The following is a 49,664-nucleotide window of genomic DNA, read 5'->3' as shown; positions in this document are numbered from 1 at the left end:
AAAGCCTCCAAAGCAACGAAAATGGCCGCCCTCAATCCTCACAACAAGCCTCCCGCAATATTGCGCAACGGGCCCCTTCTGGGGGATAGCGTGACGACGAGCCTAAGGTTAGAAAGCTCGAAAAGACTTTGGGGAGAACGGGATGGCCAGTCCCTACGAACAGGATCTCGACAGGAACGCCGCCAACCACCAGCCGCTGACGCCGCTCACCTATCTGGAGCGCGCTGCAAAGACTTATCCCGACCACATCGCCATCATCCATGGCGGCCAGCGCATCAGCTATCGTGATTTCTGGCGCCGCTCGCTGAAGCTCGCTTCGGCGCTGCACAAGCACGGCATCGGCAAGGGCGATACGGTGACGGTCATGCTGTCGAACACGCCGCCGATGCTGGAGGCGCATTTCGGCGTGCCGATGACCAAAGCGGTGCTGCACTCGCTCAATACGCGCCTCGACGCCGCGGTCATCGCCTTCCAGCTCGATCATGCCGAGACCAAGGTGCTGATCGTCGATCGCGAGTTCTCCGGAGTCGTGCGAGAAGCGCTCGATCTGGCCAAGGTCAAGCCGCTGGTCATCGATTACGACGATCCCGATTACGCCGCTGACGCGCCCTATCCGAAAGGCGAGCGGGTCGGCACGGTGGACTATGAGGCCTTTGTCGCCAATGGCGACGAGGAGTTCGCCTGGTCGATGCCGGACGACGAATGGGACGCGATCTCGCTCAACTACACGTCGGGCACGACAGGCAATCCCAAGGGCGTCGTCTACCATCACCGTGGTGCCGCGCTGATGGCCTACACCAACACCATCCATGCCGGCATGGCCAAGCACGCGGTCTATCTCTGGACGCTGCCGATGTTCCATTGCAATGGCTGGTGTTTTCCCTGGACGCTCGCGGTCCAGGCCGGCACGCATGTCTGCCTGCGCTGGGTGCGGCCGAAGCCGATCTATAACGCCATCGCCGACCACGGCGTCACGCATCTGTGCGGGGCGCCGGTCGTCATGTCGGTGCTGATCAATGCCAGGGAGGAGGACAAGCGTGCATTTGCGCAGACCGTCACCTTCAACACGGCTGCCGCGCCGCCGCCCGAAGCCGTGCTGTCGGGGATGGCCGATGCCGGCTTTGCCGTCACCCATCTCTACGGATTGACCGAAACGTATGGTCCGGCTGTCGTCAACGAATGGCATAATGGCTGGGACGCGCTCGACAAAGGGGCGAGGGCGGGCAAGAAGGCACGGCAGGGCGTGCGCTACGCTGCGCTCGAAGGCCTGACGGTGATGGACCCAGAGACCATGGCCGAGACGCCCGCCGACGGCGAGACCATCGGCGAGGTCATGTTCCGGGGCAACATCGTCATGAAGGGCTATCTGAAGAACCGCAAGGCGACCGACGAGGCTTTCGCCGGCGGCTGGTTCCACTCCGGTGATCTCGGCGTCATGCATCCCGACGGCTATATCCAGCTCAAGGACCGCTCCAAGGACATCATCATCTCCGGTGGCGAGAACATTTCCTCGATCGAGGTCGAGGACGCGCTCTACAAGCATCCCGCCGTCGCCTCCTGCGGCGTCGTGGCGCGCCATGACGACAAATGGGGCGAGGTGCCTGTCGCCTATGTCGAGCTGAAACCGGGCAAGGTGGCGAGCGAGGCAGAGATCATCGAGCACTGCCGGACGCTGCTTGCCCGCTTCAAAGTGCCGAAAGCGGTGATCTTCGCCGAGATACCGAAGACCTCGACCGGCAAGATCCAGAAATTCCGGCTGCGGGAAATGGCCAAGGTCGCCTGAAGCCCTCCGGCGGCCTTTCGAGAGAATTATTTTCAGTGGCCCGCATCCTGAGGGCGCCTTGTGACGTCTATGGGATGTCACCATCTGTCACCAATCGTACGCGTACATCGAATCCGCGTTGACACAGCGCTCTTTTCGATTTACGAGTGATGAAAATCGAAATTCGTCACTCGTTATTTGACAGAGAGCTATGTCCGAAGCCGCCAACATCGTCGCCGACGTCGCCCGACAGGAAAATGTGACGCGCATTCTCGATTGCGCCGAGCGCCTGTTCCGCCACTATGGCTACGGCAAGACCAATGTCGCCGACATTGCCCGCGAACTCGGCATGTCGCCAGCCAACATCTACCGTTTCTTTGCCTCCAAAGTCGAAATCCACCAGGCCGTCTGTGGCCGGATGCTCGGCGCCAGCTACAAGATGGCCTACGAGATCATGCACCTGCCGGCCAGCGCCGAGGAGCGGCTGCGGCGTTACGTGCATGCGCAGTACAAGATGACGATGGAGGTCATGCTCGACGACCAGAAGGTCCACGAGATGGTCATCGTCGCCCTCGAGCGCGACTGGGGCGTCATCGACAAGCATGTCGACAGCATCCACGATCTCTTCGCCGAGGTGATCCGCGAGGGCATCGAGGCCGGCGAGTTCAGGAAACAGGACCCGGTGACCGCGTCGCGCTGTTTCGGTGCCGCCACCGTCATCCTGTGCCATCCGCAGATGGTGGCGCAGTGCCTCGCCAAGACCAATCGGGCGATGCCCGACGAACTCATCGATTACGCAATCAGAGCCTTGAAATAGCCGCCGCCAGCCGGTGCCGGTGTCGACAGTCCGTCTCCAGTCGGGAGTATCAAGATGTTTTTGCCCAGTTCCATCCTTCGCAAGCTGCCAGCTGCCGGCCTGATCGTCGCATCGCTTGGGCTCGCCGGCTGCTCGCAGGAAAAAGCGGAGGTGAAGGACATCATTCGCCCGGTCAAGGTCGTCGAGATCGCCCAGGCCCATGACACCCGCACGCTGTCCTATTCCGGATCGGTGCGCGCCCGCACCGAGAGCACACTGGGTTTCCGGGTCAACGGCAAGATCACCGAGCGTCTCGTCGACATCGGCCAGCGCGTGGCGCCTGGCGATGTGCTGGCCCGCATCGATCCCTCCGACTATGACCTGTCGGTCAAGAGCGCGCAGGCCGCGCTGGATGCCTCCGAACGGCAGGTCGAGACCGTCGAACTCGCCCGCAAGCGCGCCGAGCAGCTTTTCGCCAAGAACTTCGCGCCGAAATCGCAGCTCGAACAGGCAACGCTGACCTATGACCAGGCCGTCGCCACGCGCGACTCTGCCCGTTCGACGCTTGCCCAGGCCAGGAACCAGGTCGGCTATACCGACCTAAAGGCCGACAGGGACGGCATCGTCACGGCGGTCAACGCCGATGTCGGCCAGGTGGTCGGGTCGGGCACGCCGGTGGTCACCGTCGCGGTCGATGGCGAAAAGGAAGTGCTGATCGCGGTTCCGGAAATGGAGATCGCGCAGTTCAAGCCGGGCAAGGACGTCAAGGCGGGCTTCTGGTCCGATGCCGCTCTGGCGCTCGACGGCAAGGTTCGCGAGGTCGCCGGCAGCGCGGATCCGCAGTCGCGCACCTTTGCCGTCCGCGTCAGCCTGCCCAACGACCCGCGCGTGCTGCTCGGCATGACCGCCAATATCGAGGCATCGGCGGCTAATGAAAAGCAGCTCGTGTCCATCCCGCTGAGCGCGCTCGCCGAGAAAGACAGCCAGTCGATCGTCTGGACGGTCGATCGTGGTGCCGACACGGTTCATGCCCGTCCGGTCAAGGTCGCCAAGTTCGCCGCCGATGGCGTGCGTGTCGCGGAGGGATTGAAACCGGGCGATATCGTGGTCGCCGCCGGTACGCAGTTCATGACCGAGGACCTGAAGGTGAAACTCGCCGGCGGCATCACACAGCAGTCCGCCTCGGCCGAGGGCGGGGACGCCAGCCAGCTGCGCTGACGACAGACAGGTCGGCCGCGCGTTCCCGCGGCCGCAGGTTTCCGGGCGGCGTGCCCGAAAGGTCGAGACGTCAAGGCCGATGTACCCCCGCATCGACCCTCGCGTCCCACCGCGATGAGTGTCTCTCCGCTCGAAGAGCGACGCCGCCCGGAAACCAGTATCGAACGCAGATGATTTCGTTTCGCGCGCCGCGCTTCTTCGTAGCACCTTCCTCGAAGCACCAGGGCGCCGGCAACCAAGCAAAGTGGACCACCACCGATGACGACCTCCACTGAAGAAAAGCGGCCCTTCAATCTCTCTCGTTGGGCAATCGGCCATCCTTCGATCGCGCGCTTCCTGTTCGGGCTGATCATCATCGCCGGCGCGCTCGGCCTGATGCGCATGGGCCAGAAGGAAGATCCCGACTTCACCTTCCGCGTCATGGTCGTGCAGGCGATTTGGCCGGGCTCCTCGATCCAGGAGATGGAAGACCAGGTCGTCAACAAGATCGAGCGCAAGCTGCAGGAGACGCCGCATCTCGACTTCGTGCGTTCCTTCACCCGCGCCGGCAGCGCCATCATCACCGTCCAGATCAAGGGTGACGCCAACGCCGCCGAAGTGACCGATGCTTTCTATCAGGTGCGCAAGAAGGTCGGCGACATATCGGGCGACCTGCCGCAGGGTCTGCTCGGCCCCTATTTCAACGACGAATTCGGTGACACCTTCATCACGCTGCATTCGATCAGCGGCGACGGCTTCTCCTATCCCGAGCTGAAGAAGTTCGCCATCCAGGCGCGTGATATGCTGTTGACGACGCCCGGCGTCGAAAAGGCGGTCATCATCGGCGACCAGCCGGAAAAGCTCTACATCGATGTCTCGTCCAAGGCGCTGGCCGAACGCGGCCTGACGCTGACCGACGTGCAGAACGCGATCAAGGGCCAGAACAATGTCGACCCTGCTGGTTCCGTCGACACCGGCGTAAATTCGGTGCGCATTTCGGTCGAAGGCGATGTCGCCAAGGCCGCCGACATCCGTGAACTGCGCCTGCGTGCCGGCGGCCAGGTCACCCGGCTTGGCGACATCGCCACCGTCACTTCGGGGCTGGAAGACCCCTTCCAGCGCAAATACCGCTTCAATGGTCACGACAGCGTGCAGCTTGGCGTCGTCATGGCCAAGGGGTTTAAAGTCACCGACGTCGGCAAGGATGTCGAGGCGACCTACAAGCACTTCGAGGAAGCGCTGCCCTATGGCGTTTCGGTCGACCAGATTTCCGACCAGCCGGGCGTCGTCACGGACGCGGTAGCCGAATTCATGCATGCACTCGGCGAAGCGCTGCTGATCGTGCTCGTCGTCTCGTTCCTGTCGATCGGCTGGCGCTCGGGCCTGGTGATCGCCATCGCCATACCGCTGGTGCTCGCCGCCACCTTCGCCATCATGTACGAGATCGGCATCGACCTGCAGCGCATTTCGCTGGGCGCGCTGATCATCGCGCTCGGCCTGCTCGTCGACGACGCCATGATCGTCGTCGAGATGATGGAACGCAAGCTCGAGGAGGGGCTGGTCAAGATCGAGGCGGCGAGCTTCGCCTATTCCTCGACCGCCTTCCCGATGCTGACCGGCACGCTGATCACCACCGCCGGCTTCATCCCTGTCGGCTTTGCCGCTTCGACGGCTGGCGAATATGTGCGCACCCTGTTCTATGTCGTCGGCATCGCGCTGATCGTGTCGTGGTTCGTGGCGGTCTATTTCACGCCGTGGCTCGGCTATATGATCCTCAAGCAGCGCAAGCATGCCGGCAGCCATCACGACGCCTTCGACACGAGCTTCTATCGTCGGCTGCGTGCCACGGTCGGTTGGGCCGTGCGCCATCGCATCATCGTCCTGGTGATGACGCTGGTGACTTTCGGCACCAGCCTGTGGGCGTTCCAGTTCATCCCGCAGAATTTCTTCCCGCAATCGTCGCGGCCGGAAATCCTCGTCGACCTCTGGCTGCCGGAAGGCACCAGCATCAAGGAGGTCGAGACGCAGGCCAAGGCCCTGGAAGCCAAGATGATGGACGACAAGGACAAGCGTTTCATCGCCACCTACATCGGCGAGGGCGCCCCGCGCTTCTTCCTGCCGCTCGACCAGCAACTGCGCAACCCGAACTTCGCCCAGTTGCTTGTCATGGCCAATGACGAGCCGGCGCGCGAGCGGCTGATCGTCAAGCTGCGCACGGTTCTGGCGCAGGATTTCCCATCGATTCGTGCCAAGGTCGACCGCCTGTTCCTCGGACCGCCAACCGGCTGGCCGGTGCAGATGCGTGTCATGGGTCCGGACCGCCAGGAGGTGCGCCGCATCGCCGACCAGGTGAAGGCGAAGTTCCGGCAGGATCCGCTGCTCGGCGCCGTCCATGATGACTGGCTGGAGCCCGTTCCGGCGATGAAACTGGTCATCGACCAGGATCGCGCCCGTGCGCTCGGCGTCACCTCGCAGCGCATCCGCCAGATGCTGCAGGCCGCGATGTCCGGCGCGCCGCTCGACGATTTCCGCGACGGCGAGGAGACGGTATCCATCGTCGCCCGCGAGCCGGATGCCAGCCGCAGCCTGCTGTCCTCGGTCGACTCGGTCTATATCCCGACCGATTTCGGCGGCTTCGTGCCGCTGTCGCAGGTCGCCAAGGTGGTGCCTGTGCTGGAGCAAGGCATAGAGTGGCGCCGCGACCGCCTGCCGACGATCAGCGTGCGCGCCACACTGCCCGACGGCGTGCAGTCCAACGACGTCGTCACCAAGATGTACAAAGACATGCAGGGCCTGCGCGACGGCCTGGCGCCCGGCTACAAGATCGAGATCCAGGGCGGGGCCGAGGATTCGGCCGAAAGCCAGGCTTCCATCGCCGCCAAGGCGCCGATCATGCTGGCAGTCATCGTCGTGCTCCTGATGATCCAACTGCAGAACTTCGGCAAGGCGATGCTGGTGCTGGCGACCGGCCCGCTCGGTATCATCGGTGCTGCCGCCGCTCTGCTGATCAGCGGTGCGCCGTTCGGCTTCGTCGCCATCCTCGGCGTCATCGCGCTGCTCGGGATTATCATGCGCAACTCGATCATCCTGGTCGACCAGATCGACCAGGACATCGCCAGGGGCATGGACCGTTCCGAAGCGATCATCGGCTCGGCGGTGCGCCGCTTCAGGCCGATTGTGCTGACGGCGATGACGGCTGTGCTGGCACTGATTCCGATCTCGCGCGGCGTGTTCTGGGGCCCGCTCGCCTACGCCATGATGGGCGGCATTCTCGTCGCCACTGTGCTGACCATCCTGGTGCTGCCGGCGGGGTATGCGCTCTTCTTTGGACGGGAGCCCAAGAAAGCCAGGACCGACGAGCAGGCGCCAGCAGAGATCGAAGGCGTCGAACGGCCGCAACTGGCGTTGGCGGCCGAATAAGAAAAACCGGCCGGTCGATTTGCGACTGGCCGGTTTTCCCTTAATGCAACAGTGGCTTGGGCCGTTTGGCGGTCAGACCATCAGATGACGAATACCCAATTGGCGATGAGCATGACCGCCACGCCGGCGACCAGCGTCAGATAGGGCAGCATGCCCGCCTTCCTGACCTTTAGATCGGCCGAGCTCATGCCGAGATCGGCCAGCATGTGGTCGGGGAATTTGCCCTTGTCCTGGATGTAGTGGCGGAAGCAGAACACCGGGATGATCAGCGCGGCGGTGATCAAGCCAGCCCACAGAGCCATCGGGTTCCAAACCTTGGCGCCTGCGCCCATGAAGATGGCGTTGACATAGGCGAAGATCGCCCCAATCCCCAACAGCCAGCTAGGCGCTTTCCATGGCCGTGCGATATGGCCGTTGTCGATGCGGTGGATCCAGCCGGCATTGAGGTTGAGGAAGTTGAAGATGATGTAGCCGCAGTTCGACACGGCGAGGATGAAGAAGAAGCTCGTCGCGTCGGCCGAGGCGATAGCCAGCACGATCAGGTTGAAGCAGAGGTCGGTCCACATGGCCCGCGTCGGCGCACCGTGCTCGTTGACGTGGCTGAGATAACGCGGTAGCCAGCCGTCGACCGAGCCTTGGTAGAGCGTGCGCGAGGAGCCGGCCATCGCCGTCATGATGCACAGCACCAGCGCCAGGATCATCAGCATCACCAGAAGGCTGTGAATGATCTTGCCGCCGCCGACCATGCCGGCGAGTGCATCCGCCACGCCGGAGCCGTCGACGATCGGCGTTGCCAGCATGCCGTTCAGGCCCAGCACCCCCTGAAAAGTGAAGGGCACCAGGATGAACAAAAGCATGCAGAGCAGGCCGGAATAGAAGATGGCCTTGAACGTATCAGTGCCGGGGTTCTTGAACTCCGACGTGTAGCAGACGGCCGTTTCGAAGCCATAGGTCGACCACGCGGCGATGAACATGCCGCCGAGCGCCAATGTCCAGCCGGCGATGTTCCAAGAGCCGGGTTCGGGTGCGTAGGCGGCGGCCAGCGGCACCAGCGGCGAAAAGTTCGACCAGTCGATCTGGCCGGTGAAGATCGGCACCACGCCGACGATCAGCATCGGGATGATGACCAGCAGGCCGATATATTTCTGCACGCTGGCGGTGCCCAGGATGCCGCGATGCTGGATCGAGAAGATGATCAGCATCAGCACCGCGCCAATGAAGAAGGTGGCGTTGAGCGTGAACGAGACCGGTCCGAGCGTATGGCTCCACAGCGTCCAGTTACGGATCGCTGGTGTCGCGGCGGCCGTCACCGCGGTGATGGCGTCGGCGGGAACCGTTCCGGTATGCGCGGCGATGTAGGCGACGACATCGGGCGAAGTTTCGGTGAACAGCGGCACCGGCGCCAGCGCGTTGAGGATATAGGCGGCGGCGATCGAGCAGCCGAGCGACAGCACCGGCGACCAGGCGAACCAGTTGCACCACACCGACAGCGGCGCGATGAACTTGGAATAGCGCAGCCAGGCGGTGGCGCCATAGATCGAGGCGCCGCCGGATTTGTTCGGGAACAGGCCGGCGATCTCGGCATAGGTGAAGGACTGCAGGAAGCCCATGATCATGGACACCGTCCAGATCAGGAAAGCCAGCTTTCCTGTCGTGCCGGCAATGCCGCCAATCGAGAACAGCACCAGCGCCGGAACGCCGCTCGCCACCCAGAAGGCGCCGCGCCAGTCGATATGCCTGAGCAGCTTGCTTTCGGCAGGCTGGTCCAGGACCGTACTTATCGTGCTCATGTCGATGAGTTCCCCTTTTTCGATGTTCCCCGCCAGCGATGCCTCGGCTACGCGAAGCTTACTCCCCGGCAAATGATCGTTCCGGCCGCAGTGTTTCCACTCAGTCGTATTTTTTTCTTAAGAGTGAAGATTGATCCGGCGCGCTTTCACGTCAAGCGATTTGTGAAACCATGCACATCACGCTTGCGCGCGCGGATGAAAAAGCGTCCGGCGGGGTGGCCGGCGGGCGCTTTGAGAGCCCAAAAAGGGCAGTCGTCAGGAACGTGGTTTGGTCTTTTGCGGATCGTAGTGGGCAAAGGCGACGACCCGGGCCGGCAGCCGCTTGGCATGACCATCGAGCTTGCCGATCTCGACCTCCGTGCCGATTGCCGCGTGGGTGACGTCGAGCCGCGCCAGCGCGATGTTTTTGTTCAGCACCGGCGAGCGCATGCCCGACGTGACGACGCCGATCTGGGCGCGGCCGATATGGACGCAGTCGCCATGGCCGACGGCGACATTGCTGTCTATGTCGAGGCCGACCAGCTTCGTCTGAGGATGGTCCTTGCGCCGGATCAGCGCCTCGCGGCCGATGAAATCGTCGGTCTTGGTCTTCAGCGGCACGGTAAAGCCGATGCCCGCCTCGAACGGATCGGTCTGGTCGGAAAACTCGTAACCGGCGAAGATGAGCCCGGCCTCGATGCGCACCATGTCGAGCGCCTGCAGTCCCATCGGCTTCAGCCCATGCGGCTGGCCGGCTTCCCAGATGGCGTCGAACACCTTTTCGGCGTCGCGCGGATGGCACCAGATCTCGTAGCCGAGTTCGCCGGTATAGCCGGTGCGCGAGACGACGATGGGAATGCCATTGCCGCCGCCGATCCTGGCGACCGCGAAGCGGAACCATTCGAGTTCCTCGATCGAGGGCTGCAGCGGGGAGGTCCAGATCACCTGTTTCAGGATGTCGCGGCTCTTTGGCCCTTGTACGGCGATGTTGTGCATCTGGTCGGTGGACGAGCGCACCAACACGTTGAGGCCGAGCTTTGTTGCCGTCTGGCGCAGCCATTCGCCGGAGAGATCGTCGCCGCCGATCCAGCGGAAATTGTCCTTGCCGAGCCTGAGCAGCGTGCCGTCGTCGATCATGCCGCCATGCTCGTAGCACATGGCGGAGTAGACGACTTGGCCGACGCCGAGCTTCTTGACGTCACGCGTCAGCGTGTATTGCAGCAGCGCTTCGGCATCCGGACCGGTGACCTCGAATTTGCGAAGCGGCGACAGGTCCATGATCACCGCATCCTGCCGGCAGGCCCAGTATTCGGCGATAGGCCCTTCTTTGGCGAACGAGTTGGCCAGCCAATAGCCCCTGTACTCGACGAAGTCGCGCGTGTGTTTGGCAAAGCTCGAATGAAAAGCTGTCTCGCGGGTCATTTTGGGTTCCGAATCGGGCGTCATGCGTCTGGCGATCGCTCGCGAGAATCTATGCTGGCCGGAATAGGTCCGCACATGGATGTCGGTCAGGTCCCAGCCATTGGCCGGCGTCGTGTCGTCAGGACATGCGGAGGAGACGCAGACGATGTCGGTGAGCGCCCTGAGCAGAACATAGTCGCCGGCTCGCGACCATGGCTCGTCCGACACCATGACGCCATGAGCGTCGATCGCCGTGTTGAAGAAAAAGTTGATCGCCATCCAGCCGGCGCGGGGATTGACGCCCTTGCCGGTGAGCGCGCGGTTGAAATTCTCCGAGCAGTTGGTGTGGCCGGGATAGCCGATGTCGTCGTAATACTTCGCCGCACAGGCGAGCGCGAAGGCGTCGTGCCGGCCGCACGTGTCCTGCACCACCTCGACCAGCGGCTCCATGTCCTGGTCGTAGTATTTCGAATGCAGGCCGGGCATCGGATAGCTCGCGCCCATCAGCGTGCGCGTCGTCGTGACGTCGAGAGGATGGTCGAGCCCCTTGTCCAGCTTGCGCGCCGAAAAACACTGGAAGTCGGTGCACTGGCGCCCGTCGACATCGATGATCTGCAGATAGTCGCCCGCCTTGACGAAATAGGACTCCGCCGTCGCCGAATGGACGCGCAGATCGAGCACCGGATCGGCCAGTGGATCGGCAAGCCGGGATTCTGTTTTCAGGCGGATTGTGTTGCGCCGCACGATGACGCTGAGCGGCGTCGCCGTGTCATGGCCGTCGACCAGCATCGGCCCGCCGGGCGCGGCAATCAGCATCGCACCATTGCGGGCTATCGCGAATGCCTGCTCGGCACCGGCCGGAGTGGTGCCGCCAAATACGCGCACAGCCTTGGCCTTGTCGAGCTGAACCTGGCGGCGTTCGAGGCCGCGGCGCACAGCCGAAAGACTGTCGTCGTCTTCGGTGAGCAGTGCCTTGATGCCGGCGGCACTACTATTGGATTTGTCACCGAGAATGCCGGAGTCGGTGACGCCCGACTTGTCCCAGGCCAGCAACTCGCAGGCCTGGCCGCCCTCGACATTGCGTACCGTGATCGTATCGCCGGCCTCGACCTCGATCAGCACCGCGCCATTGCCCTGTACGGTATAGCGCTCCATGCCGGCCGGCAGCGCGATCTGGCCCGGCCTCAGGATGAGGCTTGGCCTGGGCGGTCCGGCTGTCACGGCGGGGTAGGGCGACTGGCTCATCTCAGCCTTGCGGTTCGAGAAACAAGTTTGCCTGTGCGTGAAATTATTTTAGCAGCAAGAATAGCAGCGGAGCGGAGTTTGGCAAGGCGGAGGGTGGCGCTTCTTCCTTCTCCCGCAAGGAGAGAAGGACAGGTGCGCCATGCTACGCCAAGTCCTCCGAATGCCCGATCTCGACACCATACTCGGCACCCGAGTCCAGCATAGTATGCCACAAGCTCTCGGCGAACGTCGCGAACACCAGGACGTTGAACACCGCCTGTCCGTCCCGCGCATCATTGCCGCACCACAGCGCGACGCTGGTGTGGTCCATCGAGGTGGCTGCCGCGGTTCCGACCGGGAACGCCGCTGGATATAGATCGATCGACGACAGTTTGGCGAGCAGGGCGCGCGCCTTGTCGCCGGAAATGCGGATCAACACCCGCGCATGCGACTGGTCCGACAGCGAAGCCGAGGCCGCGAAACCTGGAGCCAGCGACCCCATCTGATGTCTGCCGCCTTTCGACAGCACGAAGAACTGATCCGGTCCCGACCAGATGAGCGTGGCTTCGGCTGCTCCAGCCGTCTTCGGTGTTTCCGGAACCGCTACGCCGAAATGCGCGTTAGCGGCGCTCGCCATCTCGGCCGCCTTGCCGCGTCGCGCCATCACCTGGACCAGATCGAAATTGCGAATTTCGGTCAGGGTGATGCCGGCCTCGCCATGCGCGCCATACGGTCCCGAAACCAGCGCGCGATCGAGCGGGCTGCGGGTTTCCCAGGAAAACTCAGCCACGCTGGCGCCCTCCATCCGGATCGTAGAACACGGGGTTGCAAATCTCGACGTCATAGTTTTCGCCGCGCAGCGGATCGTGCGCATGCACGATCTCGCCGATGCGCTCGCGACCGCGTTCGACAAGCCCAAGCCCGATCCATTGGTCTGATATCGGCGAGAAGCAGACCGAGGTGACGTAGCCCTGGTCGTTATCAGGCCCGGCTGTCTGCCCCTTCGGAATGATGTGCGCGCCGGAGCGTAGCCGTCGCGTTTTGTCGGTCGGCTTGATGCCGACGACGACCTGCCGATCCGCAGCAACCAACGCCTCGCGGCCGGCCATCACGCGGCCGATGAAATCTTTCTTGGTCGACATCATCTTGCCGAGGCCGAGATCGGCCGCGGTGGTCGTGCCGCTGAGTTCCGGTCCCGCGACATGGCCTTTTTCGATGCGCATGACGCCGAGCGCCTCGGTGCCGTAAGGCGTCACGCCGAACGGCTGGCCCGCGATCATCAGATTGCGGGCCATCGCCTCGCCGTAGCGCGCCGGCACCGAAATCTCGAACGCCATTTCGCCGGAGAAGGAGATGCGGAACAGCCGCGCCTTGATGCCGCCGCGCAACGCGACTTCGCGTGCGCCCATGAAGGGGAAGCCTTCGTTGGAAAGGTCTTCCGAAGAATCGACGATCTCTTTCAACAGGTCGCGGGTTTTGGGTCCGGCGATCGAAAATTGCGCCCACTGGTCGGAGACCGAAGTCAGCTGGACATCGAATTCAGGGAACAGCACCTGCCGGCAGAATTCGAGATGCTGCATCACCAGTCCGGCCTTGGCCGTGGTGGTGGTCAGGAAATAGTGGTCCTCGGCCAGACGCGACGTGGTGCCGTCATCGTAGACGATGCCGTCCTCGCGCAGCATCAGTCCGTAGCGCGCTTTTCCCACCGCAAGATTGGAGAAGGTATTGATGTAGACGCGGTCGAGGAAGGCGCCGGCGTCGGCGCCATGCACGTCGATCTTGCCAAGCGTCGAGACATCGCAGAAGCCGACGCCGGAGCGCACTGCCTTGACCTCGCGGGTCACCGATTCCAGCCAGTCCTTCTCGCCGGCGCGCGGATACCATTGCGCGCGTTTCCACAGACCGGTGTCGACGAAGATCGCGCCCTGTTCGGCGGCCCAGTGATGCGACGGCGTCAGCCGCGTCGCGTGAAAAGTCTCGTCGCGATGATGGCCGGCGAAGGCGCCTATGGCGACCGGCACATAGGGCGGCCGGTAGATTGTCGTGCCGGTCTCGGGAATGGATTTGCCTGTGACCGCCGCCATGATGGCGAGGCCGGCGACGTTCGAAGTCTTGCCCTGGTCGGTTGCCATGCCGAGCGTGGTGTAGCGCTTCAGGTGCTCGACCGATTCAAAACCTTCGCGCTGCGCCAGCTCGATATCCGATGCGGTGACATCATGCTGCTGGTCGACAAAGGCTTTGCCCTTGCCCGCGACATGCCACAGCGGCGTGAGCGAAAAGGCTTGGTCGTCGGCCACCGGCGTGGAGCCTGTACCATTGCCGTGTCCGGCATCACGTGCCGCCGCCGCGCCCGCCGCAAATCCTTCGCGCAGGCAGGCGCCAAGTCCGAAGGCGCCGTTGGCGGCACCCGCGGCAACCATGCCGGGCGGCGCGCCGTCGGGCACGAAGGCGGCGATGTCGTCGCGCCATTTCGGTCGCCCGCGATGATAGGAGGTGAGCCCGACCGCCGGGTTCCAGCCGCCGGAAACGGCAAGCCCATCGGCTTCTACTTCGGCACGCGCGCCGCCGGTGAGTGCGACGGAAATCTTGCGCACGCCATTCTTGCCGCCGTCGATGCCGCTGACGGTGCCATGCAGGACGGGAAAGCCGCTCTTGCTGGCAAGCGAGCGCTGCTCGGGCGCGATTTCCGCGCGCGCGTCGATCACGGCAGCGACCTGCAGCCCGGCGCCGAGTGCCGTCTCGACCGTGCGCCAGCCATCCTCATTGTTGGTGAACAGGGCGATGCGCTTGGCCGGCGCCGCGGCGTAACGTGCGATATAGCTGCGCATGGCGGACGCCATCATCACGCCCGGCGTGTCGTTGCCGGCAAAGACGATTGGCCGTTCGAGCGCGCCCGCCGCGACGACGCAGCGCTTGGCCACGATCCGCCATAGCCGCTGGCGCACCTGGTGCTCCGGCGGCGAGGGCAGGTGGTCGTTGACGCGCTCGATCGCGCCGTAGGTGCCGCCATCATAGACGCCGAACAGCGTCGTGCGCGTCATGATGCGGACATCGGGCATGGCGGCAAGCTCACTGAGCGTGCGCGCAATCCATTCGGCGGCAGGCAATCCGTCGATCATGCCGCCATCGGCAAGCAGCCGGCCGCCGAGGACAAAATCCTCTTCGCACAGGATGACGCGGGCGCCGCTGCGGCCTGCTGCGAGGGCGGCCGCGAGGCCAGTCGGGCCAGAGCCGGCGATCAGCACGTCGCAATGCGCCCAGGCCTTGTCGTAATGGTCTGGATCGGCGATGCCCGCGGCGCGGCCAAGACCGGCGGCACGGCGGATCGCCGGCTCATAGATCGCTTCCCAGAACTTCGCCGGCCACATGAAGGTCTTGTAGTAAAAACCGGCGACGAAGATCGGCGCGAACAGCTGGTTGACCGACATCACGTCGAAGTCGAGCGACGGCCAGCGGTTCTGGCTGGCGGCGTCGAGCCCTTCATAGAGCTCCGCCGTCGTCGCCTTGGTGTTCGGCTCGCGCCGTGCACCGCCGCGCAATTCGACCAGCGCGTTGGGCTCTTCCGAGCCAGCGGTCAGAATGCCGCGCGGGCGGTGATACTTGAACGAGCGGCCAACCAGCTTGACGCCGTTGGCAACCAATGCCGAGGCAAGCGTGTCGCCTTTGAAACCGGAGAAGCTCTTGCCGTCGAAACTGAAGTTGAGCGGCGCCGAGCGGTCGACAAGACCGCCGTCGGCGAGGCGATTGGGTTGAAAGGAAGTCACGATGCACGCCTCACAATCGGAAGGTCGGCGCCGCGCCTCATCGCCCTGTCGGGCACTTCGCCCCGTATAGTGACGGGGCGAAGGCGGCTGGCCGCGATGCTGGCTCTCTTCCTGCAACGCTGGCGATTGGCGAAACCGGCGATGGCAGCGCCCCTCTCCCCGTCCCTATACGGGGAGAGGATGCCGGCAGGCAGGTGAGGGGCAGCGCCGAGTTCGATAGGAAACCTCATTTCGCGACCTGCCTAGCGCCGGCACCTGCCGCTGGTTCGACCGCCGAAATCTCGTGCGTCAGCGTGTTGCGGGTGACTTTCAGCCAAGCCCGGCAACCGCCGCCGTGATACCAGTTCTCGTCCATCACGCCGGCGATGTTGTCGCGCAGATAGACGTAATCGTAGACCTCACCTTCCGATGCTCCAGCTGCCGGCCGCACCGGCTTGGCGTCGCCGAGATAGGTGAATTCGCCGAGTTCGCGTTCGCCGCAGAAGGGACAGGTGATGCGCATGGTTCCAGCCGCCTTCAGTGCAGGTTCGGTTGGGCGCCCTGGCCCTTTTCGTCGATGACAGCGCCAGACCGGAACCGGTCGAGACGGAAGCGGGCGGCCTCCTCATGCGATTCATCGCGGGCAAGCAGATGGGCGAAGACAAAGCCTGAGCCAGGTGTCGCCTTGAAGCCGCCATAGCACCAGCCGGCGTTGAGGTAGAGCCCGTCGACCGGTGTCTTGTCGATGATCGGCGAACCATCCATCGACATGTCCATGATGCCGCCCCATTGGCGCAGCAGGCGCACGCGGCCGATCATCGGCATCAGCGCCATGCCGCCCTCGCAGACATCTTCCATGACAGGCATGTTGCCGCGCTGGGCGTAGGAATTGTAGCCGTCGATGTCGCCGCCGAAGACCAGCCCGCCCTTGTCGGACTGGCTGACATAGAAGTGGCCGGCGCCGAAGGTCATGACACCGGGAATGAGAGGCTTGATCGCCTCCGAGACGAAGGCCTGCAGCACATGGCTTTCGATCGGCAGCCGCAGGCCGGCCATTGCCGCGACGCGAGACGAAGAGCCGGCTACTGCCATGCCGACCTTGCCGGCGCCGATCCTGCCGCGCGACGTCTCGACGCCGGTCACCTTGCCGTTGGCGTCCCTAACAAAGCCGGTGACTTCGCAGTTCTGGATGATGTCGACGCCGAGTTCGCTGGCAGCGTGGGCGTAGCCCCAGGCCACGGCGTCGTGCCGCGCGGTGCCGCCGCGCCGTTGCAGCAGCCCGCCCTGCACGGGAAAGCGCGCATTGTCGAAATTCAGGAACGGGATCATCTTCCTGACCGCCGCCAGGTCGAGCAGTTCGGCGTCGATACCGTTGATGCGCATGGTGTTGCCGCGCCGCGCATAGGCGTCGCGCTGCGCGTCGGAATGGTAGAGGTTGATGACGCCGCGCTGGCTGACCATCGCGTTGTAGTTGAGGTCCTGCTCCATCCGCTCCCACAGCTTCATCGATAATTCGTAGAAGCCGGTATTGCCGGGCAGGCCGTAATTGGAGCGAATGATGGTGGTGTTGCGGCCGGCATTGCCGGAGCCGATCCAGCCCTTTTCCAGCACCGCGACATTTTTGATGCCGAACTCGCTGGCCAGGAACCAGGCGGTGGCCAGCCCATGGCCGCCACCGCCGATGATCACGACGTCATAGCGATCCTTCGGCGCGGCGTCGCGCCAGGTGCGTTGCCAGTTCTTGTGGCCGGAAAGAGCGGCGCGGGCGAGCGAGAAGATCGAGTATTTCATAAAATTATTCCAAGGCCGCTCGCCCTACGCGTTGGAGCTTAGATATCCAGCGTGTGGTCGCGCTCCCACTGCGTGAAGTGCGAAGCATAGGAATTCCATTCCTGGTGCTTCAGCTTTAGGTATGCCGACGAAAATTCCTCACCCAGCGCCGCCTTGAGCGATTTGTCGTGGTCGAACTCGCGCAGCGCGTCGAGCAGGTTGAGCGGCAGTTTCGGCGCATCCGTGACGGTATGGCCGAGCTGGTACATGTCGATGTCGTAGCGCTTGCCGGGATCGGCCTTGGAGCGGATGCCGTCGAGGCCGGCGGCGATGATGACGGCCTGCAGCAAATACGGGTTGGCCGCGCCGTCGGGCAGGCGCAGCTCGAAGCGGCCCGGCCCCGGCACGCGCACCATGTGGGTGCGGTTGTTGCCGGTCCAGGTCACCGTGTTCGGCGCCCAGGTCGCGCCCGAAATGGTGCGCGGCGCGTTGATGCGCTTGTAAGAATTCACCGTCGGATTGGTGATCGCGGCAAGCGCCGAAGCGTGCTTCATGATGCCGCCGAGGAAATTCTTGCCCTTGGCCGAGAGGCCGAGTTCCATCGACTTGTCGGCAAACACATTGGTCTTGCCGGTCTCGTCCCACACCGAGATATGGGCATGGCAGCCATTGCCGGTCAGGCCCTGGAAGGGTTTGGGCATGAAAGTCGCGCGCAGCCCATGCTTTTCAGCGATCGACTTGACCATGAACTTGAAGAAGGAGTGCTTGTCGGCGGTCGGCAACGCGTCGTCGAAGGCCCAGTTCATCTCGAACTGGCCGTTGGCGTCCTCGTGATCGTTCTGGTAGGCACCCCAGCCGAGCGCCAGCATGTGGTCGCAGATCTCGGCGATGACATCGTAACGGCGCATCACCGCCTGCTGGTCATAGCAAGGCTTCGAAGCCGTGTCGTATTCGTCGGAGATCGCCTTGCCGTCCGGCGAGATCAGGAAGAACTCGGCCTCGACGCCGGTCTTGACATGCATGCCGTCGGCGGCTGCCTCGGCGATCAGCCGCTTCAGCGTGTTGCGCGGCGCCTGGCCGACCTCCTTGTCGTCCATGATGCAGTTGGCGGCGACCCAGGCGACTTCCGGTTTCCATGGCAGCTGGATGACCGAGTCTGGATCCGGCACCGCCAGCATGTCGGGATGCGCCGGCGTCAGATCGAGCCAGGTGGCGAACCCGGCGAAGCCCGCACCGTCCTTCTGCATGTCGGCGATCGCCTGCGCCGGCACCAGCTTGGCGCGCTGGCCACTGAACAGGTCAGTGTAGGAAATCATGAAATATTTGACGCCGTTCTCTTTGGCGAATGCGGCGAGATCGTTCCCCATTATAGTTCCTCGCTTATGTCTTTGGATGTGTTCTAGAAGCCGTTCTTTCCCGGTATCCAGTTGGTGCCGGCCAGCGGCACGCCGGCCATGGCGGCGGCCTCGATCGTCAATGCGACGAGGTCCTCGGGTTCGAGATTGTGCAGGCTGTTCTTGCCGCAGGCGCGGGCGATGGTCTGCGCCTCCAGCGTCATCACCTTCAAATAGTTCGCCAGCCGGCGCCCGGCGGCCACGGGGTCGACCCGCTTCATCAGTTCCGGATCCTGCGTGGTGATGCCGGCAGGGTCTTTGCCCTCATGCCAGTCGTCATAGGCGCCTGAGGTGGTGCCGAGTTCGTTGTACTCCGCCTCCCAGCGGGGATCATTGTCGCCGAGCGCCACGAGTGCCGCCGTGCCGATCGACACCGCGTCGACGCCGAGCGCCAGCGCCTTGGCGACATCGGCGCCGTTGCGGATGCCGCCGGAGACGATCAGCTGCACCTTGCGGTGCATGCCGAGATCCTGCAGCGCCTGCACGGCTGGCCTGATACAGGCGAGCGTCGGCTGGCCGACATTTTCGATGAACACTTCCTGCGTCGCCGCCGTGCCGCCCTGCATGCCGTCGACCACCACGACATCGGCGCCGGCCTTCACCGCGAGTGCCGTATCATAGTAGGGGCGGGCGCCACCGACCTTGACGTAGATCGGCTTTTCCCAGTCGGTGATTTCACGCAATTCGAGGATCTTGATCTCAAGGTCGTCCGGGCCGGTCCAGTCGGGGTGGCGCGAGGCCGAGCGCTGGTCGATGCCTTTCGGCAGCGTCCGCATCTCGGCGACGCGATCGGAAATTTTCTGGCCAAGCAGCATGCCGCCGCCGCCGGGCTTGGCGCCCTGGCCGACGACGACTTCGATGGCATCGGCGCGGCGCAGGTCGCGCAGGTTCATGCCATAGCGCGACGGCAGGTACTGATAGACCAGTTGCTTGGAATGACCGCGTTCTTCCTCGGTCATGCCGCCATCGCCGGTCGTAGTCGATGTGCCCGACAGCGTCGCGCCGCGCCCGAGCGCTTCCTTGGCCGGGCCGGATAGCGAGCCGAAGCTCATGCCGGCGATGGTGATCGGGATCTTTAGTTCGATCGGCTTCTTCGCATGCCGCGACCCCAGCACCACTGACGTGTCGCAGCGCTCGCGGTAGCCTTCCAGCGGATAGCGCGAAATCGAGGCGCCGAGAAACAGAAGATCATCGAAATGCGGCAGCTTGCGTTTGGCGCCGGCACCTCTGATATCGTAGATGCCGGTCGCCGCGGCGCGGCGGATTTCGGAAAGCGTGTAGTCGTCGAAGGTCGCGGATTTGCGCGGCGTCGTCGGCGGGTTGCGATAGGTCATGCTGCCTCAATACGCGTCGGCGTTGTCGATATTGAAATTGTAGAGCGTGCGCGCCGAGCCGTAGCGCTTGAACTCCGACGGCTTGACGCCGGTCACGCCGGCGCGATCCAGCAGACCCTGCAGCAACTCCAGATGCTCGGGCCGCAACTCCTTGGCAATGCAGTCGGCGCCCAGGCTGTCGACCTTGCCGCGTACGAAGAGCCGCGCCTCGTAGATGGAATCGCCCAGCGCGTCGCCGGCATCGCCCAGCACCACGAGATTGCCGGACTGCGCCATGAAGGCCGACATGTGGCCGATATTGCCGTGCACGACGATGTCGATGCCCTTCATTGAGATGCCGCAGCGCGACGACGCATTGCCTTCGATGACCAGCAGCCCACCCTTGCCGGTGGCGCCGGCATACTGGCTGGCGTCGCCCTTGATGACGATGGAACCCGACATCATGTTCTCGCCGACGCCCGGGCCGGCCGAACCATGCACGGTGATCGCGCTGCCCGAATTCATGCCGCCGCAGTAATAGCCGACGCTGCCGCGCACATCGATGCTGACGGGCTGGTCGACGCCGACGGCGACCGAATGGCTGCCTTTCGGGTTGAGCACTTCCCACGCCGTCTCGTTCGAGCCGGGAGCCAGATTGTGCAGCGCCTGGTTGAGTTCGCGCAGCGACAGGACGTCGAGGTCGAAGACGCGCGCATGGCTGTCGCGCATTGCCTTGGAGGTTGCCGGCATGAACTCAATGCTCCCAGAAATAGACGGTTGCGGGCTCCGGTTCCCAGACCCTCGCATTGTCTATGCCGGGCAGTTTGGTCAGCGCGCGATATTCCGAGCCGAAGGCGACATACTGGTCGGTCTCGGCCATCACGGCGGGCTTGCAGGCGATCGGATCGCGCACCACGCCAAAACCGTTCTTGGTGCCGACGACGAAGGTGAAGAAGCCGTCGAGGTCGGAGAGCGTGCCTTCCAGTGCCTCGCCGAGGTTCTTGCCATGGGCCATCTGCGAGGAAAGGTAGGCGGCCGCCACCTCGGTATCGTTCTCGGTCTCGAATTTCATGCCTTCGCGCACCAGCTCGCGGCGGACATTGTTGTGGTTGGACAACGAACCATTGTGCACCAGGCACTGGTCGGCACCCGTCGAGAATGGATGCGCGCCCATCGTCGTCACCGCCGATTCCGTCGCCATGCGGGTGTGGCCGATGCCATGCGTGCCGGTCATCTTGCGGACATCGAAGCGATCGACGACAGCTTCGGGCAGGCCGACTTCCTTGTAGATCTCCACCGCTTCGCCGGCGCCCATGATGCGGATGTCGGGCCTGAGCGACTGAAGGGCTTCACGCGCCGCGTCGACCTTGTCGGGCGTGGTCCTGACCACCGCGTGTGTCGATTTGACCGCAATGCTCACCGGCGCTCCGAGAGCCTTGGCGAGTTCGGCGTCCAGGCCGCGGAAATCGCGTTCCGGCTTCGGCGACTGGATGGTGATCTTGGCCTCGTTGCCTGATGTCGCGCCATAGATGGCGATGCCGGCGCTGTCAGGGCCGCGATCGCTGAGCGATACCAGCATCTCCGACAGCATAGCGCCGAGCTTCGGCTCCAGCGCCTTGTCCTTCAGGAAAAGTCCAACGATTCCGCACATGTCAGCCTCCCGACGTTTGTGACTAGAGATGATGTACCGAATGAAATCCTGGAATTCAATGGGATGAAAAAAATTTTCCTCTGATTACGTATGCGGCTCAATGCCACTCTGCGTATTATCGCCCTGCGGTCGGGCATTATGAGCCCATTTGGCGGTACGGATGCGGGCGATCTTGTAGGCGTCGAGGATCGACAGCGCATAGATCAGAAAGCCGCCCGCATGACGGCCGACGAAGCTCGCATCCGGCGGCGAAATCTTGGCGGTCACCCAGGCCAGGATGACCATGAAGAAAAGGAACTGCAGTCCGCGCACGGGTACGCCAAGAATGACATGACCGCTTGCCGGCAGCACGATTGCGGCGCCCATGACGAGATAAGGGCTCACGGGTGCCGGCGATGTGTTTGAAGTGCTCATGCCACCTGCCGTTCGCCTTGGTTGATGGCGTCCCGCAGCTTCGAGAGAGAGACGAGCAGCCGCTCGATCAGCGTCGCATCGATCCGCGTGTCACCGAACGCTGCTTGCCGGAAGACGCCGTAGCGTGCCCGCTCCGCCTCGGCCAGCAGCCACACGATGCGCACTCCGTTTGGCGTGATCAGCAGCTCCTTGGCGCGGCCATCCGCAAAGATTTCAAGATGACCGGCGATGATGCCTTGCGGGAAACGCGTGCCTCTGCGATCCGTCCGCAGCACCGCTTCGGCTGGAAATCCCGGAGCTTTCGGCAGCGTATGGTCCAGATGATCGAAATTGGAGAAGGTCGTCGGTGAGCCCGGCCGCATCATCATATCGAAAATGGCGGGTACCGCGACCTTCTCGGTGATCGAAACACTAAGCCAGCGCGCCGGCAGTTTCCGCGTCGCCAGCGTGTCGACGATGGTGCGCAACTGGACGCGTTGGCCGTTCCACGAACCTTCCCAGGTGATGACGCCGGCGGTGCCGTCCGAGACATTGGCCGCGTCCGCGACGACGGTGCGAATGCTGGCATCGTCGTCGGCGAGCGCTGCCGAGGCCCTGTCGCGGCTGCGGCGTGCCAGCCACGCAAAATGAAGGACGAGAGCCAGGACAATTGCCCCGGCAAGCAGTGCTGATGTCACTTCCGACATTTTTTCGTGCAAGGCCCGTCCGATCCTGGGCGGGCCTACTCCCATCAATAGCCCTGCGGCTTCGGCCACGGCATGGTGAACTGGTCGCCCCGCCGCACGAATTTGTAGCGGTAGAAATGGAACCACAGCGAGATCAGGAAATAGAAGGCGACCATGGCGATCAACTGCGAGCCGAAGCCGAGGAAGATGGCGAAGAAGGTCACCACGCACAGGCAGAACAGGACGATTGCCGGCAGCGGATGGAAGGGGTGCGTGTAGCCGCGGCGGATCGAGCCCAGCGGCCACTTCTTCCTGAACATCATGATGTTGATGCTCATGAAAGTGTATTGCAGCACGCCCGACAGGATCGAGAAGGTGATCGCCTGGTTGAGATCGGCGATGAATGCGAAGGCCAGTGCGATTGGCAGCAGGAACAGGATCGACCGGTAGGGCGTGCGGTATTTCGGATGGACCGCCGAAAACCAGCTCGGCAGATAGCGGTCGCGGCCGAGCGAGAACCAGGCGCGCGCCGCGTCGTTGATGCAGCCATTGGCGGAGGCAAGCGCGGCGAGCAGCGTCGCTATGAACAGAAGGTTCTCCAGCAGCGGGCTTCCGGTCAGCTTGCCGGCATCCCAGAGCGGATAATAGGTGATGCCGAGATATTCCCAAGGCATCAGCGAGGCGCAGACATACCAGGTCATGGCGGCGGCGATCAGAAGCGTGATCATGCCGGCCATGGTGCCGTAGGGCAGGGAACGTGCCGGCGAGCGCACTTCCTCGGCCGCCTGCGTGGTGCCTTCGATGCCGAGATAATACCAGATGCCGAACTGGAAGGCGGCGATGACGCCGATCCAGCCATAGGGCAGCGCGTTGCCTGGAGTGACCAGTTCGTTGAGCTTCAGCACCGCGCCTTGCGTCCACGGGCTGACCGAGAAGAACAGGACGACGATCGAGACATAGGCGATGGCCGTTATGACGAAGTTGACGTTGAGCGTCATCAGCACGCCGCGATAGTTGAGCCAGGCCAGAACCACGATGGTGGCGGCGATGAAGGAATTGTGGGTTAGCCCTTCGACTCCCGCCTTGGCGACGATGGTGTCGCCGAGCAGGATGGCATCGGACACTTCCAGCATCGTGTAGGCAAAAACCAGGAAGAGCGCGACGTTGAACGCCATCAGCGGGCCAACGATGTGCTTGGCCTGCGCATATTGGCCGCCGGCGGCGGCCACCGTCGACGTCACCTCGGAATCGATCATGGCCACCGAGGTGTAGAGCAGCCCGACGACCCAGCACACGATCAGGGCCGCCAGCGCGCCGCCCTTGTCGGCCGAGAAATTCCAGCCGGTGAACTCGCCGACCAGAACGATGCCGACACCGAGCGCCCAGACATGGGCCGGGCCAAGCACCCGAAGCAGCGATACCCGATCGCCGTGAATTGTGGTGGTGGTTTCAAGCGCGACCGTCATCGATCAATCCCCACTCAGATCCGGTGTTTTTCGGAAACGGCTTCAAGCTCGCCTTCGCGCGACGAGGTCAGAACGTCCTCGGAGTAGTTCGTATCGACCTTGAACCAGTCGTAGAGCATCCAAAGCGCGAGCACGATCGAGATGCCCCAGCATGCGTAAGAGAGTGCCACCCACATGATCGTGTCCCCAAATTCTTCGTCGTCAAACTCTATTTGTCGTCGAACTTTTCGTTGATGACATCGCGATATTCGCGGTCGGATGCCCGGAACAGGAACACGAAATAACCGATCAGCACGGCCGCCATGATGATCAGCGTCGGCCAGTCGATGATGTAGTGGAACCGGTTCTGGATGACGTCGTGCGCGGTCTCCGGCGTATAGCCGAGCTTTTCCCAGATCGACGCCATGGTCGGATTCTGCCCGAGCGCTTCCCAGGTCTTGGCATCGAGCGCATCGATGGATTTCGCGGCACCGGCAAGACCAAGCTTCAGCGGCAGCCACAGCGCCACGAAGATGGCGACCACGACAACGGCGATATCGAAGACTTGCCCGGCCTTGCTCTGCTCCGGCGGCGTATAGCGGGACATTGTTTCTCCCCTCAGGACTTGCGGTTGCGGGATGCGTCGGCGTTCTTGATGTCGAGCCCGTAGATGAACTCCTTGTCTTCCTTGTAGTGTTTGACCATCGCCAGGATGGCTGCCGTGTTGAAGATGAGCACCGCGGCGGCGGCCAGGGCGACGACGGCCTTGATGCCGCCCTGCGGAATGTATGGCCATGTCATGAAGAGGACGAAGAGGATCGTCGCCCACAGGCAGACGATCAGGAGCGCGGATCCGCGCAAGTCGGAGCGGTACAGCGCCTCGATGCGCTGCTGCAGGTCTGACATCGGTTTTCCCCTTCTTTGCCGACGTCCGGTTCCGAATCCACCGCCCGCCGCCCTCTTTCAAGAGAGTGAAATTTTTTTCATAAGTTCCGCCCGAATCTCGGACTTGTCAAGACCAATTTACGTTGCGTTAACCGCTCGTTTCGAGTGAACAATTTTGCCTGACAATGAAATTATTTGCTTCAAGGGGATTGCAGGCTTCCCGCGTTTGCGGTCAATATTCCATCCAAAGCTCCGGCCTCAGGCAAAGGAGCAGGGAACAGCAGGATTTTCGAACGGAGGACGAGCGGATGACGGCATCCTGGAGATTTTCAACCCTGGCGGATCGCCATCGCGCTCTGGGGTCGAAACTCGAAGACTGGAGCGGTATGGGGACCGCCTGGACCTACGACAAGGATGCCGATGAGGAATATATCGCCATCCGCACCAAGGCCGGGCTCATGGATGTTTCCGGCCTGAAGAAGGTGCACATCACAGGGCCGCACGCCTCGCATCTCATCGACCTCGCCACAACGCGTGACGTCGAAAAAATCTATCCCGGCAAGTCGGCCTATGCCTGCATGCTGAACGAAGCGGGAAAGTTCACCGACGACTGCATCCTCTACCGCACGGGACCGAATTCCTGGATGGTGGTGCACGGCTCGGGCACCGGCCACGAGGAACTGCAGCGGGCGGCGATGGGCCGCGACGTGTCGCTGCGCTTCGACGACAATCTGCACGATTTGTCGCTGCAAGGGCCGGCGGCGGTCGACTATCTGGCCAAGCACGTGTCCGGCATCCGCGACCTCAACTATTTCCATCACATGCAGACGCAGCTGTTCGGCTTCCCCGTCATGATCTCGCGCACCGGCTATACGGGCGAGCGCGGATACGAGATCTTCTGCCGTGGCCAGGATGCCGGCACGATCTGGGACAGGATCCTCGACGAGGGCAAGGGCGCCGGCATCATTCCGTGCCGCTTCACCACCCTCGATATGCTGCGCGTCGAGAGCTACCTCTTGTTCTACCCCTATGACAATTCGCAGAAATACCCGTTCGAGAACGAAGGCCCCGGCGACACGCTTTGGGAACTCGGGCTCGACTTCACCGTCAGCCCCGGCAAGACCGGGTTCCGCGGCGCCGAAGAGCACTATCGCCTGAAAGGCAAGGAGCGCTTCAAGATCTACGGCGTCCTGCTCGACGGCAGGGAACCGGCCGATGAAGGCGCTCCGATCTATCGCGACGGCAAAAAGGTCGGCGTGGTCACCTGCGCCATGTATTCGCCGCTGGTCGAGAAATCGATGGGCATCGCCCGGCTCGACGTCGACTGCGCGGTCAAGGACACCAAGCTCGAAATCCGCAACAAGAGCGGTCCCATCAAGGCGACGGCGCAGCCCTTGCCGTTCGACGATCCCAAGAAGACCAAGCGCACGGCGAAAGGCTGAGGCATAATCGACGAGGGGTTTCGAGGCACAAAGACAGAATGGCAGCCAAGACCATCATCAGCCGGCCGATTTACGGGACCTTGTCTCCGCAGCCCGGCACGCATCATCTTTTCCTAGCGGATGCGGAAGGCGCGCTCGCGATAACGGACATGGCCGCCAGGGCTCCGGGCGGGTTCTTCGACGGGGCCGAAATCGTCTTCATTCCCGGTCCTGACGGCCAATACGTTGCCGCTCTCGAAGCGTTGAAGCCGGCGCAATTGCACATCGCGCCGTCCTTCGCCAGTCTGCTGCCACGTCTGAGGCAGACGCTGACCAACGCGCATATGGGTCTGCGCCTCTATCTCGCCGGCACCGAAGGGCTGATCGGCCAGGCCATGCAGGTGGCGCTCGAAGCCGGCATCGATCATACCTCCATGCAGACCGAGCATCGCGGCTCGCTGGCAAGGCGCATGCAGTGCGTGCACTGCAAGGGCATCACCGAGAATGTCACGACGCAGCCGGCGACCTGTTCGCATTGTGGCCTGCTTCTGTTGGTACGCGATCACTATTCAAGGCGCCTCGCCGCGTTCCAGGGCGTCTGCATCAATGCCGAAGATCGCAGTGAAATTCCTCCCATGGAGGAGATCTTTCGATGAGCACCGGAACCACCAAGCTCGACGTCGTCGTCAGCGATGTCGTCCCGGTCAACGACTTGGTCACCCGTTTCCATTTTCGCCGGCGTGATGGTGAGCTGTTGCCGACCTTTTCCGGCGGCGCCCATGTCGTGGTCGAGATGCGCGATGGCGAGCGCACAAGGCTCAATCCCTATTCGCTGATGGGCTCGCCGCTCGACACGCGCGAATACACCATCTCGGTGCGCCGCGACGATGTCGGTCGTGGCGGCTCGCTGTTCATGCACAGGTCGGTCAAGCCGGGCCTGGAGATGGTGATCAGCTATCCCGTCAATCTGTTCTCACTCGATCTCAGGGCCAAAAAGCACCTGATGCTGGCCGGCGGCATCGGCATCACGCCGTTCATGGCCCAGACCGCGCAACTGGCGGGCGAAGGCGGCAATTTCGAACTGCACTACACCTGCCGCACCGCCTCGCTCGGCACCTATGCCGACGTGCTGCGGGAGCGCTACGGCCGTCGAGTCAGGCTCTATCACGATGACCGCGAGGAGCGCATAGAACTCGACCGGATGCTGTCCTCGCAGCCGCTCGGCACGCATCTCTATGTCTGCGGCCCCGCCGGCATGATTAACTGGGTGCGCGAGCGGGCTGCCGCGCTCGGCTGGCCGCCGGAGACAGTGCACTACGAGCATTTCGCGGCGCCGCAGCCCGGCCTGCCGTTCGACGTGATGCTTGCCGTCAGCGGCAAGACCATCCGCGTCGGCGAGCAGCAGAGCCTGCTCGAAGCCATCGAAGCCGCCGGCGTCGATCCGCCCTATCTCTGCCGTGGCGGCGTCTGCGGCCAATGCGAGACCAACGTCATCTCTTGTGACGGCAAGTTCATCCACAACGACCATTGGCTGAGTGAGGAAGACCACCGTTCGGGCAGGAAGATCATGCCGTGCGTGTCGCGCTTCGAAGGCCGGTCGCTGGTGCTGGAGCGATAGAGCATTTTGCAGCCAAGCTAGTACGCTTGGCGTCGCAGAAATGCGGTTAAAACAAAGAGATAGAGCGGGCATCCCCCTCTAGGAGGAAATCATGGGCATCACCTTTCGCAAGGAAACGTTCCGCGACGACTTCACCTTCAGGAACAGCCCTGAGCACATCAGGCGGTTTCCGTTCCCGTTCCACGAAGACAGCTACATGTACGCGGTCAACATCGAGCCGCATGTCGTCGGCCCGAAAGGCTCGGTGCTGGAGAACCTGATCGACGTCGACGAGCACTATGTCGCCGAGATGCAGGACCGCGCACTGGTGCTTGCCGAGGATCCGCTGCGCTGCCAGTCGCTGCCGCACATGACGCTCGCCGGCTGGGACCTGCTGGAACTTTTGATGGAGCAGCAGGCGCTGGGCTATCCCGAGCATTTCACGCTGACGCGCGATGGCGACCGCTGGCGCTGGATCAACCGGCCGCTCGGCATCGACGACACCTTCACCTTCGGCGACACCTCGACCTTGCCTTACGGGCCGATGGAATACATCACCCGCCAGAGCCAGGGCGATTTCTGCATACTCGACCAGCGCGACGGCAATCTGTGGATGGATGCCGGCATGGTCACCACCCAGGCCGACTGGTCGCTCGATTTCGACATCGGCATGAATTTCTTCGAGTGGCACGCCCCGGTGCCGCTGGCGCATGAGAAGGGAATTTTCGTCAGGGCGCTAAAATTTCTCACCAACATCCAGCAGGGCAAACCGGCCAGGCGCCTGAACTGGACGATGACCATCAATCCGCGCCTCGATACCAGCCCCGAAAATTATCACAAATGGGGACCGGACCGCACGACCGTGACGCCCGAGAATGTCGGCGACAAGGTGCATCTGCGGGTCGAACTGCAAAGCTTCTGGCGCCTGCCGCGCTCCAACGGCATCGTCTTCCCGATCCGCTGCTACCTGATCAAGATGGACGAGCTGGTGACGCAGCCGAAATGGGCACGGCGCCTGCACCGCGTGATCCGCGATCTGCCCGAGGAACTGGCCAATTACAAAGGCCTGACCCGGTATCGGTCGACGCTTGTCGAGTGGCTGTCGAAGCTGGATGATGGGAGTGCGACGAGCCCGGGGTTTGGGCCGGAATGAATTGCTGGTATTGGCGCTGCTCTCCACGTAACCAATCTCCCCCACGTGGGGGAGATCGGCCACTTACCCCGCACTATTCTGCGGATAGCAAATAATCGACAAATAGCGCATCGGCAGCTTCGTCAGTTGTTCGGGCCCGTGCGGTGCGTCGGCGTCGAAGAACAGGCTGTCGCCAGGCTTCATCGGATAGAGGTTGCTGCCGTGCCGGTAAACGACCTCGCCCTCGAGCATGTAGAGGAACTCCATGCCCTCATGCTGGAAAGTCGGGAACACGTCGGAATCCTCGGTCAGCGTGATCAGATAGGGCTCGACGACGACGCCGCTGGTGTTCGAGCCGATATGGCCGAGCAGATTGTATTGGTGGCCGGCGCGCGTGCCGCGGCGTTCGACATCGAGGCCTTGGCCGGCCTTGACGAAGACAGCACTTCGCTCCTCCTCGAAGCGGCGGAAGAAGGCGGTGACGGGAACGCCGAGCGCCCGCGACAGCGCCTGCAAGGTGGTGAGCGACGGCGAGGTGATGCCATTCTCGATCTTCGACAGCATGCCCAGCGAAATGTCGGTGGCAACCGCGAGATCCGCGACGGTGATGCCGAGCTTCTTGCGGAAGGCCCGCACCTCGCGGCCGATCGCGACCTCCAGCACTTTTTCGCGGGTGTCGCGAATGGCGTGCGGGTTTTGTGTCAGTGGCGCGCGGATGGTCCTGCCGTCCGCCGACACTTTCGGTGACGGTTTTGCCTTTGCGCTCGCGGGAGCCTTGGTATCCGAAATTGCCTTTGCCATGTGCCCCCCGATCGTCAGGATTTATTTCACTCAAGGTGAACATGTCAGGTGCCGGTACAGAGCGCAACCGCAACGGCAAGTCATCTTATGTCGCACACGGCAGTGCAGCCATCGCGGCTGCCGCAGGTTTTTCGCCAGGAATCCGCTGTGCGCAAATGCCGTTCCCGCAGATGTCTGTTGACAGCACCAAGCGGCCAATTACTGTCACTGCCAGTGAAATTTGTTTCGCTGGGGAAATCAAAAAAGAGGAGGCTCGGAATGAACACTCGCGTTGCCGTTATCGGAGCCGGACCGTCCGGTCTGGCCCAGCTCAGGGCCTTCAAGTCGGCCGCCGACAAGGGCGCCGACATTCCCGAGATCGTCTGCTTTGAAAAGCAGTCCGACTGGGGCGGCCTGTGGAACTACACCTGGCGCACCGGCCTCGACGAACATGGCGACCCCGTCCACGGCTCGATGTACCGCTACCTCTGGTCGAACGGTCCGAAGGAATGCCTGGAATTCGCCGACTACACGTTCGAGGAGCATTTCGGCCGGCCGATCGGCTCCTATCCGCCGCGCGCCGTGCTGTGGGATTACATCAAGGGCCGCGTCGAGAAGTCGGGCCTGCGCAAATGGGTGCGCTTCAACAGCCCGGTGCGCATGGTCACCTTCTCCGACGAGACGAAGAAATTCACGGTTACCGCGCATGACCGCACCAATGACGTGACTTACTCCGAGGAGTTCGACAATGTCGTCGTCGCTTCGGGGCATTTCTCCGTGCCCAACGTGCCCTATTTCGAAGGCTTCTCGACCTTCAACGGCCGCATCCTGCACAGCCACGATTTCCGCGACGCCATGGAGTTCAAGGGCAAGGACATCCTGATCATCGGCCGTTCCTATTCGGCCGAGGACATCGGCTCGCAATGCTACAAATACGGCGCGAAATCGATCACCTCCAGCTACCGCTCGAAGCCGATGGGCTTCAAATGGCCCGAGAATTGGAAAGAGGTGCCGCTGTTGCAGAAGGTCGTCGGCAAGACAGCGCATTTCAAGGACGGCACGACCAAGGATGTCGACGCCATCATCCTGTGCACCGGCTACCTCCATTCCTTCCCCTTCCTCACCGACGATCTCAAGCTCAAGACCGCCAACCGCATGTGGCCGCTGGACCTCTATGAGGGCGTCGTCTGGGAGAAGAACCCGAAGCTTTCGTACATCGGCATGCAGGACCAGTTCTACACGTTCAACATGTTCGACGCGCAGGCCTGGTTCGCGCGCGACGTCATCATGGGCCGCATCAAGTTGCCCTCGGCGGAGGCGATGGCGGCGCATGGCGCGAAATGGCGCGCCCGCGAGGAAACGCTCGAGGACGCCGAGCAGATGATCTGGTTCCAGGGCGACTACACCAAGGAGTTGATGGACCAGACCGACTATCCCGGCTTCGACGTCGAGGCGGTCAACCAGACCTTCATGGAATGGGAACACCACAAGGCGGAAGACATTATGAGCTTCCGCGACCACGCCTACCGCTCGCTGATGACCGGCACCATGGCGCCGCTGCACCACACGCCCTGGCTGCAGGCGCTGGACGATTCCATGGAGAGTTACCTTGAGGTGAAGGGCGTCGCGGCGGAGTAGCCGCGGCGCATCTTCCTGACTATCCGAGCCTTGCCCGCGCCTTCGCCGTCCAGGCATTGAACAGCCGGTCGGCGACGATGCCGATGAAGGCGATGGCCAGGCCCGCGACGATGCCGCGGCCGGAATCGGCCTTCGACAATGCGATGAACACTTCCTGGCCGAGGTCACGCGTGCCGACCATGGCGCAGATGATGATCATCGCCAGCGCCATCAGGATGGTCTGGTTGACGCCGAGCGTGATCTCCGGCAGCGCCAGCGGCAGTTGCACCCGAAAGAAGGTCTGGCGCGGCGTGCAGCCCGAAACCTTCGCGGCCTCGATCAGCGCCGGCGGCACCTGCCTGATGCCGTGGTTGGTGTAGCGGATTGCCGGCACCACGGCGAAGGCAACCGTGGCGATCATCGCGGTGACGTCGCCGACACGGAACAGCATCACCACCGGAATGATGAAGCAGAAGGACGGCAGCACCTGCAGCGTGTCGATGATGGGCGTGACGATCTTTTCGAAGCGGTCGCTGCGCGCCGCCGCAAGCCCGATTGGAATGCCGATCAGGCAGGCGATGAAGGCCGATATGCCGCAGAGATAGACCGTCGCCATGGTCTTTTCCCAAAGGCCTGTGATGGCGCAGAAGGCGGTGAGTGCCGCGACAAGCGCGGCCAGCCGCAAACCTGAGAGCTGGTAGCCGGCAAGGCTGAGCAGGAACACCGCGCCCAGCCACGGAAATCCCTCGCAGAAGGCGCGCACTGGATTGAGCACATTGAGGATCAGCGCCACCCGAAACGCTTCGATGAGGTCGAAGAAGTTGATCGTCACCCAGTTCACAGCCGCTTTCCACAGTGGTGCGGTGGTGAAGGTGATCGCCTTCGGCACGGCCGCGAAGGCCGGCACGAACAGGCCGAGCAGCGTCGTGACGACAAGGATGGCGATGGCCAGCGTCAGATTGGGGTAGCGCCGCCAGAAACGCGGGCTCGCGGACGACCGGTGGACATTGCCTGTTGCCTGCTTGTGGGCGATGGCCTGGCTGAGCCGGTCGAGCGCGATGGCGAGCGCGACGATTGCGAGTCCGGCTTCCATCGCTTCGCCGACCTTGAGCGCGCGCAGGGCGAGCAACACGTCGTAGCCAAGCCCGCCGGCGCCGATCATCGAGGCGATGATCACCATGTTGAGCGCCAGCATGATCACCTGGTTGACGCCCACCATCAGCGTCGGCCGCGCCGACGGCAACAGCACGCGCCACAATTTCTGTCGCGCCGTGCAGCCGGCCATTTCGCTGAAATCGTCGATCTCGGACGGCACCCGCGATAGGCCCAGCATCGTTGCCCGCACCATCGGCGGCGTGGCGAAGATGGCGGTGGCGATCATCGCCGAGACCGGGCTGTTGCCGAACAGCAGCAGCATCGGGATGAGATAGGCGAAGGTCGGGATGGTTTGCATCAGGTCGAGGGCAGGGGAGACGACGAACCGCTCCGCCCACGGCTTGCGCCACGCCCAGATGCCGGCGAATAGCCCGGTGACGATGCAGAACGGCACGGCGATCGAGATCAGCGCCAGGGTCAGCATGGCGCTGGTCCACTGGCCGAACAGCGCGATGTAGAGGAAACAGCCGCCAACCAGCAGGCCGAGTTTTCTGCCGCCGGCCGCATAGCCGGCAAGGAACGCCGCCGCGCAGACGCCAACCCAGGACAAACGCGGCAACACGAAAGCGTCGGCGCCATGGCCGAACTTGAAATTCTTGGCCAAGAGATTGAGCGCGAAGTCGAGCGGCACGTCGAGCATCGCGGTGACCGAGCGGGTCAGCCAGGACAGGTTCGACTTGATCCAGCCCATCAGCGCGCTGACCCAGTCGGCGACGGGGACGACCGCCTCTACCGGATAGTTGACGGCCCATGGCAGTTTGTCCTGAAGCAGGAACACCACCTGCACGGCGGCAAGCGCGAGCACCCAGATCACCATCCACCGCTGAATTGGTGGCCTTGTCTGGCTGGCGCTTGCCGTCACCGTCATGCGCCGGCTCGCTCGATGCCGGCCAGCAGATCGATCACCGCTTGCGGCGTCACTTCGCCGATCGGCGTGCCGGTGCCGTTGATCACCGCGAACGGTTTGCCGACGGCAACGATGCTGGCGGAAAAACTCGCTATCTTGGCCCCCGGCGCCACGGTGCCGCCATGCTCGGCGCCGTCGCAAGCGCGCATCAGGCTGCGCGCCGAGATGACCTTGGCGCGGTCGACATCGCGGGTGAACTCGGCGACATAGTCGGTCGCCGGATTGACCACCAGTTCTTCCGGCGTGCCGATCTGGATCACCTCGCCGTCCTTCATGATGGCGATGCGGTCGGCGAGCCTGATCGCCTCGTCGAAATCATGGGTGATGAACACAATGGTCTTGTGCAGCATGGTCTGCAGCCGCATCAACTCATCCTGCATTTCGCGGCGGATGAGCGGATCCAATGCAGAGAACGGCTCGTCGAGAAACCATATCTCGGGCTTGGTTGCGAGGCTGCGGGCGATACCGACGCGCTGCTGCTGGCCGCCCGACAATTCGCGCGGGTAGAAATGTTCGCGCCCGCGCAAGCCGACAAGTTCGATGACCTCGCGGGCGCGCGCCTCGCGTGTCGAACGATCCTGCCCCTGGATGCTGAGCGGGAAGGCGATGTTGTCGAGCACGTTGAGATGCGGCAGCAGGGCGAAGTTCTGGAACACCATGCCCATGCGGTGGCGCCTGAGTTCGATCAGCGCGGCATCGGAAATCTTGAGCAGGTCCTTGCCTTCGAATTCGACCTTGCCATGTGTCGGCTCGACCAGCCGCGACATGCAGCGCACCAGCGTCGATTTGCCGGAGCCCGAAAGCCCCATGATGATGAAGATCTCGCCCTGCCGGATTTCGAGGTCGACGGCGCGAACCGCACCCACCAGCCCGGCCGCCGAGACGTCAGCCATGCTGGCCTTGCCGTCGCGCTCGCGGATGAAATCGGCGGCGTTCGAGCCGAACAGTTTCCAGACATTACGGCAGGCAAGTTTTATCGGGCGGGGATTCTTTCCCGCGTTCGATGCCTGTTCACTCGCTTCCGTCATTCAGTCGTCCTTCTGGAGCATCGGGAATTGAGACCCGGCTGATATCAGCCGGGTCTCCCTTTTCCAGTCGGAGCGATCACTGCGCCCAGGCTTTCCAGTCTGCCTCGTGGGCGGCGATCCAGGCGGCGGCAACGTCTTCCGGCGTCTTGCCGTCGAGGTCGATCTCGCCGCTCATCTTGTTCAACTCGTCGGTATCGACCGTGTAGGCCTTGGCCACCTTGTAAGCGACCGGCCATTTGTCCTTCATGCCGTTCCAGGAGTATTTCCAGATCTCGCCATGCGGCTTGCCGCAGTCATATTTGGCGTCCGGGTTCACGCCCCATTTCGGGTCGTTGTAGCATTCGGGCGTGTATTCCGGAAATTGTACCCATTCGCCCTTGTATTTTGCGGGCGCCCAATGCGGCGAATAAATCCACAGCATGATCGGCGCCTTGCGCTGATAGGCGGAATCGAGTTCGGCGAACATCGCCGCATCGGTGCCGGCATGGATGACGGTGAAGGGCAGTTTCAGTGCCGCGACGCGTTCGTCGTCAAAACCTTCCCAGGTCACCGGGCCGCCGAGGTAGCGCCCCTTCGGCGCCGTTTCGGCGGTCGAGAACGATGCCGCGCAGGTGGCGTCGAGCAGCGCGTGCCAATCCGGCAAGGTCGGGCACTTTTCCTTCATGTATTCGGGAAACCACCACTCTTCCTTGGCCTTGGGCCCGAGCTTGCCCAGCCTTTCGGTCTGCCCCGTGGCGTCGGAAGCCTTCATGGCTTCGCCGGCGGTGGTGTCCCAGAACTCCAGGCCGACATCGATATCGCCATTGGTGAGGCCGGTTGTCAGGCTGGAGAGATAGTCGGCGGTCGGGTATTCCACGGTATAGCCGAGCTTTTCCAGGATGCCGCCGAGGATCTTGGCGTTGAGGTTGACGCTGGTCCAGTCGAACAAGGCAATCTTGATCGGGTCGTTGGATTCCGGTGCCGCTGCCTGCGCTGTTGGCGTCAGCACACTTGCCGCGGCAAGTGCAAAAGCTCCCATTGAGAATTTCGAAATCACACTGCGAATTGGCATTGCTTGGTTCTCCTTCAAGCTGTGACGATTGTTGGTCGTTCCCTTTTTGCGTCTTTTCTTGATTGTGTTGGAAAGGCCGGCTGTTGCGCAAGGCCGTTATCGCCGGCGCAGGCGCGGCGATGCTCGATTTCGGTGATGACGGACGCTGCCGAGGCGGGCAATCTCATGGCCGATCGATCGCCGCGACGGCGATCCGCGGATCAATTGCCAGTCCTGCGGCGCCCTGCAAGGTGCGAGCCATCAAGGTCCCATGATCCCGAGCATTTCCGGCGGGAATTGCTCTCGGCTGTAGCCCTAGCAAGCCCTGTCTCGCCAGCGCTGTTTCATAGGATGAAATTATATATACCAACGTTCATGCCGCGCAACGACTAACGCCACGCTCGCGCCGGAATTTCAGACCGCAGGCGAAGCCGGCGGGACATGGCTCGCATGTCCCGTTACCAGCAGACGTAGCCGCCATCGACGATCAGGTCGAGGCCGGTGACGAAGCTCGACGCCCGGCTGGCCAGGAACACCGTCGGCCCGACCATTTCCTCCGGCGCCGCCATGCGTCCCATCGGCGTGTCGCGTTTGAAGATCTTCACCTGTTCGGCCACCTCCGGCCGTTTGTTCATCGGCGTCAGCGTGTAGCCCGGGCTGACGACATTGACGCGCAGCCCACGATCGGCCCATTCCATGGCGAGGCTCTTCGACAGATGAATGACCGCGGCCTTCGAGGAATTGTAATGCGCCTGCGTCAGCCCGCGATTGACGATGGTGCCCGACATCGAGGCGATGTTGATGATCGAGCCCTTGCCCCGCGCCAGCATCTTGCGCGCTTCGGCCTGGCAGGACAGGAACACACCGGCGACATTGACCTCGTGCACTTTCCGCCACTTTTCCAGCGGCAGTGTCTCCGCTGGTTCCGAGCCGGCAATGCCGGCATTGTTGACGGCGACGGTCAACGCACCGAGTTCGGCTTCGATGCGATCAATGGCCGCCGCGAGATCGCTGTCCGAGGTCACGGTGCCGGTCAGCACCAGCGCCCGGCGGCCGAGCGCGGTGATCCGGTGAGCGGTTTCGTCCAGCCCGCCGTTCGACGTATGGCCGAAACAGGCGACATCGGCGCCTGCCTCGGCCAGCCCGATCGCGATTGCCTGGCCAATGCCGCTGCCGGCACCGGTGACCAGCGCGACATCGCCCTCCAGTTTGAAAAGATCCATTGCCTTGCCTCCCTTATCAAGGGAGGTTATGCGCATTGCCGTCCTTTGATCAATCTCATCAGAAATCGCAAGCCTTTGGGCGCCGGTCACTGGACCAGGCCCTGAGCGGCACGGGCTTGAACTTGCCCTTGATCGGCTTGCCGTCTTCAAGGTCCTTGGAGACGATGCCTACGCCTGTGAGATAGTTGATGTCGCAGCCGCCGAGCGTCGTCTTGACGCCATCCGACGTCTGCTGGTTCCAGTCCCAACTGCGGCTGTAGCTACCGACCAGGAATTGGCCCCGGCGATAGACGATCGTCATGGTTTCTTCTGTCGACTTGCTGGCGCCGCATCCGAAGCAGGACGTTATCGCCAGCGATCCCTTGCCCTTGGTTTCAAGGTCGAGGACCCGATCTTCCGTCAGTCCTTTCCTGACGAAATCGGGGCGACGCGAGGAATCGAGCTTCTCCTCGCCGGTTGCCAGGTAAATATAGAGATCGGCCGGCGCACCAAGCTCCTGCACCACCCTCGCCCGATCCATCTTGCCGTCCTGGTCGATATCGAGCTTGAGCTCGAACGCTGGCGGACTTTCGGCAAATGCCACTGCGGGCAGCGCGACGAGGCCAACGAGCCAGGCAAGGGCCGCATGATGAAATGCCGTCATGAGCAGTCGTCCGCCGTGGGTGTTCAGCCTAACACCGACCGGGACGGAGGAAAATACGAAACGCAGGCAGACCTCGAGTGCAATCGACTGCGTGACGGCTTCAGAAATATCCGTCCGAGGCGCGGGTGCGGTCGTTTATCGACTGCACGCCGGTCCAGAAGGGCAGGCACACATGTTCGGCACCGGCAATGTCGATGGCGTCGCGGCCGACCAGCCGTTGGGAGAGCACATCATTGATGATGACGACCGCCGCCGGCGTGGCCTTGATGCTGTGGGTATTCACCGGCCGACCTCGAAGAACAGCTTGCCGAGCAGGTCGGGAACGACGTCGATGCCAAGGCCTGGCCCGGCGGGAATGCCCATGCGGCTGCCGGTGACCGGCGGCGCGTTCGACGCGGTGCGCACCGTCACCCATTCATGAAAGGCAATCGCGTGCAGCCGGCGCTCCTCCGGCGTCGACAGCGACAGATGCGCCATGGCGGATGTATCGATCTCGGCGCCGCCGGTATCCTCGACCGTGATCATGAAGCCGAGGTCGACGGCGACGTCCCGGATCAGGCGGGTCTTGGTGACGCCGCCGAGCCGCGAGATCTTCAGCGTCAGTCCGTCGGCCGCGCCGAGGCGATGGATTTCCAGCATCGCCTCGAGCGAAGTGACGGATTCGTCGAGCACCATCGGTTTGTCGAGCATGCGGCGCACCGACATGTTCTCGTCGATGGTCGTGCAGGGCTGCTCGAACGTATAGTCGATCGCCCGCGTCGCATCGGCGAACTGCCGCGCCTGGTAAGGTGTCCAACCGGCATTGGCGTCGCAGAAAATCACAGTGCCTTTCGGCACCGAGGCGGCGACCGCGGTGACGCGTTCGATGTCGTCATGGACATTGCCGCCGACCTTGACCTGCAGCCGGCTGAAACCGTCCTCGACGATGCGCCCGGCAAGTGCGGCCATTTGATTGACCGTGCCATGGGTAACGACCTTGTAGAGTTCCGCCGTGTCGCTTTCCTTGCCGCCAAGCAGCGTCACCAGCGGCACGCCGGCGGCGCGCGCCGCCAGATCCCAGCAGGCCATGTCGAGCGCTGATTTGATGTAGGGATGGCCCTTGAACACGGTGTCCATCAGCCGGCCGATGCTGGCCAGCCCGCACGGGTCCTGGCCGACAAGATGCGGTGCGATCTCCGGCACGCCGGCTCTTGTGCCGGCGGGGAAGGCGGCCGAGTAGAAATTGCCGAGCGGCGCCATCTCACCCCATCCGGTGATGCCGCTGTCGGAGGTGATGGAGACGATCACGGCGTCGAAGCAGTCGGCCACGCGTCCCTTGGACATGCGATAGGGGCCGTCCACGAAGGGCTGCACGACGTGAAAGGCTTTGATGGTTTCGATCTGCACGTGGGGTATCCATTATCCGCGATGAGGGAAGGGGTCAGGCGCCTTTCGACGGACGCCTTTCGAGGCCGCGCGCATGGGCAAGAAGCTCTTCGAAATCGAGGTCGATATGCTCGCGGGCATGGCGCTGGGCGGCACGCATGTCGTCGCCCTTGAGCAGCGCCACATAGGTTTCATGGATATCTTCGGCCGGCACGGGTTCCTTTCGCGCCTGTAGGTGCAGGGCGAAGTACATCTGCAAACGGCTGGTCAGCCTTTGCCAGGTTTCCAGGAGCACCGAATTGTCGGCCCATTCATGGATCAGACCATGCAGTTGCAGCGCGGTTTCGATCTGCCTTGTGGTGTCGCGGTCGCGGGTCGCCTGTTTCACCGCCTCATGCCGCCGGTCAAGCTCTTCGAAGAAACGCTGGTCGCGCTGCTTCCACGTCCGTTCGATGGCGAACTCGTCCAGCACCTTGTTGAGCGAATAGGCGTCGTCGATGTCCTTGGCGGTGACATTGATGACGAAGGTGCCGGCATAGGGGATGCTGGTCAGGATGCCTTCCTGCACCAGCTCGCGCATCGCCTCGCGCAGCGGCGCACGGCTGACCCGCATCTGTTCGGAAATCCTGAGTTCGTTGAGCTTCTGGCCGGGCTCGAGCTGACCAGTCAGGATCGCGCGCCGCAGCAGTGCCACGATTCCGGCGCGGCGCGTCGTGTCGGTAATCGGGCTGAACTCCGTCTTCACCATCCGGTCCACTCCAGCGAGAACAGAAGGCAAGACAATCAGATTGTCGACAATCTAACAAGAGCTCGTGGTCTATTTTTCGGTTTACGGCGTCGCCGACGTGGCGGCTTTGGTCGGCCTGCTCGTGAAAACGGCGCCCGCGACCCTGGGAAAGGGTCGAGGGCGCCGCGGAAACCGGGCCTGCGGGGGAGTCAGGTAGCCGGTTTCTGTGGGAGGGGCGAAATCGGCATTCCGGGGCCGATCTTCTGCAGGTTGCCTGTGATCACCTGGTCGCCTTCGGCGACGCCGCTGAGGATGGCGACCATATCGCCGCTGGTCGGCCCGAGCGAAACCAGCCGCTGGTCGACCGTATTGCCCTTGCCAACGACGTAGAGATATTTGCCGAGCTGGCTTGATCCCAGCGCGACCTGCGGCACCAGCAGCGCATCGGGCTGTTGTTTGACGTGCAGCCGCACGCGAACATACTGGCCAGGCAAGAGCGTGAACTTGGCGTTGCCGATGGTGGCGCGTGCGGTGATCGTGCCGGTCGAGTGATCGATCGTGTTGTCGATAAAGGTGAGCTCGCCCTTCTGGTGGGCTTCGGTCTCGCCCGGCAGCAGGACCTCGACCTCGATCGGGCCGGCAGCACGCGCTTCCTCGATTTGCGCCAGATCCGTCTCGCTCGGATTGAAGGTGACGTAGATTGGATCGAGCTGCACCAGCGTGTTGAGCACGGTGCCGGCAACGCTGACCAGCGTTCCCACGGAAGCCTGGTTGCGGCCCAGGCGTCCGGGGAACGGCGCGTGGATTTCAGCATAGCTCAGATTGAGCTCGGCCGTGCGCACGGCAGCCTGGTTGAGCGCCAGCGACGCCTGCGCCCCGCGCAAGGTGCTGGTGCGCTGGTCGAAGCTGTCCTTGTCCAGGTAACCGCTCTTGGCGAGCTCGGTACCGCGGCCGAGATTGGAACGCGCATAATCGAGCGTCGCCGTATCGCGCTGCACCTGTGCCTTCGCCTGGTCGAGCGCGGCCTGGAAATCGTCAGGCGAGATCTTGTAGAGCAGGTCGCCCTGCCCCACGTCGGCGCCGTCTTGCGCCGTCTGTTCCTGCAGGTAGCCGGGGACGCGCGCCTGCAGCGTGATGCTGCGGATCGGCTCGGTCCGCGCGGCATAGTCGAGATAGATCGGGATCGTCTTCTTGACCACGTTCGCCACCGGCACCGGCATGACGAACGCTGCTGGGGCCGGCGCCGCCCCCGCCGTGCCGGCATTCAGGCTGATATTGCCCATGTCCAGCAGGTGGACACTGGCAACCGAGATCGCACCCAGCGCGACAGCCGTTCCCAACGCGATTTTCCATTTACGCATGATCATTCTCCAATCTTATTCGGCCGCTTCCGCCAGGGGAGGGAAGGCGGGTTTGGCCGTTGGTTCAGTGTGTTGAGAGGCGGGCTGGTCGCCGCCGCGCCGTTCGCGCAGCTGTTCGATGACCGCGTAGAAGACCGGCACGAACACCAGCGACAGGATGGTCGCCGCGACCATGCCGCCGAACACGGTGGTGCCGATCGACTGACGGCTGGCGGCACCCGCGCCGGTGGCGATCATCAGCGGCACCACGCCGAGAATGAAGGCAAACGCGGTCATCAGGATCGGCCGCAATCTCAGCCGAGCGGCCTCCATCGATGCCTCGACGATGCTGAGGCCTTCCTCGCGCCGCCGTCTTGCGAACTCGACGATCAGGATCGCGTTCTTGGCCGCCAAGCCGATCAGCATGACGAAGCCGATCTGCGAATAGACGTCGATCTGCATGCCGCGCACCCAAAGTGCGGCGAACGCGCCGAACAGGGCGAGCGGCACCGCCAGCAGCACCATGAACGGCATCGCCCAGCTCTCGTACTGCGCCGCCAGGATCAGGAAGACGAAGACGATGGCGAGGGCAAACACAACCGACGCGATCGATCCCGCCTTGAGCTCCTGGAAGGTGATGCCGGTCCATTCGAAACCGAAATCCCTGGGCAGCGCGGTGGCCGCGGCCCGCTCCATGGCGGCGACCGCCTGGCCCGACGAATAGCCGGGCGCGGCGCCGCCATTGATGGTGGCCGAGGCGTTGTTGTTGTAATGCGGCACGGTTTCCGGGCCGACGAACGGCACCAGCTTGCCCAGCGTGCTGAGCGGCACCATGCCGCCGGAAGCATTGCGTACATAGAGCCGCGAAATATCTGCGGCACCCGCACGTGAATCCTTGTCGGCCTGGATGGTCACCCGGAAGGTGCGGCCAAACAGGTTGAAGTCGTTCACGTAGAGCGAGCCGAGATAGATCTGCAGCGTGTTGAAGACATCGGGCAGGTTGAGGCCGAGCAGCTTCGCCTTGGCGCGGTCGAGATCGTAGTTGAACTGCGGCGTCGAGGTCGAGAACGGCGAGAACAGCTGCTGCGGATTGATTTCCGGCTGCTTGCGCGCCTCGGCGATCACCGCTTGCGTGGCGTCGTTCAGGGCCGTGCTGCCGCGGCCGGTGAGGTCCTCGACGACGAATTCGAAGCCGCCCGTGGTGCCGATGCCGGGGATGGAGGGCGGATCGAAGGAGAGCGCGAAAGCCTCCGGGATCTGCATCAGCTTGCCGCGCACGTCGGCGACGAGCTTGGAGGCGCTCTGGTCGGGGCCACGCTCTTCCCATGGCTTGAGGATGGCGAACTCGACCGCCGAGTTCGACTGCGCCGCGCTGGTCAGGAAGTTCAGGCCGCTGATCGAGCCGACGATGTCGACGCCGGGTGTCGCCTGCAGGATGTCGCGCGCCTTTTGTGCCACCGCATCGGTGCGCTCCAGAGAAGCCCCGTCGGGCAGTTGGATGACGACGAAGAAATAGCCCTGGTCCTCGACCGGAAGGAAGGTCGAGGGCAGCTTCTGCCAGACGAAATAGGTGGCGACCAGACCGGCCGCGAACAAGCCGAGCATGATCCAGCGGAGGCGGATCAGGAAGCGCACGCCATGGGCGTAGGCATGCGACAGTTTGTCGAAACCCGTATTGAACCAGCGGAACAGAACAAACTGCGTCTCGCCGCGATGCCGTAGGAAGGCAGCGCTGAGCGCGGGACTGAGCGTCAGCGAGTTGAAGGCGGAGATGCCGACGGAGATCGCCACCGTCAGCGCGAACTGGTTGTAGAGCTTTCCGGAGACGCCGGGAATGAAGGCAACCGGCACGAACACGGCCATCAGCACGGCGGTTGTCGCGATGATCGGACCCGTGACCTCGGCCATGGCGGCTTTTGTCGCCGCCAGTGGTTTCAGTCCGGCCTCGAGCTGTCGCTCGACATTCTCGACCACGACAATGGCGTCGTCGACGACGAGGCCGATCGCCAGCACCATGCCGAGCAGCGAGAGCATGTTGAGCGAGAAACCCATCATCTCCATGATGACGAGTGTCGCCACCAGCGACACCGGAATGGCGATGGTCGGAATGATCGTCGTGCGCCAGCTCTGCAGGAAGATGAACACCACCGCCACGACGAGCACCAGGGCTTCGCCAAGCGTGATCAGCACGTCATGCATCGAGGCCGAGACGAAGCGCGTCGTATCGTAGTGCATCGCATAGTCGACGCCCTTGGGGAAACGGGCCGACAGTTCCTGCATCTTGTCCTTGACGCGCTGCTGTAGATCGAGCGCGTTGGAGCCGGGCATCTGATAGACGGCGAGCACCACGGTCGGGTCCTTGCCGAAGAAGGCCGAGGACGAATATTGCAGGGCGCCAAGCTCAATACGGGCGACGTCGCGCAGCCGCACCAGCGAACCCGTATCCGTGTTGGCACGCACGACGATGTCGCCGAATTCCTTGGGGTCGCTCAACCGGCCGACGGCGTTGACCTGCATCTCGAAGGCGGTGCCGGCGGGCGCCGGCGACTGGCCGATCTTGCCGGCCGCCACCTGGACGTTTTGTTCGGCGATGGCGTTCTGGACGTCGACGGCGGTGATGCCGAGATTGGCGAGCTTGTCCGGGTCGAGCCAGACGCGCATCGAATAGCGCCGTTCGCCGAAGATCTGCACGTCGCCGACACCCGGCAGCCGCTTCAGCGGATCCACCACCTGCAGATAGGCAAGGTTGGAGAGCGCCACCGGGTCGACGGAATGGTCGGGCGAGGTCAGGTTGACGATCAGGACGAAGTTCGGGTTCTGCTTCTTGATCGTCACGCCGCCCTGGTTGACGATCGCCGGCAGCGACGAGGCCGCCTGAGAGACGCGGTTCTGCACGTCGACGGCTGCAGTGCTTAGGGAATAGCCGACATCGAAGGTGACGGTGATGGTCGACGAGCCGTCATTGGAGCTCGTCGACGACATGTAGGTCATGCCTTGCACGCCGTTGATCTGCTGCTCCAGCGGCGTCGTCACCGTGTCTGCCACCACTTGCGCGCTGGCGCCCGGATAGTGGGCGCTGACCACGACCTGAGGCGGTGTGATGTCGGGAAACTGCGAAACGGGCAGCAGGAAATAACAAATCGTCCCGGCGAGCACCATGATGATGGCGATGGCCGAGGCGAAGATCGGACGATGGATGAAGAAGTTTACCACGACACACACGCCTCTCCGGCCGCTCTTGCCCGCCCGAAGGCGCTGGCGACCCTGGACAATTGGCCGTGCCCGTTACGGGACCCTTCCCGTGAACGCAGCAACGGCACTTCGCGACGCTGCCCATCGGCGAGCGAGCGCAACATGTTCTCGAAGGCGCGGGGGTCGACCCCATCTGCTTTCATCACCAGCCGGATCATCGGATCCCGGACGGCTTCATCTATGGTAAGATCGCGGCGCTGTGGCATTGGCCGGCTCCTTGTCTGTCGATTCGCAGCCTATGCTCGCGAACCGTTTTTCATCTCTTCACCGGCCGAAGCCGCATGATTGGCAGTCTTTTCGTCCATCTCGATCTGGTAAGACCAGTTCACGACCTTGTTATTGACGACGGACATTATAGGTGTTACCAGTAAGTAACATTCTGGAAGTTACAGACCGGTAACACCCTAGTCAAGAGGTGGCCGAGGATTTTTTGGAAACGAAAAGGAGATCATGATGACAGACGGCGTCGTGGAGCGCTCTCGTCCCCGGGATCGGATCCTGGAGACGGCGCGTGACATGTTCCATAAGCACGGCATCAAGGGCGTTGGCGTCGACGCCATCACCGAGGCTGCCGGCACGAACAAGATGACGCTCTATCGTCACTTTGAGTCCAAGGACGAACTGATCGTCGAATGCCTGCGCGCCAATGCGTTGAAAGCCGGCGCGATGTGGGAAACGTTCGAGGCCGAGCATCCGGGCGACAAACTCGCCCAGCTTCATGCCTGGGTTCGCAAGGCCGCTGCTATGCTCAACGCCGACGGCCGCGGCTGCGATATGGCCAACGCCGCCGCCGAACTGACCGAGCCCGATCACCCGGCAAGGCGCGTGATCAAGGAACTCAAGGAAGCCCAGCGCGAACGCCTGGTCAGGCTCTGCCGGGATGCCGGCATCGGTCAGGCCGAACTTCTCGCTGATACGCTGTCGCTGCTGTTTGAAGGCGCGCGCGTCAGCGTGCAGACCGTCGGTGCCGAGGGCCCGAGCACGCAGTTCGTGCGTATGGCCGAAGGGTTGATCGTTTCCTTCAGGGGCACTGCGGCAGGCTGACGTCTGCCGGACTGCCAACGATCTGTGCGATTCCGTGACCGGACGGACCGGACCGCACGCTTTTGGCGCGGCGGCGTCGTAATTGCTGCGGATCAGAACGAAAAAAGCCCGCTGCCGGGAGGAGGTGGCAGCGGGCTCGATTTCGAATGTGGTGCGGGAGGAGGTGCACCGCATTCAGCGTCGGCATCGCATCTGGGAGGAGTAGATGGCCGACAACCAGAAACTACGAGTTGCCCAATGATTCGGCAACAATGAATTGTGCATAGCTGCTGTGCAGATTCGCCGTGGCGCCGCGTGAATTCGAGAAATGCGACCTCACTGCACCGGCACGTTTTCCCTGAAGATCAGTCGCGGCTCGATGAATTTGCGCGTGAGATAGGGCGCCGACGATGCGATCGAGCCGAGCAGCTGGATCACCGACTGCTCCGCGATCAGCCTGGCGTTCTGGTCGATGACGACGTCGGCGAGGTCGTCGACGAGATAGCCGCGTGTCTCCCTTGTCAGGTCGTGGCAGATGAACACCGGCTTGCGGTTGGGCCTGGCCTCGCGGATCGCCTTGGCAATGCCGGAGCGCCCGGCGCCGACGCAATAGATGCCGAGCAGTTCCGGCTCGTCGCGCAACGCCTTCATGGTTTCCGCATAGCTGGCATCGGGCTCGTCGTTGATCTCGACGGCGCTGCTGACGGTGAGATTGGGAAACTCCTCGCCAAGCACGGAGCGGAAGCCCATCTCGCGCTCTTCATGGCCGCGATAGGAGCGCGAGCCGACGACCATCGCCAGCTGCCCCTCGCGGCCGCCCAGCAAGCGTCCCATCAAAAGTGCTGCCGTCCGTCCCGCCACGCGGTTGTCGATCCCGACATAGGCCGAGCGGGGTGCGGCCGGAATATCGGACACCAGCGTCACCAGGCGGATGCCGGCCTCGACCATGTCGCGCAGGATGTTGCGTGTCCTTGGGTGATCGACCGCGATGACACCGACGCCGTTGGCGCGCAGCGACAGCTTTTCGACCGCTGCCTGCAGGGCATTGGGCGAGATGCCGGCAAGATTGTGGATCCGGCAGGACGCCACAAGCGGCAGCCGCGATGCGTAGTCCTCGATATGCTTTGCCAGGTCCTGCATGAAGGCATTGCTGCCGATCGGCAGGAAGAATTCGAGGTTTGCGGGTTTCGAGGGAAGCGTCACCTGGCCGGCGGCCGGCAAATAGCCGAGCTGCTTGGCGGCCTCCATGACGCGTTGCCGGTTGGCGGCACTCGCTCCGGGCCGATTGTTGAGCACCCTGTCGACCGTTGCGGTCGACAGCCCGCAGTTCCTGGCGATGTCGGAGACGGTGGCCTTCATGCCGCGACCCTGTGCGTCGATGCCCCCTCAGTGCCCCGGCTTGCCGTCGGCGAGGGCGTCGCGGATGTCTTTGTCCGACATGCCGGTGATGATGCGCTCGACCTCCGTCACGGTTGTCGTCTTCGGATCGATGTCGTCGGCGACCACCTTGCCCCTGCGCATGACGACGATGCGGTCGACCACCTGGAAGACATGGTGGATGTTGTGCGCGATGAAGATGCAGGAGTGGCCGGAATCGCGCGCGTTGCGCACGAAGCTCAGCACGCCTTGCGTCTCGGCGACGCCGAGATTGTTGGTCGGCTCGTCGAGGATGATGAGGTCGCTGTCGAAATGCATGGCGCGCGCGATCGCGACCGCCTGGCGCTCGCCGCCGGAGAGCGAGCCGATCGGCGTCGTCGGCGGGATGTTCTTGGAGATGCCGACCTGTTTGAGCAGGTCGCGGGCGACCGTGTTCATGGCGTCCTGGTCCATGCGGTTGAGGAAGCGCGGCGGCTTGATCGGTTCACGACCCAGGAACAGGTTGCGCGCGATCGACAATTGCGTGACCAGGGCGGAGTCCTGGTAGATGGTCTCGATGCCCTGGGCGATGGCGTCGCTGGTGCTGCGCAAGGTGACCTTCTTGCCGCGGATGAAGATGTCGCCGCTGGTTAGCGGGACCGCGCCGGAGAGAACCTTGATCAGCGTCGATTTGCCGGCGCCATTGTCGCCCAGCAGGCCGACGATCTCACGCTCGTTGACATGGAAATTGGCGTCCACCAGCGCTTGCACGCGGCCATAGGACTTGCGGATGTTCTGCATGCGGATCAGTGGCTCGGCCATGGTTCAAGTCCCCGCCTGGTGCCGGCGTTCCAGCCATGAATGCAACGCCATCATGCCAAGGATGATCGCGCCGATGAAGATGTTGTAGGCAAGGCCGGGCACGCCGATCAGCACGATGCCGTTGCGCATCACGCGCAGGATCAGGATGCCGAGCACGGTGCCGATGATGGTGCCGCGCCCACCGGTCAGCGCCGTGCCGCCGATCACCACCATGGCGATCACCTCGAGCTCATAGCCGGTGCCGCTGTTGGGGTTGGCGGCGGATGTGCGCAGCGAGGAGATGACGCCGGCAAGCGACGCCATGAGCGACGACAGGACGAACAGACCGACCTTGACGCCATTGACATTGACGCCGCGGGCGCGCGCCGCGTTGGGATTGCCGCCCGCCGCCTGGATCCAGTTGCCGGTCCGGCTTTGCGTCAAGACATAGCCGAGCGCGATCGCCGCGGCGATGAACCAGAACAGCGACATGTAGATGCGGAACGGCCCGATGAAGAAGTCGCCGACCAGCGCCTCCGCCAGCCAGCTGCCCTCGGCGCTCCAGGTGCGCTGCGGAAACCCGTCGGTGATGAAAAGCGCGCTGCCGCGCACCACCAGGAGCATGCCGAGCGTCACCAGGAAGGACGGGATCTTGAGCTGCGTGACGAACCAGCCATTGACCAGGCCGATCAAGGCGGCAACCACCAGCGCCACGATGAAGCCCATCTCCAGAGACGTGACGCCGGCATTGAACAGCGTCCACATCAGCACCGGCGAGAAGCCGAACAGCGACCCGACGGAAAGGTCGAATTCGCCCGACGTCATCAGCAGCGTCATCGCCAGCGCGATCAGGCCGAGTTCGACTGTGAAGGCCAGCGTGTTGGAGATGTTCTGCGGTGACAGGAAGTCGTGGTTGAAACCCCAGAAAACGGCGATCTCGACGATGAGCAGAACGAAGGGTCCGAATTCCGGCCGCGCGATCAGGCGTTGAGGGAGCGAATGATTTTCCACTGGGAACCCGCGACATGGTTGGAACGGGCCGCGACCACCATCGCATCGGGTGGACATGCCGCGGCCATGAAGGTATCTGGCGCCGCACGAGATGCGCGGCGCCAGCGATCGCGGATTATTTGCCGGACAGGATCTTGTCGTAGACCGCCGCGGTGTCCTTCTCGTAGAGCGCGCCGGTGATGACGTTGAAGCCCGGAGGAATGCCGCTGGCCGCCATGTTGGCGAGCGACAGCGCCACATAGCTGGTCGCCTGCGGATCCTGCCACTGGCCGGCGTTGACATAGCCGTTCAGCACTTCCTGCGTGGTGTCGAGCGAGTTGCCCCAGCCGACGACCGGGATTTCGCCCGGCTTGACGCCGACCTGGTCGAACACGCGCTTGATCGAACCGGTGACGAGGTCGCCCAGGCCGATGATGGCTTTGACCTTGCCCTTATGGGCGGTGAGATAGTCGACCATGCGGTTGATCACCTCGGCCTGGTCGAGCGTCGCCTCGGTCACTTCATAGGTGATGCCGAGCGGTCCGAAGACGCTCTTGATGCCTTCCTCTTCCTGCACGCCGTAGGTGGCGCCGGGGATCTCGACCGGCATCCAGACGAAGTCGCCCTTCTTCACCAGGCCCTTGTCGACCAGGTACTGCGCCCAATGCTTGCCGAAGGTGACGTTGTCGCCGCCGACATAGGCGTTGAAATTGGCCTTGGGATCGGGCGTGTTGAAGTTGATGATCGGGACGTTGGCCGCGCGCGCTTCCTTGACGATCTCGACAAGGCTGCCCGGGTCGGGGCTGGTGGTGACGATGCCGTCGGCCTTGGCCGAGAGGGCGGCTCGCACCGCTTCCTGCTGCGAGGCGACGTCTCCATTGTGGAACGAGGTGTTGACGGTGTTGCCGGTGTCCTTGGCCCATTGTTTGGCGCCGGCGAGGAAGTAGGTCCAGACCGGGTCGGCCGGTCCGCCATGTGAAATCCAGTAGAACGTCTTGGCCTGCGCGGCTGCCGGAATGACCGTCAGCGCGATCAGCAGGCCGTAGAGCACAAGTCTTAATCTCGTCAGCATTTGATTTCCTCCCGGTTGAAGATGATCCGTCCCTTGTTCCGGTTTCAGCCGGATTGCGTCTTTTGCCAGCGCCGCTCGGATACCTAAGAGCATTCCCTTTTTCGACGGATGGCAAGCCTCCATCTGCAGATGTAGTCGGCGCCTGACGGGGCGCCATCAACGACCCCATCAGATCGCATCAGTTTGGGATGATTTTTTCCATGCAGCCGAATGATTGTCGCCGAGGCTCAGCCGGACGGATTGTCCTGGCCAGTTTGGGCGGTCACCTGGGGCGAAAGCCTCCGAAGAGCCGGTTAGAGCAGGCCGGCCTTGGCGAGATCGCGCATCAACTGGCTGGCGCCGTAGGTCCAGTGCGG

The 49,664-nt window shown here is 63.1% G+C and carries 43 protein-coding genes (1 of these 43 running past the window's edge); 10 read left to right on the top strand and 33 right to left on the bottom strand.

Translation table 11 applies throughout. The annotated features are described in order from the left end of the window. The first annotated feature begins 142 nt into the window (after positions 1-142). The 4 genes from FJ960_RS23005 (at position 143) to FJ960_RS22990 (ending at position 7,175) form a co-directional block, all read left to right on the top strand. The gene (locus FJ960_RS23005; protein ID WP_140716976.1) at positions 143-1,783 is read left to right on the top strand and encodes an acyl-CoA synthetase; all 1,641 of its coding nucleotides are present in this window, start codon (positions 143-145) and stop codon (positions 1,781-1,783) included. A 190-nt stretch (positions 1,784-1,973) separates the two neighbouring features. Continuing rightward, on the top strand, positions 1,974-2,579 hold the full coding sequence (locus tag FJ960_RS23000) for a TetR family transcriptional regulator (RefSeq protein WP_140505548.1): 606 nt from the start codon (positions 1,974-1,976) through the stop codon (positions 2,577-2,579). 54 nt (positions 2,580-2,633) lie between these two features. Next, positions 2,634-3,776: an efflux RND transporter periplasmic adaptor subunit gene (locus FJ960_RS22995; protein ID WP_027142247.1), complete on the top strand. Its 1,143-nt coding sequence runs from the start codon at positions 2,634-2,636 to the stop codon at positions 3,774-3,776. Positions 3,777-4,034: 258 nt separating this feature from the next. After that, entirely contained in the window at positions 4,035-7,175 is a 3,141-nt protein-coding gene (locus FJ960_RS22990) for an efflux RND transporter permease subunit (protein WP_140505544.1), read from the top strand. Between the two features lie 80 nt (positions 7,176-7,255). Here FJ960_RS22990 and FJ960_RS22985 read toward each other — a convergent pair whose 3' ends face one another. From FJ960_RS22985 to FJ960_RS22905, 16 genes are all read right to left on the bottom strand, one after another. Then, complete coding sequence (locus FJ960_RS22985; protein ID WP_140505542.1) at positions 7,256-8,965, bottom strand: APC family permease; 1,710 nt, start codon at positions 8,963-8,965, stop codon at positions 7,256-7,258. 255 nt (positions 8,966-9,220) lie between these two features. Then, positions 9,221-11,590, bottom strand: coding sequence for an aminomethyltransferase family protein (locus FJ960_RS22980; RefSeq protein ID WP_140716974.1), 2,370 nt, complete (start codon positions 11,588-11,590; stop codon positions 9,221-9,223). A 142-nt stretch (positions 11,591-11,732) separates the two neighbouring features. Further along, positions 11,733-12,359, bottom strand: a complete 627-nt coding sequence (locus tag FJ960_RS22975; RefSeq protein WP_140716972.1) for a sarcosine oxidase subunit gamma — start codon at positions 12,357-12,359, stop codon at positions 11,733-11,735. Beyond that, entirely contained in the window at positions 12,352-15,333 is a 2,982-nt protein-coding gene (locus FJ960_RS22970) for a sarcosine oxidase subunit alpha (RefSeq protein ID WP_140716970.1), read from the bottom strand. The genes FJ960_RS22975 and FJ960_RS22970 overlap by 8 nt, the downstream gene beginning before the upstream one ends. 226 nt (positions 15,334-15,559) lie before the next feature. Beyond that, entirely contained in the window at positions 15,560-15,835 is a 276-nt protein-coding gene (locus tag FJ960_RS22960; protein ID WP_140716966.1) for a sarcosine oxidase subunit delta, read from the bottom strand. 14 nt (positions 15,836-15,849) lie between these two features. Then, entirely contained in the window at positions 15,850-17,103 is a 1,254-nt protein-coding gene (locus FJ960_RS22955; RefSeq protein ID WP_027142254.1) for a sarcosine oxidase subunit beta family protein, read from the bottom strand. Positions 17,104-17,141: 38 nt separating this feature from the next. Next, the gene (glnT, locus tag FJ960_RS22950) at positions 17,142-18,449 is read right to left on the bottom strand and encodes a type III glutamate--ammonia ligase (RefSeq protein WP_140507959.1); all 1,308 of its coding nucleotides are present in this window, start codon (positions 18,447-18,449) and stop codon (positions 17,142-17,144) included. Between the two features lie 32 nt (positions 18,450-18,481). Further along, a complete protein-coding gene (locus FJ960_RS22945) occupies positions 18,482-19,810 on the bottom strand; it encodes an FMN-binding glutamate synthase family protein (protein WP_015318914.1) in 1,329 nt (442 codons plus the stop codon). A 6-nt stretch (positions 19,811-19,816) separates the two neighbouring features. Continuing rightward, positions 19,817-20,518 carry a GXGXG domain-containing protein gene (locus tag FJ960_RS22940; RefSeq protein ID WP_246672909.1) on the bottom strand — a complete coding sequence of 234 codons (702 nt, stop codon included), beginning with the start codon at positions 20,516-20,518 and terminating at the stop codon, positions 19,817-19,819. Between the two features lie 25 nt (positions 20,519-20,543). Further along, positions 20,544-21,440 (bottom strand): glutamine amidotransferase family protein, encoded by an 897-nt coding sequence (locus FJ960_RS22935; protein ID WP_140716964.1) that lies wholly within the window; start codon positions 21,438-21,440, stop codon positions 20,544-20,546. An 84-nt stretch (positions 21,441-21,524) separates the two neighbouring features. Continuing rightward, the gene (locus FJ960_RS22930; protein ID WP_140716962.1) at positions 21,525-21,854 is read right to left on the bottom strand and encodes a hypothetical protein; all 330 of its coding nucleotides are present in this window, start codon (positions 21,852-21,854) and stop codon (positions 21,525-21,527) included. After that, positions 21,851-22,540, bottom strand: a complete 690-nt coding sequence (locus FJ960_RS22925; RefSeq protein ID WP_181174294.1) for a hypothetical protein — start codon at positions 22,538-22,540, stop codon at positions 21,851-21,853. The genes FJ960_RS22930 and FJ960_RS22925 overlap by 4 nt, the downstream gene beginning before the upstream one ends. A 44-nt stretch (positions 22,541-22,584) precedes the next feature. Further along, entirely contained in the window at positions 22,585-23,985 is a 1,401-nt protein-coding gene (locus FJ960_RS22920) for an APC family permease (protein WP_140716960.1), read from the bottom strand. 14 nt (positions 23,986-23,999) lie between these two features. Next, the gene (locus FJ960_RS22915; protein WP_027142261.1) at positions 24,000-24,161 is read right to left on the bottom strand and encodes a hypothetical protein; all 162 of its coding nucleotides are present in this window, start codon (positions 24,159-24,161) and stop codon (positions 24,000-24,002) included. Between the two features lie 32 nt (positions 24,162-24,193). Next, positions 24,194-24,571, bottom strand: coding sequence for a hypothetical protein (locus tag FJ960_RS22910; protein ID WP_023771056.1), 378 nt, complete (start codon positions 24,569-24,571; stop codon positions 24,194-24,196). An 11-nt stretch (positions 24,572-24,582) separates the two neighbouring features. After that, complete coding sequence (locus FJ960_RS22905; RefSeq protein WP_140507945.1) at positions 24,583-24,870, bottom strand: hypothetical protein; 288 nt, start codon at positions 24,868-24,870, stop codon at positions 24,583-24,585. Between the two features lie 287 nt (positions 24,871-25,157). Here FJ960_RS22905 and FJ960_RS22900 point away from each other — a divergent pair, with 287 nt between their 5' ends. From FJ960_RS22900 to FJ960_RS22885, 4 genes are all read left to right on the top strand, one after another. Next, complete coding sequence (locus FJ960_RS22900; RefSeq protein WP_140716958.1) at positions 25,158-26,291, top strand: aminomethyltransferase family protein; 1,134 nt, start codon at positions 25,158-25,160, stop codon at positions 26,289-26,291. A 38-nt stretch (positions 26,292-26,329) separates the two neighbouring features. Then, entirely contained in the window at positions 26,330-26,926 is a 597-nt protein-coding gene (locus tag FJ960_RS22895; RefSeq protein ID WP_027142264.1) for a dimethylamine monooxygenase subunit DmmA family protein, read from the top strand. Beyond that, positions 26,923-27,888, top strand: coding sequence for a PDR/VanB family oxidoreductase (locus FJ960_RS22890; RefSeq protein WP_140716956.1), 966 nt, complete (start codon positions 26,923-26,925; stop codon positions 27,886-27,888). The genes FJ960_RS22895 and FJ960_RS22890 overlap by 4 nt, the downstream gene beginning before the upstream one ends. A gap of 91 nt (positions 27,889-27,979) precedes the next feature. Beyond that, the gene (locus tag FJ960_RS22885) at positions 27,980-29,020 is read left to right on the top strand and encodes a DUF3445 domain-containing protein (protein ID WP_140507937.1); all 1,041 of its coding nucleotides are present in this window, start codon (positions 27,980-27,982) and stop codon (positions 29,018-29,020) included. A 63-nt stretch (positions 29,021-29,083) separates the two neighbouring features. On the opposite strand, the gene FJ960_RS22880 is transcribed toward FJ960_RS22885, so the two are convergent. After that, positions 29,084-29,800 (bottom strand): XRE family transcriptional regulator, encoded by a 717-nt coding sequence (locus FJ960_RS22880; protein ID WP_140507935.1) that lies wholly within the window; start codon positions 29,798-29,800, stop codon positions 29,084-29,086. Between the two features lie 258 nt (positions 29,801-30,058). On the opposite strand from FJ960_RS22880, the gene FJ960_RS22875 reads away from it, so the two are divergent. Further along, positions 30,059-31,417, top strand: a complete 1,359-nt coding sequence (locus tag FJ960_RS22875) for an NAD(P)/FAD-dependent oxidoreductase (protein ID WP_140507933.1) — start codon at positions 30,059-30,061, stop codon at positions 31,415-31,417. A gap of 19 nt (positions 31,418-31,436) precedes the next feature. Here FJ960_RS22875 and FJ960_RS22870 read toward each other — a convergent pair whose 3' ends face one another. The 11 genes from FJ960_RS22870 to FJ960_RS22820 form a co-directional block, all read right to left on the bottom strand. Then, positions 31,437-33,419 (bottom strand): ABC transporter permease subunit, encoded by a 1,983-nt coding sequence (locus tag FJ960_RS22870; protein ID WP_140716954.1) that lies wholly within the window; start codon positions 33,417-33,419, stop codon positions 31,437-31,439. Next, entirely contained in the window at positions 33,416-34,486 is a 1,071-nt protein-coding gene (locus FJ960_RS22865; RefSeq protein WP_140507929.1) for a glycine betaine/L-proline ABC transporter ATP-binding protein, read from the bottom strand. The genes FJ960_RS22870 and FJ960_RS22865 overlap by 4 nt, the downstream gene beginning before the upstream one ends. A 76-nt stretch (positions 34,487-34,562) precedes the next feature. Further along, positions 34,563-35,537, bottom strand: a complete 975-nt coding sequence (locus FJ960_RS22860; RefSeq protein ID WP_027142272.1) for an ABC transporter substrate-binding protein — start codon at positions 35,535-35,537, stop codon at positions 34,563-34,565. A 437-nt stretch (positions 35,538-35,974) separates the two neighbouring features. Beyond that, a complete protein-coding gene (locus FJ960_RS22855; RefSeq protein ID WP_140507925.1) occupies positions 35,975-36,739 on the bottom strand; it encodes an SDR family oxidoreductase in 765 nt (254 codons plus the stop codon). Between the two features lie 58 nt (positions 36,740-36,797). Next, entirely contained in the window at positions 36,798-37,382 is a 585-nt protein-coding gene (locus tag FJ960_RS22850) for a hypothetical protein (protein WP_140716952.1), read from the bottom strand. A 100-nt stretch (positions 37,383-37,482) separates the two neighbouring features. Continuing rightward, complete coding sequence (locus FJ960_RS22845; protein WP_246672905.1) at positions 37,483-37,665, bottom strand: hypothetical protein; 183 nt, start codon at positions 37,663-37,665, stop codon at positions 37,483-37,485. Continuing rightward, a complete protein-coding gene (locus FJ960_RS22840; protein ID WP_140716950.1) occupies positions 37,662-38,768 on the bottom strand; it encodes a mandelate racemase/muconate lactonizing enzyme family protein in 1,107 nt (368 codons plus the stop codon). The genes FJ960_RS22845 and FJ960_RS22840 overlap by 4 nt, the downstream gene beginning before the upstream one ends. Before the next feature lie 34 nt (positions 38,769-38,802). Further along, positions 38,803-39,495, bottom strand: a complete 693-nt coding sequence (locus tag FJ960_RS22835) for a GntR family transcriptional regulator (RefSeq protein ID WP_140716948.1) — start codon at positions 39,493-39,495, stop codon at positions 38,803-38,805. Between the two features lie 188 nt (positions 39,496-39,683). Further along, a complete protein-coding gene (locus tag FJ960_RS22830) occupies positions 39,684-40,835 on the bottom strand; it encodes an efflux RND transporter periplasmic adaptor subunit (RefSeq protein ID WP_140716946.1) in 1,152 nt (383 codons plus the stop codon). A 15-nt stretch (positions 40,836-40,850) separates the two neighbouring features. Continuing rightward, entirely contained in the window at positions 40,851-44,027 is a 3,177-nt protein-coding gene (locus tag FJ960_RS22825; protein WP_140716944.1) for a multidrug efflux RND transporter permease subunit, read from the bottom strand. After that, positions 44,021-44,272, bottom strand: a complete 252-nt coding sequence (locus FJ960_RS22820) for a hypothetical protein (RefSeq protein WP_027142279.1) — start codon at positions 44,270-44,272, stop codon at positions 44,021-44,023. The genes FJ960_RS22825 and FJ960_RS22820 overlap by 7 nt, the downstream gene beginning before the upstream one ends. A 247-nt stretch (positions 44,273-44,519) precedes the next feature. Between FJ960_RS22820 and FJ960_RS22815 the strand changes: the two genes are divergently transcribed. Then, positions 44,520-45,110, top strand: coding sequence for a TetR/AcrR family transcriptional regulator (locus FJ960_RS22815; protein ID WP_140716942.1), 591 nt, complete (start codon positions 44,520-44,522; stop codon positions 45,108-45,110). A gap of 315 nt (positions 45,111-45,425) precedes the next feature. Here the strand turns inward: FJ960_RS22815 and FJ960_RS22805 are convergent, their stop codons facing one another. The 5 genes from FJ960_RS22805 to FJ960_RS22785 all read right to left on the bottom strand — a co-directional run. Beyond that, positions 45,426-46,448: a LacI family DNA-binding transcriptional regulator gene (locus FJ960_RS22805; protein WP_140716940.1), complete on the bottom strand. Its 1,023-nt coding sequence runs from the start codon at positions 46,446-46,448 to the stop codon at positions 45,426-45,428. Positions 46,449-46,475: 27 nt separating this feature from the next. Next, a complete protein-coding gene (locus FJ960_RS22800; RefSeq protein WP_027142281.1) occupies positions 46,476-47,267 on the bottom strand; it encodes an ATP-binding cassette domain-containing protein in 792 nt (263 codons plus the stop codon). A gap of 3 nt (positions 47,268-47,270) precedes the next feature. Beyond that, on the bottom strand, positions 47,271-48,257 hold the full coding sequence (locus tag FJ960_RS22795) for an ABC transporter permease (protein ID WP_140507909.1): 987 nt from the start codon (positions 48,255-48,257) through the stop codon (positions 47,271-47,273). 115 nt (positions 48,258-48,372) lie between these two features. After that, positions 48,373-49,308, bottom strand: coding sequence for a substrate-binding domain-containing protein (locus tag FJ960_RS22790; protein ID WP_023794606.1), 936 nt, complete (start codon positions 49,306-49,308; stop codon positions 48,373-48,375). 293 nt (positions 49,309-49,601) lie between these two features. Continuing rightward, positions 49,602-49,664, bottom strand: partial view of a fumarylacetoacetate hydrolase family protein gene (locus tag FJ960_RS22785; RefSeq protein WP_140716938.1) — the 3' end only. The gene runs 1,095 nt beyond the window's last position; only the last 63 of its 1,158 coding nucleotides appear in the window; the start codon falls outside the window, past its right edge; the stop codon is at positions 49,602-49,604.

It is taken from the genome of Mesorhizobium sp. B2-3-11, from assembly GCF_006442215.1.
Taxonomy (GTDB): Bacteria; Pseudomonadota; Alphaproteobacteria; order Rhizobiales; family Rhizobiaceae; genus Mesorhizobium; species Mesorhizobium salmacidum.
This window is presented reverse-complemented; position numbering and strand designations above follow the sequence as displayed.

What these genes read in the sequence shown, in the direction of transcription:
- FJ960_RS23005 (WP_140716976.1), top strand. Translation starts at nt 143, where the DNA reads ATGGCCAGTCCCTACGAACAGGATCTCGACAGGAACGCCGCCAACCAC.
- FJ960_RS23000 (WP_140505548.1), top strand. Translation starts at nt 1,974, where the DNA reads ATGTCCGAAGCCGCCAACATCGTCGCCGACGTCGCCCGACAGGAAAAT.
- FJ960_RS22995 (WP_027142247.1), top strand. Translation starts at nt 2,634, where the DNA reads ATGTTTTTGCCCAGTTCCATCCTTCGCAAGCTGCCAGCTGCCGGCCTG.
- FJ960_RS22990 (WP_140505544.1), top strand. Translation starts at nt 4,035, where the DNA reads ATGACGACCTCCACTGAAGAAAAGCGGCCCTTCAATCTCTCTCGTTGG.
- FJ960_RS22985 (WP_140505542.1), bottom strand. Translation starts at nt 8,965, where the DNA reads ATGAGCACGATAAGTACGGTCCTGGACCAGCCTGCCGAAAGCAAGCTG.
- FJ960_RS22980 (WP_140716974.1), bottom strand. Translation starts at nt 11,590, where the DNA reads ATGAGCCAGTCGCCCTACCCCGCCGTGACAGCCGGACCGCCCAGGCCA.
- FJ960_RS22960 (WP_140716966.1), bottom strand. Translation starts at nt 15,835, where the DNA reads ATGCGCATCACCTGTCCCTTCTGCGGCGAACGCGAACTCGGCGAATTC.
- FJ960_RS22955 (WP_027142254.1), bottom strand. Translation starts at nt 17,103, where the DNA reads ATGAAATACTCGATCTTCTCGCTCGCCCGCGCCGCTCTTTCCGGCCAC.
- glnT (WP_140507959.1), bottom strand. Translation starts at nt 18,449, where the DNA reads ATGGGGAACGATCTCGCCGCATTCGCCAAAGAGAACGGCGTCAAATAT.
- FJ960_RS22945 (WP_015318914.1), bottom strand. Translation starts at nt 19,810, where the DNA reads ATGACCTATCGCAACCCGCCGACGACGCCGCGCAAATCCGCGACCTTC.
- FJ960_RS22940 (WP_246672909.1), bottom strand. Translation starts at nt 20,518, where the DNA reads ATGCGCGACAGCCATGCGCGCGTCTTCGACCTCGACGTCCTGTCGCTG.
- FJ960_RS22935 (WP_140716964.1), bottom strand. Translation starts at nt 21,440, where the DNA reads ATGTGCGGAATCGTTGGACTTTTCCTGAAGGACAAGGCGCTGGAGCCG.
- FJ960_RS22930 (WP_140716962.1), bottom strand. Translation starts at nt 21,854, where the DNA reads ATGAGCACTTCAAACACATCGCCGGCACCCGTGAGCCCTTATCTCGTC.
- FJ960_RS22925 (WP_181174294.1), bottom strand. Translation starts at nt 22,540, where the DNA reads ATGTCGGAAGTGACATCAGCACTGCTTGCCGGGGCAATTGTCCTGGCT.
- FJ960_RS22920 (WP_140716960.1), bottom strand. Translation starts at nt 23,985, where the DNA reads ATGACGGTCGCGCTTGAAACCACCACCACAATTCACGGCGATCGGGTA.
- FJ960_RS22915 (WP_027142261.1), bottom strand. Translation starts at nt 24,161, where the DNA reads ATGTGGGTGGCACTCTCTTACGCATGCTGGGGCATCTCGATCGTGCTC.
- FJ960_RS22910 (WP_023771056.1), bottom strand. Translation starts at nt 24,571, where the DNA reads ATGTCCCGCTATACGCCGCCGGAGCAGAGCAAGGCCGGGCAAGTCTTC.
- FJ960_RS22905 (WP_140507945.1), bottom strand. Translation starts at nt 24,870, where the DNA reads ATGTCAGACCTGCAGCAGCGCATCGAGGCGCTGTACCGCTCCGACTTG.
- FJ960_RS22900 (WP_140716958.1), top strand. Translation starts at nt 25,158, where the DNA reads ATGACGGCATCCTGGAGATTTTCAACCCTGGCGGATCGCCATCGCGCT.
- FJ960_RS22895 (WP_027142264.1), top strand. Translation starts at nt 26,330, where the DNA reads ATGGCAGCCAAGACCATCATCAGCCGGCCGATTTACGGGACCTTGTCT.
- FJ960_RS22890 (WP_140716956.1), top strand. Translation starts at nt 26,923, where the DNA reads ATGAGCACCGGAACCACCAAGCTCGACGTCGTCGTCAGCGATGTCGTC.
- FJ960_RS22885 (WP_140507937.1), top strand. Translation starts at nt 27,980, where the DNA reads ATGGGCATCACCTTTCGCAAGGAAACGTTCCGCGACGACTTCACCTTC.
- FJ960_RS22880 (WP_140507935.1), bottom strand. Translation starts at nt 29,800, where the DNA reads ATGGCAAAGGCAATTTCGGATACCAAGGCTCCCGCGAGCGCAAAGGCA.
- FJ960_RS22875 (WP_140507933.1), top strand. Translation starts at nt 30,059, where the DNA reads ATGAACACTCGCGTTGCCGTTATCGGAGCCGGACCGTCCGGTCTGGCC.
- FJ960_RS22870 (WP_140716954.1), bottom strand. Translation starts at nt 33,419, where the DNA reads ATGACGGTGACGGCAAGCGCCAGCCAGACAAGGCCACCAATTCAGCGG.
- FJ960_RS22865 (WP_140507929.1), bottom strand. Translation starts at nt 34,486, where the DNA reads ATGACGGAAGCGAGTGAACAGGCATCGAACGCGGGAAAGAATCCCCGC.
- FJ960_RS22860 (WP_027142272.1), bottom strand. Translation starts at nt 35,537, where the DNA reads ATGCCAATTCGCAGTGTGATTTCGAAATTCTCAATGGGAGCTTTTGCA.
- FJ960_RS22855 (WP_140507925.1), bottom strand. Translation starts at nt 36,739, where the DNA reads ATGGATCTTTTCAAACTGGAGGGCGATGTCGCGCTGGTCACCGGTGCC.
- FJ960_RS22850 (WP_140716952.1), bottom strand. Translation starts at nt 37,382, where the DNA reads ATGACGGCATTTCATCATGCGGCCCTTGCCTGGCTCGTTGGCCTCGTC.
- FJ960_RS22835 (WP_140716948.1), bottom strand. Translation starts at nt 39,495, where the DNA reads ATGGTGAAGACGGAGTTCAGCCCGATTACCGACACGACGCGCCGCGCC.
- FJ960_RS22830 (WP_140716946.1), bottom strand. Translation starts at nt 40,835, where the DNA reads ATGCGTAAATGGAAAATCGCGTTGGGAACGGCTGTCGCGCTGGGTGCG.
- FJ960_RS22820 (WP_027142279.1), bottom strand. Translation starts at nt 44,272, where the DNA reads ATGCCACAGCGCCGCGATCTTACCATAGATGAAGCCGTCCGGGATCCG.
- FJ960_RS22815 (WP_140716942.1), top strand. Translation starts at nt 44,520, where the DNA reads ATGACAGACGGCGTCGTGGAGCGCTCTCGTCCCCGGGATCGGATCCTG.
- FJ960_RS22805 (WP_140716940.1), bottom strand. Translation starts at nt 46,448, where the DNA reads ATGAAGGCCACCGTCTCCGACATCGCCAGGAACTGCGGGCTGTCGACC.
- FJ960_RS22800 (WP_027142281.1), bottom strand. Translation starts at nt 47,267, where the DNA reads ATGGCCGAGCCACTGATCCGCATGCAGAACATCCGCAAGTCCTATGGC.
- FJ960_RS22790 (WP_023794606.1), bottom strand. Translation starts at nt 49,308, where the DNA reads ATGCTGACGAGATTAAGACTTGTGCTCTACGGCCTGCTGATCGCGCTG.